This window comes from uncultured Zoogloea sp. (genome assembly GCF_937894855.1).
Classification (GTDB): domain Bacteria; phylum Pseudomonadota; class Gammaproteobacteria; order Burkholderiales; family Rhodocyclaceae; genus Zoogloea; species Zoogloea oryzae.
In genome coordinates this window covers 1-57444 of sequence record NZ_CALAYQ010000047.1, presented here as the reverse complement: position 1 = coordinate 57444, position 57444 = coordinate 1, and the positions used below count along the sequence as shown (strand labels likewise).

At 65.8% G+C, this 57444-nt stretch carries 49 protein-coding genes (1 of these 49 only partly in view); 15 read left to right on the top strand and 34 right to left on the bottom strand.

The features are described from left to right. On the top strand, window positions 1–1541 hold the 3' portion of the coding sequence (locus Q0672_RS06270) for a glycosyltransferase family 39 protein (protein WP_298620824.1). Its footprint begins 22 nt before the window's first position; 1541 of the gene's 1563 nt are visible here — the last part of the coding sequence; its start codon lies off the left edge, out of view; the stop codon is at window positions 1539–1541. After that, window positions 1538–2992: a glycosyltransferase family 39 protein gene (locus tag Q0672_RS06265; RefSeq protein WP_298620822.1), complete on the top strand. Its 1455-nt coding sequence runs from the start codon at window positions 1538–1540 to the stop codon at window positions 2990–2992. The genes Q0672_RS06270 and Q0672_RS06265 overlap by 4 nt, the downstream gene beginning before the upstream one ends. Window positions 2993–3007: 15 nt before the next feature. Here Q0672_RS06265 and rmuC read toward each other — a convergent pair whose 3' ends face one another. The 3 genes from rmuC to Q0672_RS06250 all read right to left on the bottom strand — a co-directional run bounded on the left by rmuC (window position 3008) and on the right by Q0672_RS06250 (window position 8148). Continuing rightward, window positions 3008–4393, bottom strand: coding sequence for a DNA recombination protein RmuC (gene rmuC / locus Q0672_RS06260; protein ID WP_298620820.1), 1386 nt, complete (start codon window positions 4391–4393; stop codon window positions 3008–3010). A 30-nt stretch (window positions 4394–4423) separates the two neighbouring features. Then, window positions 4424–6904 (bottom strand): FtsX-like permease family protein, encoded by a 2481-nt coding sequence (locus Q0672_RS06255; RefSeq protein ID WP_298620818.1) that lies wholly within the window; start codon window positions 6902–6904, stop codon window positions 4424–4426. Window positions 6905–6978: 74 nt separating this feature from the next. Then, on the bottom strand, window positions 6979–8148 hold the full coding sequence (locus Q0672_RS06250; RefSeq protein WP_298620816.1) for a M20 aminoacylase family protein: 1170 nt from the start codon (window positions 8146–8148) through the stop codon (window positions 6979–6981). A 112-nt stretch (window positions 8149–8260) separates the two neighbouring features. On the opposite strand from Q0672_RS06250, the gene Q0672_RS06245 reads away from it, so the two are divergent. The 3 genes from Q0672_RS06245 to Q0672_RS06235 are packed head-to-tail and all read left to right on the top strand — an operon-like array spanning window position 8261 to window position 11259. Beyond that, window positions 8261–9172, top strand: coding sequence for a histone deacetylase (locus Q0672_RS06245; protein WP_298620814.1), 912 nt, complete (start codon window positions 8261–8263; stop codon window positions 9170–9172). A gap of 46 nt (window positions 9173–9218) precedes the next feature. Beyond that, window positions 9219–10061, top strand: coding sequence for a MoxR family ATPase (locus Q0672_RS06240; RefSeq protein WP_298620812.1), 843 nt, complete (start codon window positions 9219–9221; stop codon window positions 10059–10061). 19 nt (window positions 10062–10080) lie between these two features. Continuing rightward, a complete protein-coding gene (locus Q0672_RS06235; protein ID WP_298620810.1) occupies window positions 10081–11259 on the top strand; it encodes a VWA domain-containing protein in 1179 nt (392 codons plus the stop codon). Window positions 11260–11309: 50 nt separating this feature from the next. Here the strand turns inward: Q0672_RS06235 and Q0672_RS06230 are convergent, their stop codons facing one another. Next, on the bottom strand, window positions 11310–12080 hold the full coding sequence (locus Q0672_RS06230; RefSeq protein WP_153161011.1) for an MBL fold metallo-hydrolase: 771 nt from the start codon (window positions 12078–12080) through the stop codon (window positions 11310–11312). A gap of 295 nt (window positions 12081–12375) precedes the next feature. On the opposite strand from Q0672_RS06230, the gene Q0672_RS06225 reads away from it, so the two are divergent. Further along, window positions 12376–12810 carry a hypothetical protein gene (locus tag Q0672_RS06225; RefSeq protein WP_298620807.1) on the top strand — a complete coding sequence of 145 codons (435 nt, stop codon included), beginning with the start codon at window positions 12376–12378 and terminating at the stop codon, window positions 12808–12810. A gap of 82 nt (window positions 12811–12892) precedes the next feature. Here the strand turns inward: Q0672_RS06225 and htpG are convergent, their stop codons facing one another. Further along, window positions 12893–14812, bottom strand: a complete 1920-nt coding sequence (gene htpG, locus Q0672_RS06220) for a molecular chaperone HtpG (RefSeq protein ID WP_298620805.1) — start codon at window positions 14810–14812, stop codon at window positions 12893–12895. A 77-nt stretch (window positions 14813–14889) separates the two neighbouring features. On the opposite strand from htpG, the gene Q0672_RS06215 reads away from it, so the two are divergent. Continuing rightward, window positions 14890–16701 (top strand): ATP-binding protein, encoded by a 1812-nt coding sequence (locus Q0672_RS06215; RefSeq protein ID WP_298620803.1) that lies wholly within the window; start codon window positions 14890–14892, stop codon window positions 16699–16701. A 15-nt stretch (window positions 16702–16716) separates the two neighbouring features. On the opposite strand, the gene greB is transcribed toward Q0672_RS06215, so the two are convergent. After that, a complete protein-coding gene (gene greB / locus Q0672_RS06210) occupies window positions 16717–17268 on the bottom strand; it encodes a transcription elongation factor GreB (RefSeq protein WP_298620801.1) in 552 nt (183 codons plus the stop codon). Between the two features lie 73 nt (window positions 17269–17341). Beyond that, complete coding sequence (locus Q0672_RS06205) at window positions 17342–17575, bottom strand: DUF3567 family protein (RefSeq protein WP_153161006.1); 234 nt, start codon at window positions 17573–17575, stop codon at window positions 17342–17344. A 164-nt stretch (window positions 17576–17739) separates the two neighbouring features. Between Q0672_RS06205 and Q0672_RS06200 the strand changes: the two genes are divergently transcribed. Genes Q0672_RS06200 through Q0672_RS06185 form a run of 4 tightly spaced genes read left to right on the top strand, consistent with a single transcriptional unit; the run spans window position 17740 to window position 20972 of the window. Next, the gene (locus tag Q0672_RS06200) at window positions 17740–17964 is read left to right on the top strand and encodes a DUF465 domain-containing protein (protein ID WP_153161005.1); all 225 of its coding nucleotides are present in this window, start codon (window positions 17740–17742) and stop codon (window positions 17962–17964) included. 20 nt (window positions 17965–17984) lie between these two features. Further along, window positions 17985–19304, top strand: coding sequence for an O-acetylhomoserine aminocarboxypropyltransferase (locus tag Q0672_RS06195; RefSeq protein WP_298620798.1), 1320 nt, complete (start codon window positions 17985–17987; stop codon window positions 19302–19304). Next, the gene (locus tag Q0672_RS06190; protein WP_298620796.1) at window positions 19301–20128 is read left to right on the top strand and encodes an alpha/beta hydrolase; all 828 of its coding nucleotides are present in this window, start codon (window positions 19301–19303) and stop codon (window positions 20126–20128) included. The genes Q0672_RS06195 and Q0672_RS06190 overlap by 4 nt, the downstream gene beginning before the upstream one ends. A gap of 52 nt (window positions 20129–20180) precedes the next feature. Next, complete coding sequence (locus Q0672_RS06185) at window positions 20181–20972, top strand: DUF2189 domain-containing protein (RefSeq protein ID WP_298620794.1); 792 nt, start codon at window positions 20181–20183, stop codon at window positions 20970–20972. On the opposite strand, the gene Q0672_RS06180 is transcribed toward Q0672_RS06185, so the two are convergent. Next, window positions 20939–21838, bottom strand: a complete 900-nt coding sequence (locus Q0672_RS06180) for a DMT family transporter (RefSeq protein ID WP_298620792.1) — start codon at window positions 21836–21838, stop codon at window positions 20939–20941. The two genes, Q0672_RS06185 and Q0672_RS06180, sit on opposite strands and share 34 nt — an antisense overlap. 191 nt (window positions 21839–22029) lie before the next feature. Between Q0672_RS06180 and Q0672_RS06175 the strand changes: the two genes are divergently transcribed. The 3 genes from Q0672_RS06175 to Q0672_RS06165 are packed head-to-tail and all read left to right on the top strand — an operon-like array spanning window position 22030 to window position 23688. Next, window positions 22030–22737 (top strand): SIMPL domain-containing protein, encoded by a 708-nt coding sequence (locus Q0672_RS06175; protein ID WP_298620790.1) that lies wholly within the window; start codon window positions 22030–22032, stop codon window positions 22735–22737. Then, window positions 22734–23171, top strand: a complete 438-nt coding sequence (gene dtd, locus Q0672_RS06170; protein WP_298620788.1) for a D-aminoacyl-tRNA deacylase — start codon at window positions 22734–22736, stop codon at window positions 23169–23171. Before Q0672_RS06175 ends, dtd begins: the two co-directional genes overlap by 4 nt. Continuing rightward, window positions 23140–23688, top strand: coding sequence for a C40 family peptidase (locus Q0672_RS06165; protein WP_298620786.1), 549 nt, complete (start codon window positions 23140–23142; stop codon window positions 23686–23688). Before dtd ends, Q0672_RS06165 begins: the two co-directional genes overlap by 32 nt. 21 nt (window positions 23689–23709) lie before the next feature. Here the strand turns inward: Q0672_RS06165 and hemB are convergent, their stop codons facing one another. The 23 genes from hemB to Q0672_RS06050 form a co-directional block, all read right to left on the bottom strand. Further along, window positions 23710–24720, bottom strand: a complete 1011-nt coding sequence (hemB, locus tag Q0672_RS06160; RefSeq protein ID WP_298620784.1) for a porphobilinogen synthase — start codon at window positions 24718–24720, stop codon at window positions 23710–23712. A gap of 181 nt (window positions 24721–24901) precedes the next feature. Continuing rightward, window positions 24902–26335, bottom strand: coding sequence for a lipopolysaccharide biosynthesis protein (locus Q0672_RS06155; RefSeq protein ID WP_298620782.1), 1434 nt, complete (start codon window positions 26333–26335; stop codon window positions 24902–24904). A gap of 226 nt (window positions 26336–26561) precedes the next feature. Then, window positions 26562–27737 carry a hypothetical protein gene (locus Q0672_RS06150; RefSeq protein WP_298620780.1) on the bottom strand — a complete coding sequence of 392 codons (1176 nt, stop codon included), beginning with the start codon at window positions 27735–27737 and terminating at the stop codon, window positions 26562–26564. A 35-nt stretch (window positions 27738–27772) separates the two neighbouring features. Further along, window positions 27773–28627, bottom strand: coding sequence for an AAC(3) family N-acetyltransferase (locus Q0672_RS06145; RefSeq protein ID WP_298620778.1), 855 nt, complete (start codon window positions 28625–28627; stop codon window positions 27773–27775). Beyond that, on the bottom strand, window positions 28624–30042 hold the full coding sequence (locus Q0672_RS06140) for a glycosyltransferase (RefSeq protein WP_298620776.1): 1419 nt from the start codon (window positions 30040–30042) through the stop codon (window positions 28624–28626). The genes Q0672_RS06145 and Q0672_RS06140 overlap by 4 nt, the downstream gene beginning before the upstream one ends. Then, window positions 30035–31285 (bottom strand): glycosyltransferase family 4 protein, encoded by a 1251-nt coding sequence (locus Q0672_RS06135; protein ID WP_298620774.1) that lies wholly within the window; start codon window positions 31283–31285, stop codon window positions 30035–30037. The genes Q0672_RS06140 and Q0672_RS06135 overlap by 8 nt, the downstream gene beginning before the upstream one ends. Before the next feature lie 6 nt (window positions 31286–31291). Then, window positions 31292–32830, bottom strand: a complete 1539-nt coding sequence (gene xrtA, locus Q0672_RS06130) for an exosortase A (RefSeq protein ID WP_298620772.1) — start codon at window positions 32828–32830, stop codon at window positions 31292–31294. Window positions 32831–32872: 42 nt separating this feature from the next. Next, the gene (locus Q0672_RS06125) at window positions 32873–34228 is read right to left on the bottom strand and encodes a putative O-glycosylation ligase, exosortase A system-associated (RefSeq protein ID WP_194271178.1); all 1356 of its coding nucleotides are present in this window, start codon (window positions 34226–34228) and stop codon (window positions 32873–32875) included. A 48-nt stretch (window positions 34229–34276) separates the two neighbouring features. Further along, window positions 34277–35629: a phenylacetate--CoA ligase family protein gene (locus Q0672_RS06120; protein ID WP_298620769.1), complete on the bottom strand. Its 1353-nt coding sequence runs from the start codon at window positions 35627–35629 to the stop codon at window positions 34277–34279. 8 nt (window positions 35630–35637) lie between these two features. Continuing rightward, the gene (locus Q0672_RS06115) at window positions 35638–36738 is read right to left on the bottom strand and encodes a glycosyltransferase family 4 protein (RefSeq protein WP_298620767.1); all 1101 of its coding nucleotides are present in this window, start codon (window positions 36736–36738) and stop codon (window positions 35638–35640) included. Beyond that, a complete protein-coding gene (locus Q0672_RS06110; protein WP_298620765.1) occupies window positions 36735–37940 on the bottom strand; it encodes a TIGR04063 family PEP-CTERM/XrtA system glycosyltransferase in 1206 nt (401 codons plus the stop codon). The genes Q0672_RS06115 and Q0672_RS06110 overlap by 4 nt, the downstream gene beginning before the upstream one ends. Beyond that, entirely contained in the window at window positions 37941–39869 is a 1929-nt protein-coding gene (locus Q0672_RS06105) for an XrtA/PEP-CTERM system amidotransferase (RefSeq protein WP_298620763.1), read from the bottom strand. A gap of 15 nt (window positions 39870–39884) precedes the next feature. Continuing rightward, window positions 39885–41075, bottom strand: coding sequence for a TIGR03088 family PEP-CTERM/XrtA system glycosyltransferase (locus Q0672_RS06100; RefSeq protein ID WP_298620761.1), 1191 nt, complete (start codon window positions 41073–41075; stop codon window positions 39885–39887). A gap of 13 nt (window positions 41076–41088) precedes the next feature. Next, the gene (locus tag Q0672_RS06095) at window positions 41089–42330 is read right to left on the bottom strand and encodes a TIGR03087 family PEP-CTERM/XrtA system glycosyltransferase (protein ID WP_298620759.1); all 1242 of its coding nucleotides are present in this window, start codon (window positions 42328–42330) and stop codon (window positions 41089–41091) included. 6 nt (window positions 42331–42336) lie between these two features. Beyond that, the gene (locus tag Q0672_RS06090; RefSeq protein WP_298620757.1) at window positions 42337–43374 is read right to left on the bottom strand and encodes a FemAB family XrtA/PEP-CTERM system-associated protein; all 1038 of its coding nucleotides are present in this window, start codon (window positions 43372–43374) and stop codon (window positions 42337–42339) included. Between the two features lie 10 nt (window positions 43375–43384). After that, complete coding sequence (locus Q0672_RS06085; protein WP_284186569.1) at window positions 43385–44257, bottom strand: XrtA system polysaccharide deacetylase; 873 nt, start codon at window positions 44255–44257, stop codon at window positions 43385–43387. Beyond that, window positions 44254–45336: an XrtA/PEP-CTERM system-associated ATPase gene (locus tag Q0672_RS06080; protein ID WP_153160982.1), complete on the bottom strand. Its 1083-nt coding sequence runs from the start codon at window positions 45334–45336 to the stop codon at window positions 44254–44256. The genes Q0672_RS06085 and Q0672_RS06080 overlap by 4 nt, the downstream gene beginning before the upstream one ends. A 7-nt stretch (window positions 45337–45343) precedes the next feature. After that, window positions 45344–46915, bottom strand: coding sequence for a TIGR03016 family PEP-CTERM system-associated outer membrane protein (locus tag Q0672_RS06075; RefSeq protein ID WP_298620753.1), 1572 nt, complete (start codon window positions 46913–46915; stop codon window positions 45344–45346). Further along, complete coding sequence (locus Q0672_RS06070) at window positions 46912–47937, bottom strand: XrtA-associated tyrosine autokinase (RefSeq protein WP_153160980.1); 1026 nt, start codon at window positions 47935–47937, stop codon at window positions 46912–46914. Before Q0672_RS06070 ends, Q0672_RS06075 begins: the two co-directional genes overlap by 4 nt. 9 nt (window positions 47938–47946) lie before the next feature. Next, on the bottom strand, window positions 47947–49527 hold the full coding sequence (locus Q0672_RS06065; protein ID WP_298620751.1) for an XrtA system polysaccharide chain length determinant: 1581 nt from the start codon (window positions 49525–49527) through the stop codon (window positions 47947–47949). Between the two features lie 57 nt (window positions 49528–49584). Continuing rightward, window positions 49585–50190, bottom strand: coding sequence for an XrtA/PEP-CTERM system exopolysaccharide export protein (locus Q0672_RS06060; RefSeq protein ID WP_194271177.1), 606 nt, complete (start codon window positions 50188–50190; stop codon window positions 49585–49587). Window positions 50191–50390: 200 nt separating this feature from the next. Then, window positions 50391–51698, bottom strand: coding sequence for a DUF1302 family protein (locus tag Q0672_RS06055; RefSeq protein ID WP_298620748.1), 1308 nt, complete (start codon window positions 51696–51698; stop codon window positions 50391–50393). 65 nt (window positions 51699–51763) lie between these two features. Beyond that, complete coding sequence (locus Q0672_RS06050) at window positions 51764–52537, bottom strand: ABC transporter ATP-binding protein (RefSeq protein ID WP_153160977.1); 774 nt, start codon at window positions 52535–52537, stop codon at window positions 51764–51766. A gap of 42 nt (window positions 52538–52579) precedes the next feature. On the opposite strand from Q0672_RS06050, the gene Q0672_RS06045 reads away from it, so the two are divergent. Beyond that, a complete protein-coding gene (locus Q0672_RS06045) occupies window positions 52580–53371 on the top strand; it encodes an outer membrane lipoprotein-sorting protein (RefSeq protein WP_298620746.1) in 792 nt (263 codons plus the stop codon). A 2-nt stretch (window positions 53372–53373) separates the two neighbouring features. Here the strand turns inward: Q0672_RS06045 and Q0672_RS06040 are convergent, their stop codons facing one another. The 3 genes from Q0672_RS06040 to rnr are packed head-to-tail and all read right to left on the bottom strand — an operon-like array spanning window position 53374 to window position 57216. Beyond that, complete coding sequence (locus Q0672_RS06040; protein ID WP_298620744.1) at window positions 53374–54051, bottom strand: HugZ family protein; 678 nt, start codon at window positions 54049–54051, stop codon at window positions 53374–53376. Further along, window positions 54048–54794, bottom strand: coding sequence for a 23S rRNA (guanosine(2251)-2'-O)-methyltransferase RlmB (rlmB, locus tag Q0672_RS06035; RefSeq protein ID WP_153160974.1), 747 nt, complete (start codon window positions 54792–54794; stop codon window positions 54048–54050). Before rlmB ends, Q0672_RS06040 begins: the two co-directional genes overlap by 4 nt. Next, window positions 54787–57216 (bottom strand): ribonuclease R, encoded by a 2430-nt coding sequence (rnr, locus tag Q0672_RS06030; RefSeq protein WP_298620826.1) that lies wholly within the window; start codon window positions 57214–57216, stop codon window positions 54787–54789. The genes rlmB and rnr overlap by 8 nt, the downstream gene beginning before the upstream one ends. Window positions 57217–57444: the final 228 nt, after the last annotated feature.

Here is a 57444-nt window from a genome sequence, read left to right as displayed (position 1 = left end):
AAAGGCGGCTCGCGGGTAGCACCCTCGGCCGCCTGATCCTTGTCCTGCCCTTCATCGCCTTCCTGCTCCGGCTGGGAGGCGCGCCGCTTTTCGACGTGGACGAAGGCGCGTTCTCCGAAGCCACCCGTGAGATGTTCGAACGGGGCGATTTCCTGTTCACCTATCTCAACGGCGCCCCGCGCTTCGACAAACCGATCTTCATCTACTGGCTGCAGTCGGTGGGCTATCTGATCTTCGGCGCCAGCGAGTGGGCCTTCCGCCTGCCCTCGGCCGTAGCGGCCATCGTCTGGAGCTACGCCACCTACTTCTTCGCCCGCAAGCGCTTTGGCGACGAGGCCGGCCTGCTGGCGCTGGCCGTGGCGAGCACGGCGCTCGGCCCCTTCGCCATCGGCCGCGCCGCCACCGCCGACGGGCTGCTCAACTGCCTGCTGGCGCTCACCCTGTTCGACGTGTGGCGCCATCTCGAAAGCGGCCAGCGGGCGCCGCTGCTGCGCGCCTTCGTGTGGATGGGCCTCGGCGCCCTCACCAAGGGGCCGGTGGCGCTGGTCGTACCGGGCGCGGTGAGCTTTCTCTTCTGCGCCAGCCGCGGCGAATGGAAACGCTGGCTGAAGATGCTGTTCGACCCCGCCGGGCTGGCGATCCTCGTCGTCATCGTCGCCCCGTGGTACGCCTACGCCCTGCATCGTCACGGACAGGATTTCATCGACGGCTTCATCCTGCGCCACAACGTGCAGCGCTTCTCGGGCTCCCTCGAAGGCCACGGCGGCAGCGCGTTCTATTACCTGCTGGCCGTGCCGCTGCTGCTGCTGCCCTGGAGCGGCCTCCTGATCGGCGCCCTCACCCGTCTGCGCGCCGGGCTTGCCGATCCGCTGCAACGCTTCCTGTGGATCTGGTTCGGCTTCGTGCTGGGCTTCTTCTCGCTGTCGGGCACCAAGCTGCCCCACTACGTGCTCTACGGCTGCACGCCGCTGTTCATCCTGATCGGCCTCCACGCCCAGTCGATCCGCCGGGTGTGGCCGCATCTTCTGCTGCCCGGGCTGCTGTTCATCCTGTTCCCGCTGCTGCCCAATCTGTTCGACGCACTCTCCCGCAGCACCCTCGGCGACGGCTTCTACCGCGCCCAGCTGGCCCGGGCGCTGCCGATGGCCGACAGCTTCTACATCGGCGCCACCATCACCGGGCTGGTGATCTGGACGGCCGTCGTGTTCTTCCCGCGGATGTCCATGCTCGCCAAGCTGGTGGTGACCGGCACGATGCAGGTCATCCTGCTGGCCGGCGTCGTGGTGCCCTACGCGGGCGAGCTGGTGCAGGGCCCGGTCAAGGCGGCTGGCCTCAAGGCCCGGGAGCTCGGCGGCGAAGTCGTCTTCTGGCGCTTCACCACCGCGCCGAGCTTCAGCGTCTATCGCCAGGCCGTCACCCTGAAGGGCGACCCCAAACCCGGCCAGCTGGCCCTCACCCGCATCGACCGCCTGGCGCCCGACGCCCCGGTCGACACCGTCTTCCAGGAAGGCGGCGTGGTGCTCGTGAAGGCCCGCCCGTGAACGTCACCGACAGCCGCGCCGCGCCCCTCGCGGTGATCGTCGCCGTGCTCACCGCCTACCGGCTGTGGGTGATCGGCCACCTGGGCATCGACCTCTACGTGGACGAGGCCTACTACTGGGGCTGGTCGCAGAACCTCGACTGGGGTTACTTCTCGAAGCCGCCGGTGATCGCCGCGCTGATCGCCGCCAGTACGGCAATCCTCGGCAACAGCCTGATCGCCATCAAGCTGCCCTCGCTGCTGCTGTACCCCGCCACGGCCTTCGCCCTGTATGCGCTCGGCTCGCGGCTGTATTCGACGCGGGTCGGCTTCTGGGCCGGGCTTGGCTTCATGTCGATGCCGCTGGTGGCTGCCCTCGGGCTGTTCGTCTCCACCGACGCGCCGCTGCTCCTGTGCTGGTCGCTTGCGCTGCTGTTCCTGCTGCGGGCACTCGATGAGGAAGGCTGGGCCAACTGGCTGGCCTGTGGCGCGCTCATCGGCATCGGACTGATGTCGAAGTACACGATGGCCGCCTTCCTGCCGTCGGCCCTGCTGCTCATCGTGCTGTCGCCCCGCCACCGCCGCTGGCTGGCACGGCCCCAGCCGTGGGTGGCGTTGCTGCTAGCCGCGGTTATCCTGGCGCCCAACCTGTACTGGAACTGGGCCCACGACTTTCCCACCTTCCGCCACACCGCCGAGATCACCCGCGTCGGCCACGGCGAGCGCGGCTGGCACCCGGGCCAGCTGGGCGAGTTCATCGGCGCCCAGTGGCTGTCCTTCGGCCCGCTGCTCGGCGTGCTGCTCGGCTGGGCACTGCTGCGTTCGGTCAAGCTGTTGCGCAACGACGCTCACCGCACGCTGCTGATCTTCATCGTGCCGCTGCTTCTGCTGGTGAGCTTCCAGGCCCTCACCGGCCGGGCCAATGGCAACTGGGCGGCACCAGTCTTCGTCGCGGCCTGCCTGCTGGTGCCGGCAGTGTTCCTGGCCGATCGTCGGCGCTGGGTGATCGCCGGCGTCGTGGTCAATCTGGTGGCGTCCCTCGGTGCCTACCACTGGCCCGACATCGCCCGGATCGCCGGCATCGACCTCACCGCGAAGAACGACCCGTACAAACGCGCCCGCGGCTGGATCAACATGGCCGACGGCGTGGCGCCCTATCTCGCCCAGCACCCTGGCGCCATCCTGGTGGGCGAAGACCGGGAGATCATCGCCCACCTCGTCTATCGCCTCCACCCCACCGACTACGCCGCCTGGAACCCGGGCCACCTGCCCCGCGACCAGTACGAGGTCACCACCACCCTCGCCGACAAGCGCGGGCGCGACGTGCTCTACGTGGGCCGCAAGGCCGAGATTCCCGACATTGCCGCACGCTTCGCCGCCAGCGAGCAGCTCGGCAAGGTGGTGGTGCCGATCCACAAGGATTTCAAGCGGGAGGTGTATGTCTTCCTGCTGAGGGATTTCCAGGGCTATTGAGCCAAGCCGCAACGATCAGCCCTGGCTGTTGTCCGGCAGCGCAGCCGGCAGATCGTCCAGCTGTGCCGCCTCAATGCGCTGAAAATGGGCGCTGATCTTGCGTGACGAGGTCTGCACCTCGGCCACGTCTTCGCCGGCCTGGCGGATATGGGTGGCGAGCTTCTGCATCCGCTCGTCGAAGCGGTTGAAATCCTTGGCGAGCTTGCCCAGCGCGTCCTTGATGACGTGGATCTGCTTGCGGGTCTCCACGTCCTTCAGCACCGCGCGGGCGGTGTTGAGCACCGCCATCAGGGTGGTCGGCGAGACGATCCACACCCGCCGGCTCATGGCGTAGGCGATCACCTCCGGGTGATAGGCGTGGAGCTCGGCGAACACCGCCTCGGCGGGCAGGAACATCACCGCGCCGTCTGACGTCACCTCGGGCAGGATGTACTTGCCGGCGATCGCATCCACGTGCTTCTTCACATCGCTCCGGAAGGCAGTCTGGGCCGCACGGCGCTCCAGTTCGCCCACGTCGGTAGCGAACATCCGGTGGTAGTTTTCCAGCGGAAACTTCGAATCCACGATCACCATGCCGGTGGGCTCGGGCAGGCGCAGCACGCAGTCGGCGCGGGTGCCGTTGGGCAGGGTGAATTGGAAATCGAAGGACTCGGGCGGCAACGCATTGCGCACCAGCGCCTCCAGCTGGACTTCACCAAACGCGCCCCGGGCCCGCTTGTCGCCCAGCAGCTCCTGCAGGCTCACCACGTTGGTGGTCAGGTCGCCGATCTTCTTCTGGGCTTCGTCGATGGTCGCAAGCCGGGCCATCACGCTGGCGAAGGTCTCGTTGGTCTTGCGGAAGCCTTCGTCGAGGCGCTGATTGACGTGGCCGGTGATCGCCTCGAGGCGCTCGCCCACGGTGCGGTTCATCGCCTCGATGCTGGTGCCCAGTTGCTCGGACGCGCTCTTGAGGCCGCTTTGAAGGAGCTCCCGGTCGGCCCGGGCATGGTCGGCGAGAGTCTTGAGCGTCTCGGCCAGCATCTCGCTACGGAGCTTTTCCTGGCCGGCGGCAAAGGCGTTGGCAAGATCCGCCAGGCGCAGGACGGTCTCCTCCTTCTGGCTGCCCAGCTGGCCTACGAGCGCGAGATGAAGCTGCTGCAAAGCCTGGCGTGAGGCGGCTTGTTCGGCGTCGAGCCGATCCCGCAGGTTGTCCACCTCAGCGGCCACCAGATCGATGACCCGGTCGCTCCCGGCCACGGACGTGGCCTGAAACTCCTTCACCAGCTGCAGCTGCTGCTCGGCAAACCCCTGATCGACCCGCCGTCCCAGGCGCCCGATCTGGACGAGCAGCCACAGCACCGCCAGCACCAGCACGGCGAAGGCAACGAGGAAGATCAGCAGAAATGCGGCGTCGGTATTCATCGGCCGGAGTATAACGCGGAGAACTGTAAATTAGTTCAGTGCGCGCAGACTTGCCAGCGGCGGCCGGTAAAGCAGGTGACGGGTGCCCAGCCAGCCCGCCAGCGTGACCACCGCACAACCGGCCACAGCCCCCGCCAGCAGCGGCAGCACGCTGGGAACGTAGGGCAGCTTGAAGACGAAATGGGCCAGCGCCCAGCCGATGCCCGTCGCGCCCACGCCCGCCAGCACGCCCGCCACCAGCCCGAGGGCGGCGAACTCGGCGAGCAGCGCCCAGCGCAGCTGCCGGTTGCGGGCACCGAGAGTGCGCAGGATCGCCAGCTCGCGCTCCCGCTCGTCGTGGGTGGCCTGCAGCGCGCCGAACAGCACGATCACCCCCGCCACCACCGCAAAGCCGAACACGAACTGCACCGCTGCAATCAGTTGATCCACCATGGTCTGGATCTGCCCGATCACTGCCGCTACGTCGATCACCGTGAAGTTGGGGAAAGCCGCCACCAGCCGGTTGGCAAAATCCATCTTCGCCGGCGGCAGGTAGAAGCTGGTGATGTAGCTGGCCGGAAAATCCTCCAGCATCCCGGGCGCGGCGATCACGAAGAAGTTCACCCGCATCGAATCCCAATCCAGCTTGCGCAGGCTGGTGATGCGCGCTTCCGACCGCGTGCCGGCGATCTCGAAGGTCAGCACGTCGCCCATCGCGAGCCCGAGGGTCTGGGCCAGGCCTTGTTCCACCGAGAACTGCGGCTGCCGGCTGTCACCGTGCCACGCGCCCGCCACCACGCTGTTGCCGTCGGGCAGGCGGGCGTCAAAGGAAAGATTGAAATCGCGATCGACAAGGCGCTTTGCGCGCTCCTCGGGGTAATCGTCCGGCCCTACCGGGCGGCCATTCACCGCCACCAGCCGGCCACGGATCATCGGCTGCATCGAGGGCGACAGGCGACCCTCTGCCCGGAAGAACTGGCCCAGCGGCTCTACCTGATCGGGCTGGATGTTGATGACGAAACGATTGGGCGCATCCGCCGGCGTCGCCTGCTTCCAGTTGGCGAGCAGATCCCCCCGGACGAGCGTGAGGAGCAACAAGGCCGTCAGCCCCATGCCGAGGGCCAGCACCTGCACGAGGCTCGCCACCGGCCGCCGGCGCAGCGCCGCCAGGCCGTAACGCCAGCCGCTACCTGCCACCGCCCGCATACGGCCCAGCAGCCGCAGCACCAGCCAGCCCACGCCGCCATACACCGCAAAGGCCAGCGCAAAGCCGCCCACCACCCAGGCGCCAAGCAGCCAGTCGCGCGCGATGCCCACCAGCAGGCCGGCCAGCACCAGCGCGCCTACCGCCCACGCAAGGCCTTCCCGCGCGGCGATGCCATCCCACTCCCGACGCAGCACCCGCAGCGTGGGCACCCGGCCCAGCCGGATCAGCGGAGGCAGCGCAAAACCCAGCAGCAGCAACAGGCTCACCGCCAGCCCGTGGGCCACCGGCCACCAGCCCGGCGCCGGCAGCGGAAATCCCACCAGATCACCCAGCAGGCCATTGAGCACGAACTGCACTGCAAACCCCAGCGCACAGCCCACCACACCGGCGAACAGCCCCAGCAGCACGAACTCGCCAATGAAGAGCCGCAGCAATTGCCCCTGCTTCGCCCCCACGCAGCGCATCACCGCGCAGCCATCCAGATGCCGTTCGACGAAACGCCGGGTCGCGAGCCCGACAGCCACCGCCGCCAGCACCACCGCCAGCATCGCCGCAAAACGCAGGAAGCGCTCGGTACGGTCGAGGGTGGAGCGCACCTCGGGCCGGGCGTTATCGACGGTCTCGAGGCGCTCGCCCCGCTGCAGCCGCGGCTTGGCCCAGGCCTCGAAGCCCGCGACGGCGCCTGGTTCGCCCGCCACGTGCAGATGATAGAAGGCCCGGCTGCCGGGCTGGATCAGCCGGGTAGCGGGCAGGTCGGCGGCGTTGATGACGAGCCGCGGCAGCAGGCTGAAGAAGTTGGCGCCCCGGTCGGATTCGAAACTCAGCACCGCCGCCATCTTCATCCGCTGGGCGCCCAGGCCGATCTCGTCGCCCACCTTCGCGCCCAGCGCGCTGGCGAGCCGTTCATCGAGCCACAACGTGCCCGGCGCGGGGATGCCGCGCGCCGGCGCGTCCGGCTGGTTGAGGCCCGGCGCGATGCGGATCGAGCCCCGCAGCGGATGACCGTCCTCCACCACCTTCACCCCCGCCAGCTGCGCGCCCTCGCCCAGACTAGCCATGCTGGTGAAGGTGGCAGAAACCACGGACTTCAGCCCGCGCCGGGTGGCTTCGTCGCGGTAGGCCCGGTCGAGGGTGTGATCCGACACCAGCACCAGATCGCCGCCCAGGAGCTGGTTGGCCTCGCGCGTGAGGGCCTGGGCGACCCGGTCGGTGAAGAAGCCGACGCTGGTCAGGCTGGCCACAGCGATCACCAGGGCCATCACGAGCAGGCCCAGCTCGCCGGCGCGCAGATCGCGCCGGAGCATCCGGAGGGAAAGGGAGAACATGGGTCAGGCGGGAAGCGGCAACCTGCGTTGGAGCGGGCGACGGCGCAAAAGTGCCCGCCCCGGGGTGACGGCTCTCAAGCGTCGGCCAGCCAGCGTTCCACCAGGCGCACCCAGTAGGCCACGCCGTAGGGAATCGCGTCGTCGTTGAAGTCATAGTGGGGGTTGTGCAGCGTGCAGCCGCCCTCCCCCGGGCCGTTGCCAAGCCACACGTAACAGCCGGGCTTTTCCTGCAGGAAGTAGGCGAAATCCTCGGCGCCCATGCTGGGTTTGGGGTCGATAAGGGTGTTGCCCTCGCCGCACACCTCGCCCGCCACCCTGGCGCAGAACTCGGCCTCGGGCACCGTATTGATGGTCGGGGGATAACCGCGCCTGTAGCTGAAATGCACGTTGGCGCCGAAGGCCGCGCCGATGCCCGCGCACACCCGCTGCATGGCGTCCTCCACCTGCGCCCGGATGTCCGGCCGGAAGGCCCGCACCGTGCCGCCGATGCGCACCACGTCGGGGATCACGTTGTAGGCGTCGCCCGCATGGAACTGGGTGACCGACAGCACCGCCGAATCCGCCGGGTCCACATTGCGGCTCACCACCGACTGCAGCGCCTGCACCAGCGACGCGCCGCACAGCACCGGGTCGATGCCCTGATGGGGCATGGCGGCGTGGGCGCCGTGGCCGCGGATCTCGATGTCGAAGCGGTCGGCACAGGCCATCACCGGCCCGCGATGCACGGCGATCTGCCCCACCGGCACGCCGGGCCAGTTGTGCATGCCGAACACCGCCTCCATCGGAAAGCGCGTGAACAGCCCGTCGGCGATCATCTCCGGCGCGCCGCCCTCGCCTTCCTCGGCAGGCTGGAACAGGAAGTACACCGTGCCATCGAACTCCGGGTTGCGCGCGATGTGCGCCGCCGCGCCCAGCAGCATCGCGGTGTGGCCGTCGTGGCCACAGGCGTGCATCTTGCCGGGGTGGCGCGAGTGGTGGGTGAAGTCGTTCTTCTCCTGGATCGGCAGCGCATCCATGTCGGCCCTGAGGCCAATGGCGCGCTTGCTGGTGCCCGCCCGCAGCACGCCCACCACGCCGGTCTTGCCGACGCCCCGATGGGTTTCGATGCCCAGCGCCTCGAGTCGCTCGGCCACCAGCGCGGCGGTGCGATGCTCTTCGAAGGCGAGTTCGGGGTGGGCGTGGATGTCGCGGCGGATTGCCGTGGTCGCGGCCTGTTCGGCACGGATCTGATCGAGTAGGTTCATGAGGCGTCCCCGATGCGTCGAGAATCGGCCCTGCGGCCGGAATCGCGAAATAATAGCAGCGGCGCAGCTTTCGCCCCACCGCGCCAAACCACAATTGCGCCAACGATCCACGATGAAACTCTTTTACGCCGACCACTTCGTGCTGCCTCTTCCGCCGGGCCACCGCTTTCCGATGGAGAAGTACAGCCGGCTGCGGGAACGCCTGCTGGCTTCCGGCCACTTCGCCACCGACGACTTCCGGGTGCCCGACGCCGCCACCGACACCGAACTCCTGCGCGCCCACGACGCCGGCTACGTGCAGCGCGTGGTGCGCGGCACGCTCGGCCACGACGAAGTCCGGCGGATCGGCTTTCCGTGGTCCGAGGCCATGGTCGAGCGCTCGCGGCGCTCGGCGGGCGCCACCCTTGCGGCCTGCCGCGCCGCGCTGGCCGAAGGCTGGGCCGCCAACCTTGCCGGCGGCACCCACCACGCGTTCCGTGACCGGGGCGAAGGCTTCTGCGTGTTCAACGACGCCGCCGTCGCGGCCCTCGCCATGCGCGCCGAAGGCCGCGTAGCGCGCGTGGCGATCGTCGACTGCGACGTGCATCAGGGCAACGGCACCGCCGCCATCCTCGCCAACCGGGCCGACTGCTTCACCTTCAGCATCCACGGCGCGCGCAACTTTCCCTTCGACAAGGAAACCAGCGATCTGGACGTGGAGCTGCCCGACGGCACCCGCGACGAAACCTACCTCGCCGCCCTCGACGACGCGCTGGCATCGGTCTTCCGCCACCAGCCCGATCTGGTGATCTACCTCGCCGGCGCCGATCCGTTTGAAGACGACCGCCTCGGCCGCCTCAAGCTCACCAAGGCCGGCCTCGCCGCCCGGGACGAGCGCGTGCTGGGCGAATGCCGGCGGCGCAGCCTGCCCGTCGCCATCGCCATGGCCGGTGGCTACGCCCGGCAGATCGACGACACGGTGGCCATCCACGCCACCACCATCGACACCGCCCGCCGGATTTTCGCCAGCGCCCCACCGCTATAATTGACGCAAACGTCAATGTCAGTCCTTCCCCAGAGAGGAATCCCCCATGCGTTTCGAAGGCTCCGAGAACTACGTCGCCACGCCCGACCTGATGCTGGCCGTCAATGCCGCGATCCGGCTGCAGCGGCCGCTCCTCATCAAGGGCGAACCGGGCACCGGCAAGACCATGCTCGCCGAAGAAGTGGCCGCCGCCCTGGGCATGCCGCTTTTGCAGTGGCACATCAAGTCCACCACCAAGGCCCAGCAAGGGCTCTACGAATACGACGCCGTGTCTCGCCTGAGGGATTCCCAACTCGGCGACGACCGGGTGAAGGACATCGGCAACTACATCGTCAAGGGCACCCTGTGGCAGGCTTTTGACGCCGACGCGCCCTGCGTGGTGCTGATTGACGAGATCGACAAGGCCGACATCGAGTTCCCCAACGATCTCCTGCGCGAACTCGACCGCATGGAGTTCTTTGTGTACGAAACCCGTGAGCTGGTGAAGGCCAGGCACCGCCCCATCGTCTTCATCACCTCCAACAACGAGAAGGAGCTGCCCGACGCCTTCCTGCGCAGGTGCTTCTTCCACTACATCAAGTTCCCCGACCGGGACACCATGCACAAGATCGTCGACGTGCACTTTCCGGGCATCAAGCAGTCGCTGCTGAAGGAAGCGCTGGAAGTCTTCTTCGGCCTGCGCGACGTGCCGGGGCTGAAGAAGAAACCCTCCACGTCCGAACTCATCGACTGGCTCAAGCTGCTGGTGGCCGAGGACATCCCGCCCGAAGCGCTGCGTTCTCCCGACCAGAAGGCGATCATCCCGCCGCTCCACGGTGCGCTGCTCAAGAACGAGCAGGACATGCACCTCTTCGAGCGCCTGGTGTTCATGGCCCAGCGCAACCGCTGACGGCCGCCGGAGCGCCGCGATGCTCATCGACTTCTTCCTGCATCTCAAGGCCCGCAAGCTGCCGGTGTCCACCAAGGAATTCCTGACCCTGCTCGAAGCCCTGCAGGCCGGGTTGGGCAATCACAGTCTGGACGACTTCTACTTCCTGTCCCGCGCCACGCTGGTCAAGGACGAGTCCCAGTTCGACCGCTTCGATCAGGCCTTCGGCGAATACTTCAAGGGCGTCGAATCGGTGCCCGGGCTGGAAGTCGATCTGCCCGAGGAATGGCTGAAGGCGATGATGCAGAAGCACCTCACGCCCGAGGAGAAGGCCAAGCTGGAAGCCCTCGGCTGGGACAAGCTGATGGAAGAATTCAAGAAGCGCCTCGCCGAGCAGAAAGGCCGCCACCAGGGCGGCAGCAAGTGGGTCGGCACCGGCGGCACCTCGCCCTTCGGCAACAGCGGCTTCAACCCGGAAGGCATCCGCGTGGGCGGCGAATCCGCCGGCAACCGCACCGCCGTCAAGGTGTGGGATCAGCGCGAGTACCGCAACCTGGACGACACCGTCGAGCTCGGCACGCGCAACATCAAGGTCGCCCTACGCCGCCTGCGCCGCTTCGCCCGCGTGGGCGCGCCGGACGAGCTGGATCTGGACGGCACCATCGCCGCCACCGCCCGCAACGCGGGCTACCTCGATCTGCTGATGCGCCCCGAGCGCCACAACGCGGTGAAGGTGCTGATCTTCTTCGACGTGGGCGGCTCGATGGACCCGTACGTGAAGGTTTGCGAGGAGCTGTTCTCGGCCTGCCGCGCCGAGTTCAAGCACCTGGAGTACTTCTACTTCCACAACTGCGTGTACGACCACGTGTGGCGCGACAGCTACCGCCGCCACTCCGAGCGCACACCCACGCTCGACGTGATCCACAAGTACGGGCCCGACTACAAGCTGATCTTCGTGGGCGACGCGACCATGAGCCCCTACGAGATCCTCCAGCCCAATGGTTCCATCGAGTACAGCAACACCGAGGCCGGCGCCGTGTGGCTGCGCCGCCTGGCCGAAGCCTATCCGGCCGTCGCGTGGCTCAACCCGGAACCCGAGCGGATGTGGGATTACCGGCAGTCCATCGGGATCATCCGGCAGATCCTCGCCGAGCGGATGTTCCCGCTCACCCTCGACGGCCTCACCCGCGCCATCAGCCAGCTGTCCCGCAAAAACTGAGGCGGGCCGGAGCCCGCCTCGTTTCACCCATCGCCGGACAACGCCGGCGCCTACGGCACCCGGTAGAAATCCTGGGTCAGCAGATCGACGCCGCAGGGCAGCTGCTCGATCCAGTCGAGGAAGCGATTGACCATCGCCTTGCCCTCGAAACGGCAGCCGTGCTGGGGCACGATCATCTCCACATCCATCTGACGCACCATGTTCACCCAGAAGCGGCAGATCTTGTTGGAGATCATGTAGCGACGGTGAAAGCCGATCATCGTGGCGATGTGCTCGTCGAAGTTGGTGACCGGCTTGGAAGCCTGGTCGTGATCCACGAGGGACGCGCCCATGTCGCCGGTGAACAAAATCTTCGAAACCGGGTCATAGAACTGGAAGTTGCCTTCCGAGTGCATGAAGTGCGCCGGCACCGCCTTGATGGTGTTGTTGCCGAGCACGATGTTCATGCCTTCGTCGGGAATGCCGATGATCCGGGCGGTGTAATCCTTGCCGGTGGTGAAGTGGGGCACGAAGCGCGTCCACAGGCGGGAGATCATCACCTTGCAGTGGGTGGCGACCATCCACTTGTTGAGGGACGCGATGATGTCCGGATCAGCGTGGGTGGCGAAGATGAAGTCCAGCCCGCGGGACGGGAAGAAGCGCTGCATCGACATCAGCAGACCGGTGTAGGTCATGTTGCCGCCCGGGTCGATCAGGGCGCCATGCTGGCCGTCGACAATGAGGAACTGATTGCACTGGACGGCGTGGTCGGCCTCCTCGTCCACCAGGTCATAAAAGGCCAGACAGGCATGCGTGCCATTGTTGAAGAGTTCGACAGCCATGTTGTGGAATTCTGCAATATCGGTGGGACCGACACTTTATCCGACAAAATGACATATCGAAAAGGTGACAGTGATTTACATTGACGATTATCAAACTATGTCCTCGTCAGCCTTGCGCGTTTTGGAGTATGTTGCCCATTTTTGCCCTGCAGCAAAGAGGCCCCCGCCTGTGAAGAAATCCGCCCTGCTATTCCTTGCCCTGGCTTGTCCCGTCCTGTTCTCCGCACCTCCTGCGGCCGCGCTGGGCACTGCGCCCCAGGCGAGCGCCTCGAGCCGCTCGCAGCAACTCGGGAGGATGAACAAGACCGTCCCCTTCGGTGGCGCGCACTCCGCCTACAAGGACACCCGCCGGGCCACCGAGGTCAGGCCGCCCAGCTCGACGATCTGCGCGCTGCGGGAGCAGACCCAGGGCATCGGCACGACCCGCCAGGACGCCTCCGGCAAGATTCAGGTCTTCAACGACCCGCGCACCCAGAAGGGCTCCAGCGGCGACATCTACGGCGACTGCAACCGCAGCCTCTCCGGACGCATCTCGCCGCGCACCGTCGCCAAGCCCAAGACGGCCTACAACGCCCGCACCAATACCCTCAACGCGGCCAGCGACGGCTACGTCAACCGCTCGGCCACCCGCTCGATGATGCCCAAGAAGCCGCCCTCGATGTACGACCCGGCCACCGGCACGCTGCGGGCCAACAAGCGCCCCAACGCCTACCAGATCTACCAGGAATGAAAACGGGGGCGCACACCCAGCGGTATGCGCCCCCGTTCGAGACCACGCCAGCCGGGGCCTGAAACCCCGGCGTGGCAGATCGTCAGTTGCCGTTCATCGCCAGCATCAGCTGGTTGATGCGCTTCACGAAGCTCGCCGGGTCATCCAGCGTGCCGCCTTCGGCCAGCAGGGCCTGATCGAAGAGCACCGCAGCCCAGTCGTCGAACTGCTTGTCCTCGTACTTGAGGCGCAGCACCACCGGGTGAGCCGGATTGATCTCGAGGATCGGCTTGGAGATCGGCATGCTCTGGCCGGCAGCCTTCATCAGGCGCGCCAGGTTCATCCCCATGTCGTGCTCATCGGCCACCAGGCAGGCGGGCGAGTCGGTCAGGCGGTGGGTGACGCGCACTTCCTTCACCTTGTCGCCGAGGGTGGTCTTCATCTTGTCGAGCAGATCCTTCAGCTCGCCGGTTTCCTTCTCGACGGCGGCCTTCTCGGCTTCGTCCTCCAGCTTGCCCAGATCCAGCCCGCCCTTGGCCACCGAGGCCAGCTGCTTGCCGTCGAACTCGGTGAGGTTACCCACCACCCACTCATCCACGCGGTCGGACAGCAGCAGCACTTCGATGCCCTTCTTGCGGAAGATCTCGAGGTGCGGACTATTCTTGGCGGCGTTGAAGCTGTCGGCAGTGACGAAGTAGATCTTGTCCTGGCCTTCCTTCATGCGGCCGATGTAATCCGCCAGAGACACGGTTTCCTCGGCGGTGTCGGCATGGGTGGAGGCGAAGCGCAGCAGGCCGGCGATCTTTTCCTTGTTGGCGTGATCCTCGCCGACGCCTTCCTTCAGCACCTTGCCGAACTCCTTCCAGAAGGTGACGTACTTGTCCTCCTGATTCTCGGCGAGGTCTTCGAGCAGGCCCAGCACCTTCTTCGTGCAGCCGGCGCGCAGGGTGTCGATGTCCTTGGATTCCTGGAGGATCTCGCGGGACACGTTGAGCGGCAGGTCGTTGGAATCCACCACCCCGCGCACGAAGCGCAGGTAGAGCGGCATCAGCTTCTCGGCGTCGTCCATGATGAACACACGACGCACGTAGAGCTTCACGCCGTGGCGGGCCTGGCGGTCCCACATGTCGAAGGGCGCGTGACCTGGCACGTAGAGCAGCTGGGTGTACTCGTGCCGGCCTTCGACCTTAGAGTGGGTCCAGGCCAGCGGCTCTTCGTAGTCGTGGCCGACGTGCTTGTAGAACTCGGTGTATTCCTCGTCGGTGATGTCCGACTTCGACCGCGCCCACAGGGCGTTGGCCTTGTTGACGGTCTCGTCCTCGTCGGTGACAACCTGCGCCTTCTTCTCCTCGTCCCACTGCTCCTTCTTCATCACGATGGGCTGGAGGATGTGGTCGGAGTACTTCTGGATGATCGACTTGAGCTTCCACGACGACAGCAGGTCGTCCTGGTCTTCACGCAGATGCAGGGTGATCTCGGTGCCGCGGGCAGCCTTCTCGATCGGCTCGACGGTGTATTCGCCGGCGGTGTCGCCGGTCATCGAGCATTCCCACTGCACGCCGTCGGCGGCAGCCAGGCCGGCGCGGCGGGTGCGCACCGTCACCTTGTCGGCGACGATGAAGGCGGAGTAGAAGCCCACGCCGAACTGGCCGATCAGGTGGGCGTCCTTCTTCTGGTCGCCGGTGAGCTTGCCGAAGAATTCCTTGGTGCCGGACTTGGCGATGGTGCCCAGGTTGGTGACCACCTCGTCGCGGCTCATGCCGATGCCGTTGTCGGCGATCGTCAGGGTACGGGCGGCCTTGTCGTAGGCCACGCGGATCTTCAGCTCGGCGTCGTCCTCGAACAGCCCGCCGTTCTCAAGGGCTTCGAAACGCAGCTTGTCACAGGCGTCGGAGGCATTCGAAACCAGTTCCCGCAGGAAGATCTCGCGGTTCGAATACAGCGAATGGATCATGAGGTGCAGCAGTTGCTTGACCTCAGCCTGGAAGTTCAAGGTTTGCGCGGACGTTTGCTCGACAGTCATAAAGCTTGCTCCATAAGGACCGTTAACGCTCCCCATATGGGTGCTGCCTTTCCGCTTTCAAGCCCCCCATCCCGTTGATGGAACGAGCCCGCCAGCCATCTTCCCTGCCGTCCTTTCTGCCGCTGCCGGCCGCCCAGGGCGTCCGTGGTGTGGCACGCCCGATGCGCCGGCTGCGCGCAGGCATCTGGATGGCCTTCGGGCTGCTGGCTGCGCTGATCGTCGTCGCGGCCTTGTCGCTGATCCAGTACGACCGCCGCACCGCCCTGCAGCAGTCGGAATCAGAACTCCAGAGCCTGACCCGCGTCTTCGAGGAGCACGTAGCCCGCAGCTTTGGCGAGGCCGAGAGCGCCGTCACCGAGATCGCCGGGCTCGTCGCCATCCGCAGCGGGGCCGACAGCTTCGCCGAGCGCGAACTCCAGAACCTCCTGCGCGAACGCGCGGCCAATCTGCCGGAAGTCGAGAACCTGTTCGTCGAACGGGAAGACGGCAGCCTCGCCGCCCAGTCCCACGACGGGCGGACCGCCAGCGAGACCGCCACCGCGTCGCCCGAACGGCGCAACCTGCCCCTGCGCATCGACGAAGGCATCACCATCGGCAGCCCGACCCGCAGCGCCAACACCGGCAAATGGATCACACCGGTCACCCGCCAGGTCTTCGACGCCAGCGGCAAATACGTGGGCACCGTGGGCGCCGCGATCAGCCATGCCTACTTCGAAGGCATCTACCGGGACATCCGCTTCGCCGAGGGCGACACCATCCTGATCCTCCACGCGATCCGCGCGATCACCCTGATCCGCCACCCCCAGGTGGATGCGCTGGTCGGCCGCAGCGTCACGGACTCACCCGCTATCGGGCCCGAGCCGGCATCCCGCAGCATGGTGGTGACCAGCCCCCTGCAGGGCGAGACCGAGGAACGCATCACCGCCTACCGCCGCCTGGCCGACCGTCCGCTGGTGGTGGGCACCAGCCGCCCGATCGCCGATGCGCTGGCCGACTTCCATGAACACCGCCGGCGCATCCTCGCCGCTGCCGGGCTGATGCTCACGCTGCTCGGCGCCCTCGCCCTGCTGCTCCACCGGGACACCCGCCGGCGCGACGAGGAAGGCCTGGCCCTGGCCGAGCTCAACGCCACCCTGGAAGACCGCGTGCGCCTTCGCACCGAGGAGCTCGAACAGACCAACCGCGAACTCCTCAACTTCAGCTATTCCATCTCCCACGACCTGCGCGCGCCGCTACGGGCCATCAACGGCTTCGCCCACGCACTGGAAGAAGACTACGGCGATCGCCTCGACGACGCCGGCCGCAACTACGTGAGCCGGCTGCGCAAGGCCAGCCTGCGGATGGGCGACCTCATCGACGAGCTGCTCAAGCTAGCCAGCGTCTCGAACCGCCCGCTGCACATCGAATCCACCGACATCTCGGCCATCGCCCGGGAGATCCTCGACGACCTCGCCGAGCACGATCCGGCGCGGCTGGTCCACATCCACGTGGATACGGGCCTCGTCGCCGACGCCGACGCGATCCTGATCCGCAAGGCCCTCGAGAACCTGCTGGGCAACGCCTGGAAGTTCTCCCGCGACAGCAGCCCGGCGTTCATCCAGGTGGGCGGCCGCCTGCATGGCGAGGAGCACCTGTTCTACGTCACCGACAACGGCGTGGGTTTCGACATGGAGCACGCGACGCACCTCTTCCAGCCCTTCCAGCAACTTCACCGGAACAAGGGCTTCGAGGGTTCGGGGATTGGCCTCGCCAGCGTGCGACGGATCATCGAGCGCCACGGCGGGCAGATCTGGGCGGAATCGGCACCGGGCACCGGCACCACGATGTTCTTCACCCTGCCGCGCACGCCGGCGATGGTCCGCCGGCCGCGGGAAAGAATGCGGAGCTGACGCGCCCCGCGGCGTTCAGACGTAACGGATTTCCAGCACTTCGATCTCGCGCAGCCCGGCCGGGCTGGCAAAACGCACCACGTCGCCCTCCCGTGCCTTGAGCAGCGCCCGGGACAAGGGCGCGATCCAGCTGATACGCCCTTCGGACGCATTCGCCTCATCCACGCCGACGATCTGGTAAGTCTGCTCGGCGTCGCCATCCACATCGCAGACGGTCACCGTCGCGCCGAAGAACACCTGCTCGGTGTTCTCCTGCTCGGACGGCGTCACCACCGTCGAATTCTCGAGCCGCTTGATGAGAAAGCGGATGCGCCGGTCGATCTCCCGCAGGCGCTTCTTGCCGTAGATGTAATCGCCGTTCTCCGAGCGGTCGCCATTACCCGCCGCCCAGCGGACGGTTTCGACCAGTTTGGGGCGCTCGTCGCGGACGAGTTGATCCAGCTCCGTACGCAGGATCTCGTAACCACGACGGGTCATGTAATTGGTGGTGCCCGGCGGCAGGCTCGGCGCCCCCGGCGGCGCATCATCGTCGTCCTGGTCGTTTTCCTTGACGAAAGCCTTGTTCACCCTGAAACGCTCCGCTCAGCCAAAATGGGACGGCTATGTTAGGAGCCGTCCGGGCCACTGGCAAGACAAGCTTTCAGTGATAGACGGCCGGCTGGTTGAACAGGCTGCCATAGTCGGCAATCAGGCTCTCGAAGTCGTCCATCTCGGTGGCGGATTCGGCGACGTCGCGCAGCTCGCGCTTGAAACGCACGGCCGCCTCGTCGCGAAACAGCGTTCCCACGCCGCGGCGCTTGTCGATCACCTCGACCGCGTCGAAGCCCGGATAGTCCACCACGTACAGCACTGGATTGTTGAGTACCACGTTCATGACAGGTCTCCTGGATAGCGGATTGGCCTTGTGGGCATCAGTGCTTCAGTAGATGGGAACGTTCCTCCCCGCTTCAAGTTCCCCGACACCGTTGTATTTCGCTTCGCCCGGGCCTAAGATTCAACGCATCCTGTCCGTTTTCGGGCTATCCATTCATCACAGGCATGAACGACAGCAACGACCCGAACGCCGACGTCTCCAGCCTGACCGCAAGGCTGGCGGTCCTCACCACCGAACACCGGGATCTGAACGCGATCATCGACCAGATCGCGATGGCCCCGCCACCCGGTGACGACCTCCTGCTCCGCCGCCTCAAGAAACGCAAGCTGCTGCTGAAGGATCGCATCGCGATCATCCAGCACCTGCTCGATCCCGACGTACCCGCCTGAACCTACCGCCCACGCACTCCATGCCGATCCACCGAAACGCCGGGGCCGACACGCTCGCCCTGCACGCCGGCCAGACCCCGGACGCCACCCACCGCTCCCGGGCCACCCCGATCCACTTCACCACCAGCTACGTCTTCGAGAGCAGCGACCACGCCGCCGCCCTGTTCAACCAGGAACGCGCCGGCCACGTCTATTCGCGCATCTCCAACCCCACCAACGCCGTGCTCGAAGAGCGCATCGCGGCGCTGGATGGCGGCGTCGGCGCCATTGCCTGCGCCAGTGGCCAGGCCGCGCTGATGCTCGCCATCACCACGCTGATGGGCAGCGGCGGCCACATCGTCGCGTCCCGCTCGCTGTACGGTGGCTCCCACAACCTGCTGGCCTACACCCTGCCCCGCTTCGGGATCACCACCACCTTCGTCTCCCCCCGCGACATGCAGGCCTGGCGCGATGCGATCCGTCCAGACACCCGCCTGCTGTTCGGCGAAGCCATCGGCAACCCGGGCCTCGAAGTCCTCGACATCCCCACCGTCGCCGACATCGCCCATACCGCCGGCCTGCCGCTGCTGGTGGACGCCACCCTCGTCACCCCGGCGCTGCAGTGCCCCATCGACCTGGGCGCCGATCTGGTGATGCACTCCGCCACCAAGTTCCTCGGCGGCCACGGCGTGGCCATCGGCGGGCTGCTGGTGGATGGCGGCGGCTTCGACTGGGAAGCCACCGGCGGTCGCTTCCCCACCCTCACCGAACCCTACGATGGCTTCCACGGCATGGATTTCGCCGAGGAATCGCCCATCGCCGCCTTCCTGCTGCGCGCCCGCCGCGAAGGCCTGCGGGATTTTGGCGCCTGCCTGTCGCCCATGAACGCCTTCCAGATTCTCCAGGGCATCGAAACCCTCGGCCTGCGCATGGAGCGCCATGTGGCCAACGCCCGGGCGCTGGTGGCCCATCTGGCGGCTCACCCGATGGTCGAATCCGTGTCGTGGCCCGAGCTCGACAGCCACCCCGACCACGCCCTCGCCGCGCGCCTGCTGCCCAAGGGCTGCGGGGGCGTGTTCAGCTTCAGCCTGAAGGGCGGCCGCGCCGCCGGCGCCACTTTCATCGAAGCCCTGCGCCTGTTCTCGCACCTGGCCAACGTGGGCGACGCCAAGTCGCTGGCGATCCACCCGGCCAGCACCACCCACTTCCGCATGTCGCCCGACGCGCTACTGGCTGCCGGCATCACCGAAGGGACCATCCGCCTGTCGGTGGGCCTCGAGAACGCCCCGGATCTCATCGAGGATCTCGAACGCGGCCTTACCGCCGTCGCCAAGGCCAGCCAGACAGGAGGTGCCCGATGAAACTCACCCTCGCCGAGCGCGACACCTACATCTACACCGGCGGCCGCGCCTTCGACGCCGCCCGCCCCACCATCGTCTTCATCCACGGTGCCGGCCACGACCACAGCGTCTGGACGCTCCAGAGCCGCTACTTCGCCACCCACGGCTGGAACCCCGTGGTGCCCGACCTCCCCGGCCATGGCCAGAGCACCGGCCCACAGCTCACGTCTATCGAGGCGATCGCCGACTGGGTGCTCGCCCTGCTTGACGGGCTGGGCGTCGAAAACGCCACCCTCGCCGGCCACAGCATGGGCTCGCTGATCGCCCTGCAGGCCGCCTCCCGAGCGCCGGAGCGCATCCGCAGCCTCGTGCTGGTCGGCTCGGTGGCGCCGATGCCCGTCGCCCCGCCCCTCCTCGACGCCACCCTATCCGCCCGCGACAAGGCCCACCGGATGATCAACCAGTGGTCCTACGCGCCCGGCTCGCAGCTTGGCGCCAGCAGCATTCCAGGGCTCAACCTCACGGCCATCAACGAGCGCCTGATGCAGCGCGCAGCCCCCGGCGTGCTGCACACCGACATGTCGGCCTGCAACGCCTACACCGGCGGCTTCGACGCCGCAGCCAGGGTGACCTGCCCGGTGCTCCTCCTCAGCGCTGCCCAGGACCGCATGACGCCGCCCAAGGCCATCGCCCCGCTGGCCAATGCCTTCACCGCAGCCAGAAAGGTCAACAAGGTTGTCCTTTCCGGTGCCGGCCACGCGATGATGGCCGAAGCGCCCGGCGCCGTGCTCGACGCCATCTGGCAGTTTGCCGATTCCAACCGCAGTACCGAGGCCGTTCCATGACCTGAACCAAATCCGCAGGCCATTCATCAAACAACCAAAAACGGAGACAAAAATGGCTCAGCAAACACCCCCGACAGAAGAGCAGGCAGCGTCCCTGCCCTTCCCCACGATCCGCAACATCGGCGTCGGCGCGCCTTTTCGCTGGATCGCCCGCGGCTTCTCCGACCTCAAGGCCTGTGCCATCGCCAGCCTGTTCTACGGCTTCTGTTTCACCGGCATGGGCCTGCTGGTCACCTTTGTCTTCTCCCACGCTTACCAGTACACCTCGGCCGTCACCACCGGCTTCCTGCTCCTCGCGCCCTTCTTTGCGATGGGGCTTTACGAGCTCTCCCGCCGACGCCAGCTCGGCGAGCCCTGCGCCCTCGGCCCGACACTCACCGTCTGGCGGCGCAACCTGGGCAACATCGCCCTCTTTGCCGCCGTGCTCACGGTCATCTTCCTGATCTGGGCGCGCGCCTCGCTGGTGGTCTTCGCCATGTTCTACACGCAAGAACTACCCAGCCTCAGCGGCTTCCTGACCCAGGTAGTGTCCCTCGAGAACCTCGAATTCCTGGTGGTCTATTTTGGTGTCGGCTCGATCTTCGCCCTGCTGGTTTTCGCGGTGAGCGTGGTGTCCATCCCGCTGATGCTCGACCGCAACCAGGACGCGATCACCTCGATGATCGCCAGCATCCGTGCGCTGGCCGAAAACCCGCTGCCGCTGCTGGTCTGGGCCTTCCTGATCGTCAGCCTGACCATCGTCGGCTTCCTGAGCTTCCACCTCGGGCTGGCGGTGCTGATGCCGGTGATCGGCCACGCCACCTGGCACGCCTATCGGGATCTGGTCGAGCCGCTGCCGGATTGAGCTGAACCAGCGCCATCCCGCGCGAGGGCGATCACCGCACCCAGCACGATCGCCCCACCGACGATCTGCAGCGCGCTCACCGCCTCGCCGAGGAACACCGCGGCGAGGATGAAGGTCACCACCGGCTCGAGGGTCGATAGCGTCGCCGCGTCGGCGGCACCCAGGCGCTGGATGCCCGCGAAGAAGGTCGCCATCGCCACTGCAGTGGAAACCAGCGCAATCGCAACACAGGCTATCCACGCCGCCGGAGCAACCGGGAAACGCGGGCCGGTCGCCAGCACCAACCCGCCAAACACCAGCGCCGCAGCCAACATCACCACGGTGGATGACGCCAGCGCATCCTCGGCCGCCAGCACCCGGCTTCCGGCCACGATGTAGATCGAGTAGATCACCGCCGTCGCCACACCCAGCGCCACGCCGATCCCGCTACCGCCAAGCCCTTCGCCCAAGGTGAGCGCCGTGCCCACGAGGGCGGCGGCCATCGCCAGGCTCCGTCGGCGGGTCAGCCGTTCGCCCAGAAAAGCCACGCCGATCAAGGCCACCAGAAACGGGTACAGGTACAACAGCAGCGCCACCAGTCCGGCCGACGCAAAGCGCAAGGCGCTGAAAAAGCACATCGACTGCGCCACATAGCCAACCCCGCCCATCAGCGCCAGCACCGTGGCGTTCCGCCGGGACGGCCAGCGCCGACGGGTTGCGAGGGTGAGCGCCGCCATCGCGACACTTGCAATCGCAAATCGCAGGAAGAGCACCGCGGTCACGTCAGCGCCACCGGCGTACGCCACCCGGGCGAAGATCGCCATCGCACCGAACGACGTCGCCGACAAGGCCACCAGCCCCGCTCCAACCCACCGCGCACTTGCCATCTGATCGCTATTCCTGCCCGCAAAGCGGCCGATCGTGCCGCCCGGCCGCGCCCCGGTCAAGCCGGAATGTGCGTTTCGGCGACACTCCGGCGGGCTCCGGCAGCGCTTATTTTCATTCGCCCTTTGCAATCCGCCCCGGGCTGTGGCGAAAATGCACGATGCAACTCCGTCGTACTCACCGAAAGGCCCTCATGAAAATCCGCTCGCTTCGTCCGCTGGCCCTCGCGCTCCCGCTTACCTTGTGCGTCGCTGCCGCCCACGCGGCCGACGCGCCGTCGCTGCCCACCGCCGACATCGCCGTCGAAAGCAGCCGCTCGGCCCCCAACGACCAGTTCCGCGCGCAGGTCTACACCGAAGCCACCGACAGCAACCCGGCCGAACTCGCCCGCAAGATCAACAACACCGTCGCCCAGGCCCTTCAGACCGCCCGCGCCTATCCGGCGGTCAAAGTGCGCACGGCCGGCAACAACACCTACCCGATCTACGCCAAGACCGGCCGCAGCATCGAATCCTGGCGGATGCGCTCCACTCTCGCCCTCGAAAGTAAGGATGCCGGCCAGCTTTCCGAACTCATCGGCAAGCTCCAGCAGACCATGGCCATCGGCGCGCTCTCTGCCGCCCCGTCGCCCGAAACCTGGAAGAAGATCGAGGACGAAGCCATCACCGACGCCCTCGCCGCCTTCGAGGCCCGTGCCAAACTGGTCGCCGCCAGCCTCCACAAGAAGTGGCGGATCAAGCACGTGTCGGTGAACACCAGCGGCTACCAGCCGCGCCCGCCGGTGATGCCGATGGCCCGCGCCGCCATGGCCGTTGCCGACGCCGCGCCGCCCGCCCCCATCGAGGCCGGCGACAGCCCGGTGTCGGTGTCCGTCAATGGCCAGATCGAACTGCTCGAATGATTGCCCTGATCCAGCGCGTTCTTGAAGCCCGCGTCTCGGTTGACGGGCACACGGTCGGCGAGATCGGCCCCGGCCTGCTGGCACTGGTGGCGGTCGAGCGTGGCGACCAGCCCGCCAACGCCACGCGGATGGTCGAACGGCTGCTCGGCTATCGGGTCTTTTCGGATGAAGACGGACGGATGAACCGCTCGCTGGTCGATACCGGCGGCGGCCTGCTGCTGGTGTCCCAGTTCACCCTCGCCGCCGACACCAGCAAGGGCACGCGGGCCAGCTTCACGCCGGCCGCGCCACCCGACGAAGCCGAGAAACTGTTCAACCAGGTCGTCACCCTCGCCCGCAGCCGCCATCCGGTGGTCGAGACGGGCGAGTTTGGCGCCGAAATGTCGATATCGCTCATCAACCATGGCCCGGTCACTTTCCGTCTCACCGCTTGAACGCCGGCTGGCCGCGCTGGCACTGCTGGCGTTTCTGGCCGGCTGCAGCCAGACGCCCCAACGCCCGGCGTCCAGCACATCCGTCCCCCGCGCCACCGCACCGACGCGCGGCTGGTTCGCCCTGCCACGGGACGACCACGCCCAGGAAATGGTGATCTTTGCGCTGGGATTGCTCGACACCGGCTACCGCTTCGGCGGCAAGAACCCGGAAGCTGGCCTGGATTGCAGCGGCATGGTGAGCTACGTGGTCGAACAGGTGAGTGGCAAACGCCTGCCCTACAACGCTGCAGGCATCGCCGAACGCACCCGGCCGATTCCGTCGAACGCCGTCCGCCCTGGCGATCTGGTGTTCTTCAACACCCTCGGCCGCTCGTATTCGCACATGGGGATTTACGTGGGCGACGGCAAGTTCGTGCACGCCCCCAACAGCCGCGGCAAGGTGCGGGTGGATCGCCTCGACAACCGCTATTACGCCGATCGCTTCGAGGGTGCCCGCACCCTGCTGCCGGAGGGTTGATCCGGCAGCGTTGGCCTCTGCTTACGCGTCTTCCTTCAGCCAGCGGGCGGCGTCCAGCGCGTAATAGGTGAGAATGCCGTCGGCGCCGGCACGCTTGAAGGCCACCAGGGCTTCCAGCGCACAGGCCTTCTCGTTGAGCCAGCCATTGGCCGCCGCGGCCTTCAGCATCGCGTACTCGCCGCTCACCTGATAGACGTAGGTGGGCACCTGCAGCTCGGATTTCACCCGACGGACGATGTCGAGATAAGGCATGCCGGGCTTCACCATGAACATGTCGGCGCCTTCCGAGATGTCGAGGGCGACTTCGCGCAGGGCTTCGTCGGAATTGGCCGGGTCCATCTGGTAGGTGTATTTGTTGCCCTTGCCCAGATTGCCGGCCGAACCCACCGCGTCACGGAACGGGCCGTAGAAGCTCGACGCGTACTTGGCCGAATACGCCAAGATACGGGTGTAGATCTGACGGGCGGCGTCGAGCTCGGTGCGGATGCGGGCCACGCGGCCGTCCATCATGTCGGAAGGCGCCACCACGTCGGCACCGGCCTGGGCGTGACACAGCGCCTGTCTGGCGAGCACTTCCAGCGTCTCGTCGTTGAGCACGTAGCCGGTGTCGTCGATCAGGCCGTCCTGGCCGTGGCTGGTGTAAGGGTCGAGCGCCACGTCGGTGATGATGCCCAGATCGGGGAAACGTGCCTTCAGGGCCTGCACCACACGGGGCACCAGGCCGTCCGGGTTGTAGGCCTCTTCGGCGCCGAGGGATTTCTTGGCGTCTTCGACCACCGGAAACAGCGCCAGCGCCGGCACGCCGAGCGCCACGGCCTCTTCGGCGACGCGCAGCAGGTTGTCGAGGGAAACACGGCTCACGCCCGGCATGGAGGCCACGGGCTGGTTGATCTGCTCGCCCTCGAGAACGAAGACGGGGTAGATCAGGTCGTCGGCAGACAGCCGATGCTCGCGCATCAGGCGGCGAGAGAAATCATCGCGGCGCATACGGCGCATGCGGGTGGACGGGAAGGCGGAATGAACAGGCTTCATGGGCGATCTCGGGGTGCTTACATCTGGAAACGAATTGAACCCGGAACTTTCGTCCGGGTTGCCAAGACTAACACGCAGATGGTGACGAACCGTCTCCCGCTATACCTCCCTGAGCGGGTGCCTTGAGCAAGCAAGGCATTTTTGGCCCCCGGCAACCCCTCGCCGGGGGTTTTTTATTTCATCAGCGCCGCACGACCCGCCGCACCACCGCACCTACCTCCGCACCCACCGGGTGACGGGTGACCACCACCCCGATCACCCAGCCGATGGACGAAGCGATGATGCAGCCCACTACGCCGAAGAACGGCGCCGCGTGGGGAAAGGCCAGCTTGAAGGCGAGGCACGACGTGGCCGCGCACAATGCCACCAGCAGTGACGGCCCCAGGGCCTCGCCGACGCGGCTGAGATCGAAACCCAGCAGACGGCGCAGCACCAGCAGGGTGTAAGCGGTAATCAGCAGATCGCCAACCGCAATGCCCGCGGCTACGTGATCGAGGCTGTACATGCTGCCGATGAGGATCAGCACCACCTTGATCGGCTGCCCGACCAGCTGGAAGCGCAGGGTGTATTTCGACTTGCCGGTGCCGCTCACCACTGCCGCGCCGGTCACCGCGATCGTCAGCGCCGCAGAGCCCACACAGAGGATGCGCGCCGGCTCGATGATCCGCGCCCACTTCTCGCTATAGAGCAGCAGCACGATGGAGTCCATCGCCAGCGCCATGCAGGCGAAGAGCGGAAAGGCCAGTGCGCTGAGATAGCAGATGCTCTTGAGGAACTGATCGCCAACGCTTTCGCCGTCCCGGTGGGTGCGGGCGAAGGCCGGCATCAGCACCGGCGTCAGCCCTTCCATGATCGAGCGGAAGGCCAGCCCGACCACGCCCTGCGATCGGGCCAGATAACCCGCGGTTTCGATGCTCATCGCCTTGCCGACGATCATCTCGGGCGCCGACAGGCCGAACTCCCACAGCAGCGACGATCCGCAGAAGCGGCCGCCGGTGCGCAGGATGTGCCGCCATTCGGAGAACTCCATGCGCATCGGGACTTCGCGCTTGGTCATCAGCACGGTCATAAGCACCGTGAGCGTGGTGCTCGCCACCGCGCCCCAGGCGAGGCCGATGAAGCCCACACCCATCGAGCACAGCCCGATCGACACCGCAGCCTGAAGCGTGCCGGATGCCAGGTTGATCCGCACCACCTTGTCGAAATTGAGGTTGCGCTTGAGGATCGCCATCGACACCGACCCGAAGGGCAGCAGGAAGAAGTTGATCGACAGCACATGCATCACCAGCCCGATGCCGTCTTCCCGGTAGAACGCCGCCACCGGGCCGCTCGCCACCCAGGTGAGCAGGCCGAGGGTCCAGCTCATGATCACGGCAATGGTCGCCGCCGTCTGGAGCCGCACCGGGGTGAGATCGCGCTCCTGGATGAGGTAGCTGGTGATACCCAGATCGCGCAGGGCGTGGGACATGGCGAGGATCAGGCTTCCGATGGAAAAGATGCCGATCTCTTCGGGGGAGAGCAGTCGCGCCAGGACAACCGACGAGACGAACTGGATGACAAACACGATGGCTTTCTCTCCGACGGAGAGAAAGACCGCTTTCTTTACATTAGCCATGGGTTACGGACGCGAGCCTCGCCCCTGAGAATCCGACTGAAGCATCAATGATTTCAACACAAGTGAATGGATGGACAGCGCGCGCCATCTTGGGGCTGTGCATTTGATCGAGTCGGTGGGGTTAAGCTTCGAGCGCGAAGCATCACACAAATCGTTGGTGCGCCACGATGAAGCTGTGCACGGGTGTGCAAACAATTGTTCTTTTCTCACTGCATTCCGTCTGGTTTCACGCGGCCGGCCCCTTGAGCCCATAGCCCCCGACATCGCGGTTCGCAGCATCCATCATCAGCGCATCGGCGTAGAACTTTGTTGCCCAGTTGGGCAGCTGCCAGGGGTGATACCCACCGTTGATGGGATGGGCGCCCTTGATGGCGCCGATCATCTCGCGCTCGTCACCGGCGAGGCGCTGGGTGCGCTTCACGAACCCGAGGATGCGCGTGGTGGCATCGCGGTAGCGCGCATCACCGGTGATCTGGAACAGACGCCCCCAGTTGATGCCCAGCTGGCAGTCGCCGGTGAGACACGACCACTTCACCGTCGGGCGCCAGTCCTGGTCGAAGCGTCCCGGCATGAAGCCGTCGGCCGGCAGGGCCGCGATCATCGCATCGCCGATCTGGCGGGCGGCCTGGATGAAATCCTCACGCCCGGCATAATCGCCGATCTCGAGCAAGCCGCGCATGGCGTAGGCGATGGTGTGGGTGAAGGGCTGGGTGTTGTCCTGCAGGCAGTTGGTGTCGAGCCAGCCGTTGGACCGCGCCTGGGTCAGCGCCCATTCGCAGTTGCGCACCGCGGCGTCGAGAAAGCGCTGCTCGCCGGTGATCTCGTGGGTGCGGGCGAGGCTCCAGGCCGAGCGGGTGTTGTAGGTATTGACCGATTTGCCGGTCATGGGCGAGCCGAACTGCCGCCAGCAGCCGTCGTCGTCCATGATGTCGCACAGCCACGCGGACGCACGCACCGCGGCATCCCGATAGGCTTCGTTGCGCTCTTCCTCGAAGGCGCGCACCCAGCCGAAGATCACCTGCCCGGTGTTGAACACCGTGGGCTGGTCCGAATCGCCCAGAGCGCCGGCCAGCACGCCGCCGCCGGGCAGCTGGATGTCGATCTCCCAGTCGGCCATGCGGCGCGCCCGGACGCGGCAGTCGTCGTCGCCGGCCAGCGCCGCGTAGCGGTACAGGGTGGGAATGATGTAGCCGGTGGTCTCGGGGTAGGACGGGGCCCAGCGGCGCGAGCGAACCAGGAAGGTCTGGGCGACGCCGCCGTTGCCGGTCACGTCCTGGGCCAGCTTGAGCCAGGCGATGGCGGCGTCCAGGTGGACACGATTATCGACGGGCGTCGTCATGCCGATGCCGAGGGTGTCGCGCAGCACGAGTCCCTTCTGGCGGAGAGTTTCACTGAGGCTCATCGTTGGTTTCCGGGCTTCATGCGGTCACGGGCGGCTCAGGGCCGTGCGCCTGCCGTTTCGGGGAAGTCGAAGAAATGGGCGCCGCCCGCCACGAAGCGGGCCGATTCGCGGCTGTGGTCAGCCGCACGGATCCAGGTAAGGCGCGTGTTGCCGAGCTTGCCGTGGTGGAGCACCCCGACCTTGTCGAGATGGGCCACCAGCCGGGGCTCGCGGCGCAGCTTGTTGGCCTGGGCGGCGAGCACCCGCACCGCGCAGGTGTGCCGTTCGCCAGCCCGGTCAATCACCACGCCGGTGTGCAGATCCGGCTCGTAGAGCGGGAAAGGCAGCGTCGCGGCAAGCTGGTCCTCGACGAAATGGGTGTAGGTGAAGGTGGAGAACGGCGCGTCGAAACCGAGGATCAACGCGTTGCGTTCGAGCAGCCGGGCAAAGGGCGATTCGCCGCCGAAGGGTTTTTCGGCGGCCTCGTGGCCAGCCACGAAGGCATCCGCGTCGCGGCCCCAGGCCAGGAGCGGATGGGTCACGCTCAGGCTGCGCACCACGCCCGCGCTGCGCCGGAAGACCTCCGACACGATGCCCATCATCGACGGGCTGCGGGCCACGTTCATGGGCTTGCCCGTGGCGAGCCACTGGGCCGAGCTCATGTTGTGATACGGCATCGACATCATCACCAGCAGCCCTTCAGGCCCCACGGCTTCCTTGAAGGTGCGCACCACATCCGCCGGCTTGCCCTTGAAACCGTTGAGCGGCAGCCAGGACGAATGGACAACCAGCGTCGAGCCCGGCCTCACGCCGATCTCCCGCAGACGGGCAGCGAGTTCTTTCGGGCCATAAGCCCAGATGGTCTTCGCCGCGGTTTCCTTGACCCACTGTTTGAGCGCGCCGAGGCTCATCGCCCTGCCCTCCCCGGCTGCCCGGCGACCACTTCGTCCAGCACCCGGGCGAAGCGCTCCGTGATGGCCTTGCGGTCGAACTGGGCTAGATAGGCGTCGTCGGCCTCGACGATTTCGGGCACCGGCCGGGCGAGCCACTCGCGCAACATCGCCTCGCAAGCGTCCACCGATTCGGCCGGCACCGTCTTGCCGAGGCCGGCCTTGTCGATGATCTGCTGGGTCGCGCCCGGGTCGCACAGGGCGAAGATCGGGCGCCGCACCGAGACGTACTCGAAGAGCTTGCCCGGGATCACCCCGTCGGAGGTCTCGCCGGTATCGACGATCAGCAGCAGGTAGTCGCAATTGACCTGAGCGTCCATCGCTTCGCCATAGCTCACGTCGCCCACGAAATCATAGAGATGGCCGATGCCGTACTCGGCGATGATCTGGTCGTAACGACGCTGGATCTCCGGCTCGACGCCGCCGATGATGCGCACGCGCGCCCGCCCGGCCAGCGCCGGATCGGAACGGTGAATGCGCCCGAGGGCTTCGGCGAAGGCGTAGCCCTTGCGGTTCTTGAACAGCCGGCCGGTGTAGATAAACTCGATGGTGTCACCGTTGAACGGCCGGGTACGCTGACGACTGCCGTAGAGCTCGGTGTCGTAGCCGTTGGTGAGCGTCTCCCAGCGGGCCTTGAGCTGCGGATGCAGACGCTGCATGTAAGCCGTCTTGGGCTCGGAGACCGTGACGATCACGTCGGCCCGGCGCAGCAGCCGGCGCTCCATCCGGAACTCCATCTTCTTGCGCCACTCGGGCATCCACTCGCGCAGCACATCGCCGTACCACAGGTCGCGGTAGTCGGCGATCCACGGCAGGCCGGTTTCCTTGCGCAGCTCGTGGCCGACGTGAAGACTGGAGAACGGCGGCAGCGTGGTGTAGATGGCGTCGATCTGGCGTTCGGCGCACAGCGCGCGGCACACCTTGAGGGCATCCTGCGCCCAGGGGCGGAAGTCGTCGGGTACGTTCACGAGGGTGCGCAGCACCCAGCGGATCATGCCGTGGGCCTTGTCCATCAGCCCGCCGCCCGACTGCGCCACAGGCGCCCGGGTTGCAGCAGGCGCCGGCTTTGTCGCTGGTGCCGCAGCAACAGGCGCTGGCGCGGCGGGCTTGCGGCCCAGCAGGCGCTTGACCGTATCGGCGATCTCGACCTCGAGATTGCGCAGCGGCAGTCGGATGATCTCGTCGCCATCGACGATCTCGGCCATCAGCGCCTCGTCGTAGTTGCCCTCGCGGCCCGAGGGCTGCAACGTCACCACGATGCAGCGCCAGCCAAAGCGGCGCAGGTGCTCGACGAACTTGACGGTGCGGATCCGGCCGATGGTCTTGAGTGGCGGAAACTCGCCGGCGATGACCAGCAGCGTGCGGGGTTCAGCCATGCTTGCCTCCCTTGTTCTGCAGGCGTTCGCATAGATTCTGGAAGATCTGGACGCTGTGCTCCCAGCTGTGGGCCTGGGCATGGGCCAGGGCGCCAGCTTCGAGGCGGGCCCGGAAGGCGTCGTCACCAAGAACGCGCAGGATCGCGTCGGCGATCTCATCGATCCGCTCGCCATTCACCAGCAGCCCGCTGACGCCATCCTGAACGGCCTCGACTGCCCCACCCGCCCGGCCGCCGACAACGGCGCGGCCGCAGGCGTTGGCTTCGAGAAAGGTCAGCCCGAAGCCTTCGGTGTCGCCGTCCGGCATCGTGCGGTTGGGCATCGCGAACAGCGCCGCGCTGCGATAGGCGGAGAGCAGGTCGGCGTCGCTCAGGGCGCCCGCGAGAGTGATGCTGTGGGCCACGCCGGACTGGTCGACCAGCGCCTGCAGCGAAGCCCGCTGGGGGCCGTCGCCGATGATCAGCAGATGGCAGTCGGGGTGGGCGGCAAAGACCTGGGGCCAGGCGCGGATGGTCTGGTCGAAGCCCTTGCGGGCGATCAGGCGGCCAACGGCCACCACGATCCGCTTGCCCGCGAGCCCGAAGCGCGCGCGGAACGCGGGGTCGTCCGGGCCGGGCGAGAATCGTTTCGTATCAACGCCGTTTTCGATGAGGCACACGCGATCCGGGGCAATCCCCATCTCGTCCACCAGCACCCGCTGGGTGAAGCGGCTCACCGCGACCACCGCATCGGCAGCCCGCAGGTGGGTTGCCCGACTGGCACCGAAGGAGCCAGCGTCGAAGCGGGTGGTGATCTCTTCGCCATGCACGTAGATCACCATGCGCTTGCCGAAGACCCGCTGGAAAAACTCACCGAGCCAGGCGGTGGAAGCCAGTTCACCGATGCAGATGACCTCGATGCCATGCCGGCGGATGAGCTTCCAGACCGTCCAGATGACCCGGAGCCGCAGCGGAACGTCGATGGTGAGGAAACGCCAGGCAGCGATCAGCTTGTGAGCCGGCCGGCTGATCCGCGGCCGGAGCAGATCCAGCCGGTACACGGGAAAGCCGCAGTTCTGGTCATGGGCGCGCCAGCCCGCGATCTCGGCACCGTCGTTGTAGTCGCGCCGGGTCGCCAGGGCGACCATCCGCCCCTTCGGGGCGTAACGGCACAGGTTCGAATAGACGGTCGCAGACCCTCCCTGGATCGGCGTGAAGATGCTGGCAACGATGAGGCATGCGCCAACAGACGCGTTTCGGGTCATGCGTCCTTATTTCCGGTCGGCGGTCGCGGTGCGTTCGAGATCGGCCAGGATCCCGGCAACGTGCTCGTTCGCGAAGGCCGCCGTCCTGACGCGGGCAGCTTCGACGCTGTCGGGACTATAGGCCGTGATCGCCACCGCAGCAGCGTCGTCGCCCCGACCACGGAGCCGCGACAGGGCTTCGAGGATCTTGCTGGTGAAATCGCTGGTGGTGGTCATGCCATTCACCCAGTAGAAGTGATAGACGGCCGCATGGACGCCCTTCTTCACGAAGCCTTCGAGCCGCACGTCAGGCACGTTCGGGCTGTCGTTAGGCGGCTGGGTGGAGATCGACCAGCCCCATTTCTTGGTGGGTTCGAGCTGATTCTGGATGTTGATCAGCTCGGTGCCCTGCGTCTGATTACGATAATAGGCGACAAAAACGTCGACCGGCTGGCCCTGATACGTGTAGGTCGCCTGATGGACCACCCGCGCACCCGGGAAATGGGGGCGGATCGCGTCGTCGGCCGACTCGCCCTGGGGCAAGGTCGCCAGGGATTCGAGCCGCAACGACGGCGTGTCGGACGAATCCGGCGCCTGGAGGACCTGAACGACCATGTGCCAGCCGAAGGGAATCGCCGCGGCAAGCAGGGTCGCGCCCATCAGGACCGGCATTGGCGCCTGGATGCCCTGGCTCGACGGGGCGTGCTCGGGCACCGGATCGCGCCAACGGGCCCCGATGGCGAAGCTCGCAAAGATCGAGACGCCGAAGATCACCCAGCCCAAGGCAATGTGGCTCAGGCCGAGGCCCCACTCGTTGGCGGTCTTGTGGGCCACCATCACGATCACATAGGCGCGGATCCAGTTGGCGATCAGCGGCATCACGATGGCCCACAGCATGAACAGGATGCGTTTGCGCCACTGGGTGTAGGTGAGATACGCGAAAACCGCGCCGATGAACACCGAGGTGAGCAGGTAGCGGATGCCGCCACAGGCTTCCACCACCGACCACTGGCCGCTCGGAATGACGAAGTTGCGGCCTTCCTGATAGACCGGCACACCGCTGTGACGCAGGGCCACGACGGTGGCGTCGGCCGTCCAGTTCATCAGCACGGGCAGGATCTCCTGGCCGAAGGGCACCGCAAACAGCAGGAAGAACAGCGGGCCGAACACGCGACGGAAGATCTCGTCGCCCGTTACCGCCCAGACTGCGCTGATCATCATCAGCACGATGGCGAACTGCACCACCGCCGCCACCGACACCAGCTCGCCCAGCATGGCGAGGAAGCCGGTCAGGACGAGCGCCGCAAAGCCTTTCCAGGACGGGCGGCAGAATTCCCCGCGCAGCACCGGCAGCTTGCTCCACAGCAGGTAGGCCACCACCACCAGCACCACGTAGCCGTGCTCGTGGCTGGGCAACGTATCCCAGGCGTCGAGCACCATCCGCACCTGGGTGCGGAAGCTGAAGAGGATCGCGCCCCAGGCGATGAGCACGACGACCAGCCCAAGGAGGCCGCTACCCCGCCGGGTGCCGGAAAGCACCTTGCTGTCGATCAGCTGATCAGCCATGGCAGTCGATTTATGGTCAAGAGAAGTCATCAATGTGTCTCGTCAGCTGGAAGTTGCCTGCAGGCGGCCGACTCCGGCCTGCGCCGGGGACTGTCCGGCGGGCGTCGCGCCTGCAGTGGCCGACTCCTCGGCCAGTCGTTTCTTGATCCACTTTTCGGTCATCACGACCATCGCCATGAAATAGAACGGCATGTCCCAATAGGCCAGGCTCAGGAAGGCGCCACCCACCGCAAAACCGATCAGGCTCACCTTGACCATCGAACCGAGCTGGCCGGCCCATTCGAAATCCGGGCGATCCACCGCATACTTCATCAGGCGTCCGGCAGTCCGGTAGGTCAGCCCCCAGAACAGCAGGTAGAGGATCAGCCCGATGTAACCGTGCTGGCCCAGCACCTGGAAATAGATACTGTGCGCCACCAGGATGAAGTTCGAGTTGGGCGCGTACATCTGGTAGATGATCGGCGTGTTGGTGAGGAAGCCCGCGCCCAGCACGCGGCTGTTGGCAATGTTGATCGCCATCATCCAGGCGTTGAGACGCCCCAGCGCGGATTCATCCTGGTCGTAGGTCTTGATGGTCTCCATCCGCGAGGTCCACTCTTCAGGCATGAAGTAGACCATCGCCGGAGAGAGGATCAGGAGCACGAGGCCGATCGAGAGCTTCGACTTGCTGCGCCACCAGAACACCGAGAACATCGCCGCGATCGACAGCAGCGCGCCCCGGGAGTGGCTGCCGATGGCCGCCACCGCGCACAGGAACATGGTGACGTAAATGCCGCGCCGGACCCAGGTCTTGCCGATGGGCCGCAGCACCGGCAGCGTCACGACTTTTTCCACCTGCAGGGACAGGAAATACAGCAGCGGAATGGTGATCACGAGGGCGACGGCGAGCTCATTGTTGCCCTCGACCACGCTCTGCGGCGGCCCCCACACCCGGAAGGAACCACCGGTCATCAGGGTGAACAGGCCGCCCTTCGCCCCGAAGTAGGCGATCGACATCGCGGTAACGCCCACGAAGCCGGTAATCTGCTCCCGCGTCTGCATGGTCGAGGCCACCACCAGCACCATCATCAGCACCTTGATGACGTCGAGGTAGATCGAGAGGCTCTCGGGCTGGTGGATCGCGGTGAGCGTGGTGATGCCCATCCACGCCACGAAGATCGCCAGCACGGTCACGGGGGGCGCCGTCGGGGCGCTCACATGCTTGGGATGGGCGGCCATCGCGATGACGATCAGCACGGCCGAGATCATCGCCAGCGGCATGGTGTAGGCAAAACCCCAGCCCAGCCGGTGGGGGTTCATCAGGCCGATCCACACCCACAGCAGCGCGCCGTTGTACGGCGACTTCAGTGCCCTCAGGGCGCCGTACGAAAAGAGTAATAAGACCAGTATGTCACGCACTGCGTTTGCCCCAATCGGTCAGCAAGACCGTCAACCACCCAAACCCTGTCAGGCCGCGACGCGGCTGATCACGTAGCGGAATTTGCCGGACTTCTCGGCCGGAATCTCGTCCACCAGCTTGACGTCGATGGCGACCGACTCTCCCAGGCGACGCTTCAGGCCGCTCTCGATGCGCCCCACGTCGCCGGGTTCGAAAGCCGCGCCGGGAATCACGAAGACCGTCGTCAGGGCCTTGGTTTCCTGGACGATCTTGAACGATGCCACCCCGGGAATATCCCGGAGCACATAGATCAGCGACAGACCATGCATCACGGTTCCGTCGGCGGCGATCACGAAATCGGTGCTGCGCCCCTGGATCTCGCTCAGAATGGGCAGTCCCCGACCACATGGACACGCATGATCGCTCAGGACACCGACATCGCCCGTGCGGTAGCGCACGAATGGGTAATCTCTTGTTGCGAGGTGTGTCACGACGATCTCGCCGGACTGCCCCGGGGGCAGCACATTGCCATCGCTGTCGATGATCTCGACGACGATGTCCTCGGCGGTGATGTGCATCGAGCCCGACGGGCAGGCGTGGGCGATGAAGCCCGCGTCACGGCCGCCGTAGCCGTTGGCGACCGGCGCCTTGAACAGCCGGCTGATGACCTCGCGCTGGTGGTCGTAGAGTCGCTCCGACGTGACGAACACCACCTTGATACCCAGGTCGTCGAGGCGGATGCCCTTCTTCTCGGCGTGGGCGGCGATGTGGCTGATGGCCGACGGATAGCCGAAGAGCATCTTCGGGCGCATCTCGCGGATGCGGGCGATGAAACCCTCGACCTTGGCGTCGGACATCTCGAAGGCCGGCAGCAACTCGGTGCGCATCAGCTTGTCGCGGATCAGGCGCACGCGGTCCTGGGTGCCCAGTTCGATGGGTGAACCCCAGATGACGATCTCCGGATCGCCGATGTCCACGTCCCACCAGCGGGTGGCGCGCCACTTGGCGGCCACATCGTGGGTGACGCGCTCGGTGCCGATGAAGAAGATCAGCGGCTCGCCGCTCGACCCGCCGGTATTGAAACGCGCCAGGCCCTTGGCGTCGTCGGCGCGAAGGCCGTCGCTGTTCTGCTTGATCACCGCCTTGGTGAGGAAGGGCAGCTTCTGCAGGTCGGCCGGGCCGGTCACCGTCTTCGGATCGAAACCGGTGCGGGCGAAGAGTTCGCGGTAGTACGGCGTGTGGGCGCCGATGTCGGCCAGAAAAGCCTTCAGGCGCTGGGCCTGCTTTTCGAGGATGCGCTCCCGGGGCCACCACTGGACGTCTTCCATTTCCTGGCGGATCGCCACGGTGTCGTGGTGCTTCAGGCGTTCCTGAACGGGAAAGAGGACGTTGGCGACGAAGCGGGTGTACAGGTCAGACATGTGGGCTCCTACGTCCGGCGGGCCGCGCCCGAGGCACGGCAGGCGTCGGTGTACGCGGCAAGCAGTTCATTCTTGACGGCCGACCAGGCGTAGCGCCGGACGTCGTCCTGGCCCGCGGCGCGGATTCGCGCCGCCAGGGCCGCATCGTTGAGGAAGCGCAGCGCGGCATCGGCCATCGCCTGCGGGTCGTCGGCAGGCACCAGCAGCGCGGTGACTTCGTGCTCGACGATGAACGGAATCCCGCCCACGTTGGTGGTGACCACCGGCACACCACTCGCCAGCGCTTCGAGCACCGAGTTGGGCATGTTGTCCACCCGGCTCGGGTTGAAGGTCAGATCGGAATCCCGGTACAGCGCGGCCATCTGGTCGCGGTCGAGCCGGCCGGTAAAAACGACCTTGTCGGCAATCCCGAGGCTGGCGGCCAGGGCCTGCAGCTCGGCGGCCTGGGGGCCGGTGCCGGCCACCGACAGGCGGGCGTCGGGGCGCGCCTCAGCCACCCGCGCGAAGGCCTTCAGCGCGGTGTCGATGCCGTAGATGGGCTCGAGGTTGCGGGCCACCACGATGTGGGCGGCCGGCTTGCGGGTCGCGTCCGCCGGGCGAAAACGCGCCAGGTCGATGATGTTGGAGACGATCCGCCCCTCCATCCCGAAGCGGTCGAAGACCTCTTTCAGGAAGCCGGACGGCAGCACCAGCATCGCCGCACGCCGCATGCTCGCGCGCACGGAGTCGGCAGAACGATTGAGGAAAGGTTCGGCCTCGCCACCCCGGTAATTGACCACCACCGGCTTGCCCCGCAGGCTGCCGATCCAGATCGCCGGCGCGGCAAACAGATGCCACGACCAGCCGGAGTTGGCCATCACGTGGAGCAGATCGGCCTTTCCGGCGGCGCGCCACAGGTGCAGCAGATACGGAACCAGCCGGAACAGCGCGCGGACGCCCTTGAGCTTTTCGGCCCAGGCCGGGCGGTACGGAGCATTCACCTGCACCACCTCGACTTCAGCGCCCTCCCCGCGCAGCAGCTCGCCGAGCTGCCGGGTCTGATTGGCCATGCCACCGGCAGGCGGCGGCAGCGGACCGACCAGCGCAATCTTCAGATCAGCGAATTTCATGCCGCCGATCTCGGCGCGAGCCGACCGTACACCGCCTTGTAGTTGGCGACGCTGTTCTTCCAGTTGCGCACGTCTTCGACGAAGTGACGCCCGGCGGTACGCATGGCGGGCCAGCGATCACGGTGGGCCAGCATGTCGTTGAGGGTGGCGACCAACGCGGGTACCTGGCCGGCGGCGAACAGGCGACCGGTCTCCCCGTCGCGGATGAGTTCCTTGTGGCCGCCCACGTCCGAGGCCACGAAGATGCGGCCCTGGGCCATCGCCTCCAGCGGCTTGAGCGGCGTGACCAGCTCGGTCAGGCGCATGGAATGGCGCGGATAGGCCAGCAGGTCGATCAGGTCGTAGTAACGGCTGACTTCGGAATGCGGCACGCGGCCAGTAAACACCACCTTGTCGGCGATGCCGAGGCGCTGGGCCTGGGCCTTGAGGTTGGCGTCCTGGGGGCCACCGCCGACCAGCAGCACGCGCAGGTCGGGCTGACCGGCGTGCATCGCGGCAAAGGCGTCGAGGAGCAGATCGAGGCCTTCGTAGGCGTAGAACGAACCGACGAAGCCCAGCACCGTCTTGCCCTGCAGGCCCAGCTTGGCCTTGAGGGTTTCGTCCGCGGCGCCGGAAAGCTGGAAACCTTCCACGTCCACGGCGTTGGGGATGACGGTCACCTTGGTTTCGGGAACGCCCCGGGCGACGATGTCGCGGCGCAGGCCTTCGCAGATGGTGAACACGTGATCGACGCGCTTGATGGCCCAGGTTTCGAGGGCGCGGGTGGCGCGGTAGCGCAGGCTGCCCTCGGAGGTGGTGCCGTGATCCACCGCGGCGTCTTCCCAGAAGGCGCGGATTTCATACACGACCGGAATGCCCAGCCGACGGCCGACGCGGATCGCCGGGATGGCGTTGAGCACCGGCGAGTGGGCGTGGATGACATCAGGCCGCAGTTCGCGGGCGAGCTGTTCGAGGCGGGCTTCGGTGGCGCGGATCAGGCGCCATTCGTTGATCCCGGCCGGGCCGGCGGGCGGCACTTCGGAGCGGTAAAAGCGCAGGCCGTCCACGTCTTCCATGGCGGCGGCGGTCTTGCCCTGCTTGGGCGAGGTGACGTGGAAGGTCTCCCAGCCCAGGGCGCGCTGTTCGCGCAGGATGGCCGCGGTACGGAAGGTGTAGCCGCTGTGCAGCGGGATCGAGTGATCGAGAACGTGGAGGACGCGCATTTACTGACTCATCACGGCCACGGCGGGTTTGGGGGCCGCGGCTTGGCTGTTACGCAGGAAGGCTTCGAACATCATGGTGGTCCACAGGGGCGCGCTGTAGTCGCGGGCGCCAGACTGGTGGGCATCGACCAGATGCTCGAGGTAATCGCGGTTGAAGATGCCGGTTTCGGCAAGCGTGGAACCCAGGATGGCCTCGCGCACGCGCTCCTTGAGCGGGCCACGGAACCAGCGGGCCAGCGGCACCGCAAAGCCCATCTTGGGGCGATACAGGACGTCGCGGGGCAGCATCGGCTCCATGGCCTTCTTGAAGACGAACTTGCCTTCCTGGCCCTTGATCTTGAGGCCAGACGGGAGCGTGGCCAGCCATTCGACCAGCTTGTGGTCCATCAGCGGCTCGCGCACTTCGAGGGAGTGGGCCATGCTGGCGCGGTCGACCTTGGTGTTGATGTCGCCCACGAGGTAGGTCTTGGTGTCGAGGTACTGGATGAGGGCCAGCGGGTCGTCGGTCTGGGCGGCGTTGCCGTGACGGCGGAAGACTTCCAGCGCGTTGTAGCCGGAGAGTTCCGCGCGGAACTTGCTGGAGAACAGGCTGCGCCGCATGTCGTCCCGCAGGATCGAGACGGAGTGGAAATACGCCTGCACCGAATCCCGGGCCAGGGCCTGGAAGGTGGTCTTGGCGCGGAACATCCGCGGCGCCCAGTCGGCCTTGGGATACATCCGGCCGAGCAGCCCGAACACCGGACGGGGGATGCCGGCGGGCATCGAGCCGCGCATCTTTTCTTCCATCAGATGCATGCGGTAGCGGCGGTAGCCGCCCAGGCTCTCGTCGCCGCCGTCGCCCGACAGGGCCACGGTGACGTGCTTGCGGGCGAGTTGGCAGACCCGATAGGTCGGGATCGCCGAGCTGTCGGCGTAGGGCTCGTCGTAGAGCGCGGCCAGGGTGTCGATGAGGTCGAAGTCGTCGGATTTGACGGTCTCGACGTAGTGCCGGGTCTGGTAGCGGTCGGCCACCATCTTGGCGAACTCGGATTCGTTGAAGGCCGGATCGTCGAAGGCGATCGAGCAGGTGTTGACCGGATCGGACGACAGGCCGGCCATGGTCGCCACCACGGCGCTGGAATCGACGCCGCCCGACAGGAAGGCTCCCAGCGGCACGTCGGAGATCATGCGCAAGCGGACGGATTCGCGCAGGCGCTCGGTGAGTTCGGCGGTGGCGTCGGCCAGCGACAGGGGGTTGTCGAGCGTGAAGCGCACGTCCCAGTAGAGCTTGGGCGCGGGGATCGGCTGGCCGCGGCGGATGCACAGGCTCTCGCCAGGCTGGAGCTTCTTCGCGCCCTTGAAGATGGTGCGCGGCTCGGCCACATAGCCGAGGGCAAAATACTCTTCGACGGCGTGGGGATCGATGCGGCGATCGAGGCCCGGGTGCTGCATCAGCACCTTGAGCTCGGAACCGAAGACCAGCGTGCCGTCGTCGAGGATCGCGTAGAAGAACGGCTTCACGCCCAGGCGGTCGCGGGCCATGAAGAAGGTCTGCTTGTTGCGATCCCACAGGGCGAAGGCGAACATCCCGCGGAAGCGCTGAACGCACTCCTCGCCCCAGGATTCCCAGGCGTGGACGATGACTTCGGTGTCGCTGCGGGTGTGGAAGCGGTGGCCGAGGGCTTCGAGCTCGGGCACGAGTTCCTGGAAGTTGTAGATCTCGCCGTTGAACACCACGGCCACGGTGCCGTCTTCGTTGAACAGCGGCTGCTGCCCGGTGGAGAGGTCGATGATCGACAGGCGGCGATGGCCCAGGGCCACGCCGGGTTCAAAGTGAAGATCACCCTCATCCGGCCCACGATGGAACTGGATGTCGTTCATCCGCTTCATCAGGTCGCGATCGAAGTCACGACTGCCGCGGGTATCAAAAAGGCCAGCAATGCCGCACATGGAATCTGTTTTCTTTCAGTGAAGGGCGTTTCTGGATTGGATGGCAGCCGCGGAACCGGGCTGGGCCGCGCAGAGGCGCGTTTCGTAAAGCGAAAGATAGCTGCCAACCATTGCATCAAGACTGAACTGGGCGCACACGCGCGTCCGGCCGGCAGCGCCGAAGGCCGCAGCGCGGGCCGGGTCGGCGAGGAGCGCGGCCATCGCGCCGGCCAGCGCGGCCGGATCGGCGGACGGCACCAGCAGGCCGGTTTCGCCATCGACCACCAGCTCGGCGTTGCCGCCCACCCGGGTGGCGATCACCGGCAGGCCGGAGGCCATCGCCTCGAGCAGGGTGTTGGAGATGCCCTCGGCCAGCGAAGGCAGCACAAAGACGTTCATGCCGCTGTTCATCAGCGGGATGTTGGATTGCTCGCCGGCCATCCAGACGTGCTGTTCGAGCTGCTCGGCCTTGAGCAGCGCGGCGAGTTCGGCCTGCAGCGGGCCGCCGCCGACGATCATCAGCCGGGCGCGACGGGCAGCATCCGGGTTGCCTCGCACGAGCTCGCCAAAGGCGCGGATCAGGTTGGCGTGGTCCTTGACGGCCTGCAGGCGCCCTACTGCCCCGAAGACCACCAGGCCGGGATCGTTGAACGGCGAACCAGGAATCTCGCCACGGGTGGCGACGGGCACGAAGCGGTCGGTATCGACACCGTTGCAGATGCGCCGGACGCGATCGGCCCGCACGCCCACCTTGTCGGTGAGGTAGGACTCGATCCGCTTCGACAGCGCCACATAGCCGGACACAAAGGGCGAATACGCCTTGCGAAGCAGCTGGAACTTGCGGCTGACACCTTCGAGATCGGACGCATCCCAGCCGTGTTCGCCGTGGATGCGCACCGGCACACCAGCTGCCCAGGCCGGCACCACCATCTCTAGGGCCGCCAGGTTGCGGGTATGCACGATGGCCGGGCGATGCTCGCGGAACAGCCGATACAGCGTGGGGTACAGCTTGATCCCGTGGCCCTCGCCTTTTTCGATGGACATGAAGGTCACGTCGCTGCGCTTGATACGTTCGCAGAAGCTCGGCACGCAGCGGGTGAGCGCGACGATCATGTGCCGGAAGCGCTCGGGCGGCATCCGGTTGATGAGGTTAACGATCCCGTTCTCCAGCCCGCCAACGTCGAAGCTGTAGACCACGTGAATCACCAGGGGACGGGGATCGTTCATGAAATCCAAACAGTCATTGCGCACCATGCGCAACGACTGAACAATGAGTGGATGCGCCCAGCAGCTTTTCGAGCGCCGCCAGGTGGGCCGACCAGCTGTAGGAACGCAGAACCGCCTCCCGGGCAGCCTGCCCCATGCTGCGGCGCAATGTTACATCAGCAAGTAGTTCGACAGTACGCGAAACGAATTCGTCAGCGCTGTGGGCAATCTCACAGTCATGCCCCGAACGGGCCTCGAGTCCGGTGGCCGGTGCCGAGGAAATCACGACCGGACGCGCCATGGCCATCGCTTCGAGCACCTTGTTCTGGATGCCACGGGCAATGCGCAGGGGTGCGACGATCACATCAGAATGGGCGAGATACGGGCGTACGTCGGGCACCGTGCCAGTGACGACGACGCCCTCCCCCGCCAGCGCCTGGACAGCAGGCGCGGGGTTCATGCCGACGATCCAGAAGCGGGCGTCAGGCACCTGCGCGCGCACCTTGGGCAGTAGCTCGGTCGCAAACCACACCACCGCATCCACGTTGGGCCAGTAATCCATGGCACCGGTGAAGACGATCACCGGGCCGCCGGCCGGATAGGGGCTGGCGCCACCGTTGGCGGGCGAGAAGTAGTCGGAATCGACCCCGTTCTGCATCGCGCTGACCCGCCCGACGAGTTCGGGGGCGGCCTTGCGGAACAGGTCGGCTTCGGCTTCGGTGACGAACACGCTGGCTTCGGCCTTGGCAGCTGCATCGCGCTCGAAGGCCAACAGGCAACGCCCTTCGCGGCGATAAAGCCAGGACATGGGCCAGCGGTGGTCGCCAGCGTATTGGGTCCATTTGGCAGAATCGAGATCGCAGAAGTCGATCACCCGGTGGGACAAGCCCGGCGCGTCGAGGTACTGGGCCATCGGGCCCGAGAACGCGACGGCTTCGTGGATGCCTTCGCGGGCCACCACCTGCTTCACCCAGGCGGCGAGTTCGGCGTTGCGGTAGTACGGCACGCTGAGGGCTTCGCCGGTGACGAGGCCGCGCAGGCTGGCGATCTTGGCAGTGCGCGGATCGAGCCGGATGACCCGGCTTTCCTCGCACCACTCGGACAGCTTGTCGATGTACTGGACGTCGTCCGGATGATCGACGAAGGTGCCGAGGAAGATCCGGTGGCGCTTGGCCAGCTGGCGCAGGATGTTGAAGGAGCGGACCTTGTCGCCCTTGTTGGGCGGGTAAGGGATGCGATGGACCAGATAGAGCAGCGGAGTGCGGACGTCAGCCACCAGCGGTTACCCCAGATTGCGGACGATGTGCGGCCCGAGGGTGTTGGCCACGCTCAGCGGCAGGCGACGCCACATGGCGATGAAGGCACGGTACTTGGGGTTCATCGGGTTGTTCTGGGGAACGGCGTCGCGCTTGTAGAGGCGGTATTCGTACGAGAGGGGCATCGGCTCGAAGCCCCAGTTCTTCTTGAAGCTGTAGGGGCCCGTACCGACCTTGCTGCGACCGTAGTCGAAGATGCGGTAGCCCTTGGCGCAGGCCCGGCGCATCAGCTCCCAGTACTTGAAATCGTTGGCAGCAAAATCACGCGCGGCAAGATCGTCGCCGGCGTAGTAAGGCAGGACTTCGTCGCGGAAGTAGAAGGTCAGAACGGTGGAGAGGGGTTTGCCTTCGGCCGACGAAACAGTCATTACCTCGCAATCCTGCCCGAAAACCTTCAGCAGCACTTCAAAGAAATGTTTCGGCAGCGCGGGCGTGCCGTGGCGCCGCACGTTATCGGAAAACAGTGCGAAGAAGCGGTCGGCGTTCGGATCTACCTCGGCGACGAGCCCGTTCTTGATGCCCTTCCTCACCATCGCCCGCTGCTTGCGCGGGATGGCCAGCATGTTGGCCTCCTCATCGGGGAGGATCTCCTTGCGGAAAGTGAAGTACAGCTCCTGACGCGGCCAGTCGGCGTGGCGCTCGCGCAGGTTGCGGTATTCGAGGTGCTGCACGCCGCACTTGCGGGCAAGCTCGTCGGCAGTGGTTTCGAGGGCGGCGATCGCCTCGGCATCAGCGCCCGCCACGCCGCCGTAAACGGCAAAAGGCAGCGAGGTCATCGCGTGGCCGAACAGGCGGCTCTTGACCTCAACCAGCGGCAGCACGGCGACGATCTGGCCGTCGCGCTCGGCGAGCAGGTAATGGGTGCGGTGACGGAACACCGACTCCATGATGTCGCGCCATTCGATGCGGTGAAAGAACGTGGCGTCGGGGCAGGCGAAAACGAATTCGTTCCAGCGCGCAGAATCCCCCGCCACGAACGGGCGTACTTTGACAACAGATACCATTCCCGGAACCTTAGACTGAGGTTTGAAGTGCGGGGAGGAAGACTTCGTCCATGCGGCCCCAGGAGAAATCCTGGAGCAGGCGGGCGAGACGGTCTTCGGTGCGTTCCAGATTCACGTAGTGCCGGAAGCGGGTCTTGGCGCTCGCCTCCTTGACGACGGGCTGCTCCGGATCGATCTCCCACGGATGGAAGTAGAAGATCGCCGGACGGCGGTCTTCCTGATTGACCTTGCGGATGCCCCAGGCCGACACCGGATAGGGCAGCAGCCGGAAATAGCCGCCGCCGCCCACCGGCCAGTTGCGGCCGAGACGACGGACGGTGGTGATCGGGATCTCGACCAGCGCCTTGCCGACGGGATACGGAAAGCGCGGCGCGTCCGGCACGCCGTAGTGGTCGTGCTTGACCGGATAGACGCTGGAGCTGTAGGTGTAGCCTGCGGCTTCGATCACGCCATGGGCCCAGGGGTTGGACAGGCCGACCGAGAAACTCGGTGCCCGGTAGCCCTTCACCTCGCAATCGGCGATGTCCTCGAGCACGGCCTTGGCGAGCTGGATGTCGGCCAGGAAGGCTTCCGGCGTCTGTTCGCTGGCACGCTGGTGACCATAGCCGTGGCTCGCGATCTCGTGGCCTTCCATGGCGATCAGGCGGACCAGCTTGGGGTAGCGCTCGGCAATCCAGCCAAGGGTAAAGAACGTGCCCTTGGCCTCGTGCTTGTGCATCAGTTCAAGGATGCGATGGACGTTCCGCTCGACCCGGCACGGCGTGCTGTTCCAGCTTTCCTTCGGAAAATGCGGCGCCAGTGCGGAGACCTGGAAGTAGTCCTCCACGTCGATGGTGAGCGCATTGACGATGGAACCGCCCTCGCGGGACATGGGAGTCGTCATTTCGCCGGCGCTCCACCTTCGGCCCCGGCCTCTTGCTGGGCAGGCGCTGCCTTCAGCAACTGGCTGAGGGTGTTGAGCGTGGTGGACAGGGTGCGCTCGAGTAGCGCCAGGCGCTCGTCGAAGCGGGTCATGTCGAAGGACGGGCCAGCGTTGGCCAGCAGCTTGGCAGCTTCAGGGTCAGCCAGCAGGCGCTGCAGATCAAGGGCCACGGAAGCCGGCTGCACACCAGTCGCCAGCTCGGCGGTGGTGGCCAAGGCCGTGGGGGTGACCTGCTCTTCACGCATCTCGGAGACGATCTGGTTCACCAGCTCGACGCCCACCCGACGCTGTTCGCCCAGGAAGGCAGCCAGCATGATGCGGTCGCACAGGGCGTTGATGCGGCGCGGGATGCCCTGGCTGACGTTGTAAATCTCGCGCATGGCCTCCGCATCGAAGGCCGGATTGCCCTTCCAGCCGACACACGCCAGGCGGTGCTCCACGTAGGCCTGGGTTTCCTGCAGATCGAGGGGCCCCAGGTGATACGAGGCGATGACCCGCTGGCGCAGCTGGACCATCTCGGGGCTCTGCATGATGGCCCGGAATTCCGGCTGGCCGACCAGGAAGCTCTGCAGCAGCGCGTGATCTTCGAGCTGGAAGTTGGAGAGCATGCGCAGCTCCTCGACCGCCTTCTGGGTGAGGTTCTGGGCTTCGTCGACGATCAGCAGCGCGCGCTTGCCGGCGGCGGTGGTGCTGACCAGGAAAGCCTCGATGGCCAGCAGCAGGTCGCTCTTGGAAAGGTGCTTGCTCGGGATGCCGAACGAGGCAGCCACCAGTCTCAGGATGTCGTCGGCGTCGATCTGGGTGCTCACCAGGTTGGCGGCGACGATCTTCTTGGAGTCGAGCTTCTCGAGCAGGCTGCGCACCAGCAGGGTTTTGCCGGCACCGACCTCGCCCGTGATGACGATGAAGCCTTCGTTCTGGTGCAGACCGTATTCGAGGTAGGCCATCGCGCGGCGGTGGCCACGGCTGCCGTAGAAAAAGCTGGGGTCCGGGTTGAGCTGGAAGGGCTTTCCCCGCAGACCGAAGTAGGCTTCGTACATGACGTGCTCAGAATTGGAAGAGAATCGTCCCGAAAAGGGCGTTCTCGGTGTAGGACGTTGTACCGGAACCGTTGCTGTTGCGCACATTGACCGACGCGGTGGTTCGGGGAGCCAGGTTGGTCATCAGGCCCGCCGTGATCATGCGCGAACGCGAATCGAGCGCGCTGCTGCTGGTCGTGGTGTAGGCGGTGTGGCTGCGCAAGGTCGTCAGCGTGAGGTTGGCCGAGGTGATCGGCGTCAGCTTGTGCTGTCCCGAGATGGTCAGGCCTGCAGTGCGGACGCTGCTGCTGGTGGTGAGCTCGGGGGTCAGCGCGAATTCGCTTTCGGTCAGCGTCGTGCGGTCGGACCGGAAACCGGTGAGCGTGACGGAGTTACGCGTACCGAAATAGGTGACGCTCACCTGCGCCCGACGGTCCAGGTAGAAGCCGTTGCTCGGCACGAGCTGCCCGGTTGCGCCGGGGAAACGCGCGTCAATGATCGCCTTCAGGGCGACCGCCCGATCGGCTGGGTTCGGGAACGCGGCCACGTACACCGGATTGAGCATGGCCTGGGCGAACAGGGAGTCGTAAAGCGTCATGCCGCCAAGGACAGCCTGCCCCGCCGAGCTGACATCCTTGGAGTAAGACCCCTGGAACGCCAGCTGACTGCCACGATGATCCGCAGAGAGGTTGTAGCCGGTGCCGAAGAAGCGGTGCTCCACCGTCCCGGCCACCTTCGTGCGCTCGGTGGGCTTCCAGTCTGCCCCGCCACCGTAGATCGAATTGGTGACATCGGTTGCCGACTGGTAGTTGTTGGTCTCCGTACCGCCGATTGCCCTGATGCTGATCTGCGGGTCGATCGCGTAGGTGCCGCTGAAACGCGCAGAGCGGACGTCAATGTTGCGGGAGCGGCTGCGCTCGGTGTGGCTTTCGCTGAGGGCCAGGCCCCAGCCCATGGTACCCAGCGCATACGGATCGGATGCATTCAGGGTCCATTGGCTCGTCTGCATGCGACTCACCACCGTCGAGCTCGAATCGGAGTCGTTGAAGGTGTAGCGCAGCTCCGCCGTCCCGGTGCTCGCGAAGCGCTGCTTGAGATAGGGGCTCGCGGAGAAATAACGGACCTCGGACCAGTTGTTCGACCCCAGCGCGCTGTCCCCGCCGACGGGCCGGAAGGCGTAAGTCGGCTGACGGGAAACGGACGCGACCAGATCGACGAATGCACGGTTCTCCCAGGCGTTGATCGTGCCGGAACCGTTCATCAGGAACTGGTTGGTGTCGTTCTGGGTGCCGTTGCCATACAGCGTGGAGTTCACGCCGATGTTCAGGTTGCCCTTGACCTTGGCGCTGTTCGCATCGAAGCGCAGCGAAGGATAGACCTGGGTGATCCACTCCGACTGGGCCTGGGACGACGACGTGAGGCGGGCGTTGTCGGTGATCGTCTCGGTGAGCCGAACCGACGGAACGAATGAATACTGGCGCGGCGCGGACGCCTGCTCCTGCGCCATGACGGGTGTCGCCACGGCGCCGAGGGCGGCGCACAGGATCGCCAGCCGGCGCACGGGCGTCGCCGGCATCGCGCGGGAAGCGGGAGTCGTCACGCGTTCTCCTTTGGCGCATGACCATAGCCGTAGCCATAGCCGTAACCATACCCGTAGCCGTAAGAGCCGGCACCGGACTGCAGCGCCTTGTTCAGCAGCATCAGCTTGACCGGGCAGCTCTCGATGGTCGACAGCGCCTGCTTGACCGCGGCCTGGGTGGTCTTGTTGGATTCGACGACCATCACGATCTGGCCCATGTGGGTGGCCAGCACGCGGGATTCGGTGGTGACCAGCAGCGGGGGCGAATCGAACACGATGATCCGGTCGGAATAGCGCTCAGCCAGCTCTTCGAGGAGGTTGTTCATCACGTCGCTGGCGAGCAGTTCGGTGGCACGCGGGTGCGGCGTGCCGGCCGGCAGCAAGTTCAGCTTCTCGATGTTGGTCTTGAGCATGACGTCGCTCAACTGGGTGCCCGGGTTGGTGAGCACGTCCATCAGGCCCTTCTTGGGGGGCAGGCCGAGGATGTTGAGCACCGACGGACGGGACACGTCGGCGTCGATCAGCAGCACCGTGTGATCCAGTTCCATCGCCATGCTGATGGCCAGGTTGATGGAGCTGAAGCTCTTGCCCTCACCGGGCAGCGAGCTGGTGATCATGATGAGGTTGGCGTTGTCGATCGCCGAGGCGCCCTTGCCCTGCACGTTGCGCAGCAGCGGACGTTTGATGATCCGGAACTCGTCGCCGATCAGCGAACGGGGCGCGTTCGGGGTGACGATCCCGATGGACTGCAGGCGCTCCAGGTCGATCTCGATGTACTTCGAGGTGCTGCCTGCGGCGGCCGACTTCGCCTCGGCGCTGGCCTGCACGGCGGGCGCCGGCGGCGCGGCAACCTCGGGCACGGGCTCAGCGATCACCGGCTCAACGCGGCTCGGCTGATCGGCGAAGGCCGAAGCAACGGGAGCGACGGCAACCCGCGCGGCCTGACCGTCATCCACCGGAGCCGGGCTTTCGTTGTCGACCGGAGCGGAGGTTGCCCTCTGCAGCTGCTCAAGTCGCTCGACTGCTTTTTCAATAATGCTCATTTTCGCCTCTCAACCCACCCGCGCCAGCAGCAGCCAGACGGTCATTGCGCCAAACAAACCCACAAGGGCGCCCACGCCACCGAGGAAGAAGACCTTGCTCCGCCGCTGGTTACGCAAGCGGTCGGAGTCGCCAATCATGCTCACCGCGCCCAGCACGGCCAGCCCGGTCACCTCACGCAGCACCTGGGTGTCGGAGAACACCGGCCGGATCTGGCTGATCAGGAAGGACACGATCCCGCCGATCAGCAGCGCCGCCAGGCCCGCCGCCGGCATCAGCAGCAGCCGGTTGGGTGCGGACGGCTTGCTCGGCACCGTCGGCGGATCGATCAGGCGGAAGTCGGCCACGCCGGACGTTGCGCCCATCTCGACCGCCATGGTGGCGGACTCACGACGGGCCACGAGGGCGTCGTAGTTCTTCTTGTTGATGTCGTAGTCGCGGTTGAGCTGGGTGAATTCAGTTTCGAGCTGCGGCAGGGTGCGCGACGCTGCACCCAAGGCCTGGAGGCGCGAGTCGTACTCGGCCACGCGGGCCCGCAGGGACGCGACGTTCGCCTCGGCCTCGGCCAGGGACAGGCGCATCTGCTGGAACACCGGATTCACGTTGCTCGACAAACCCACCGAGGCGCCAGCACCGGACGCAGCCGAAGCGGCAGCCTTGCGACGGGCCTGGAGTTCGGCGGACTTCTGGGCTTCGAGCTCTTCGATCACCTTGCGGGCGCCCACGACGTCCGGGTGCTTGTCGGTGTACTTGAGCAGCAGGCCGTCGAGGGACTTCTTCATCGACTCGATCCGGTCGTCAAGCTCGGGCACCGGCATCGACGCCAGCGAGGCGCTGGACATCTTTTCGGGCAGCGCGACGGACTCTTCGCCGGAGAGCTGGCGCTTGAGGGCATCGCGGGAGTTTTCGGCTTCACGCAGGGCGAGCTTGGCCTGGTTGAGCTGCTCGCTCACCTCACTCATCTTGCGGAAGTAGTCCTGGCCACCGGCACCGAGGGTGCCCATGTTGCGGACCTTGTATTCCTTGAGGCGGTTCTCGGCCTCGATCAGCTTCTGCTCGTAGGCCTTGATCTGCTCTTCGATGAAGCGCCGGGCAGTATCGGAATCCTTGCGCTTGTCGCCCAGGCCCGACTCCACGAAGATCGACACCATCGACTGCACGACGCGCTTGGCGCGTTCCGGGTCGGTATCGGTGTAGGCCAGGGTGTAGAGGTTGTCGCGGCCCGCTTCGCGGATCTGCAGCGCCTTGGTGACGTTGATCACCAGCGTCTCGCGGTCTTCCTTGGTCTTGGCTGCCAGATCGAGGTCGGCCATGCGGATCAGCTTCTCGACGTTGGGACGGCTGATCAGCGTACGGCTGAGGATGCCGATCTGCTGATCCACGTTGGGCTGGACGGCGAGCCCGGACATCAGCGGCTTGAGGATCGACTGGGTATCCACATAGACGCGGGCAGACGATTCGTAGCGGTCAGGCAGCAGATAGACAACAGCGGCGATGATCGGGCCAACAATCCATGCGGCCGCCAAGCCCCACCAGCGATAAAGCCACATGCCGCGGAGCGTCACCGACAACTGTCTTAGTATGTCTTCCATTGGGAAATTCCGAATGCATCCCCCCGGGACATCCCGGGGGGCAAATCAAGAGTGGAGTCAGAACCAGCTCTGGGGAATGATGAGAACGTCGCCCGGCTTCATTTCGATGTTGGCCGAAACATCGCCACGCTTGACGAGATCCTTCAGGCGGACGGAGTACTGCTTGTTGCCTTCCGAGGTCCGCAGCAGGGTGGCGCGGTTACCATCGGCGTAATCGGTCAGACCATTGACCGAGATCATGACGTCCAGCAAGGACATCTTCTGACGGAACGGCAGGGTCTGGGGCTTGGCCGCCTCACCCACCACCCGAACCTGCTGGGAGTACGGGCCGACGAAGGTGGTCACGATGACGGTCACGACCGGATCGCGGATGTACTTGCCGAGCGCCTGCTCGATCTCACGGGCAAGCGTGCTGGCATCACGGCCGGAAGCCGGCAGATCCTCAACCAGGGGCGTGGTGATCTTGCCGTCCGGACGCACCGGAACCGTCATCGACAGCTCGGGGTTGCGCCAGACAACGATATTCACGTTATCGCCCGGCCCGATCTGATAGGCATAATCGGCAGCCTCTGCGGTCACCGGCGCCGGCGGATAAGTGGTGGCGCACCCTGCCAGACCGGCTACGGCGCACGCCAGCAAGCCGTTCTTAAAATAGCGTTTCATAAGGTACTTCCCCTGGATACGGCCAAAGTTCAGCCTTTGAATGATAACGGGCGGATATTACGGCAGCGCGCGATTCCGTCCGGAGAAAAACGTCACGACGCCCCAAAAAGGGGAAACATGACTGCGCCATCAAGATGGCTGAATATTTCTGCGGGAATCCGCCCGGCGCGGATGATACCTACTCCGGGCAGTATTTTCTGTCAGAAAGACCACCGGGCCTCGGTGTAGACCCGGTCGCGATCCGCGTAACGGCCGAAGATGCCGTTGGCGGCGCCACCAAAGGCGTCAACCCCGAAAACCACGCGCGTGCTCTTGTTTGCAGACCAGATCAGCTTGGGGCGGAACATGTAGTCGTTGCGGTTGAGCATCGACACGTAAAGCGCTTCGGCCTGCCAGTTCTTGGCGAGGCGGGTGCCGAGCAGGACACTCGCCCCGCCTTCGGTCCGCTCGAAGCCCGTGCGGGCATCGTAATCGAGCATGCGGCGGGCGAAGTATTGTAGATTCACCCGGCCATCGTTGAAGGCGGGTATATCCACCCCGACCACGTAATCAATTGTGTCTTGATCGACGAGACCGTTGGGCGCGTCCAGCGGATTCTGGGTATTGAACTTGCGGCCGCGGGAGTGCACCGTCTCGCCCTTCAGCACGAAGTCGCCAAAATCCTTGGTCACGGTGGCGCCGACCTGGCTGATGCGCTCATGGCGCGGCTGGAATTCGGCCTGCCCGCCCGAGAGCCCGGTGAAGTAGAAAGTCTGGGCCACATCCATGCTGCGGTAGTAGAAGCCGGAGACATCCCAGCCACCGACCATCCGCGACAGGCGTGCGCCCCAGTTGGTGTTGCCGAGAGAGTTGTCGGGCTTGGCTTCACCCAGCACCTTCGCGTCGCGGGGAAGCGGATAGAACTCGGCCCCCGGCTTGCCGATGTTGTCGTAGCTCGGCACCGGAATCCAGATCAGCTCGGCGTGGGTTTCGCCAAAGTAGTATTCGGCGCGGGTCGCCCACTGGGGAATCCGCAGCTGCTCGAAATCGGGCAGGAAGAAGGAACGCAGATCCCGCGCGGAGACCACGTCGGCAAAGAACAGCCCGACCATCTCGCCCCACACGATGTGCTGGCGGCCGAAGCGGAAATCCACGTCGCCGAGCGAGAAGTCGGCGTAGGTTTCACGCAGGTGGAACTGATACTGCTGGTCGCGCCGCACGGCGTCCGGATAGAAACCGGAATCGATGGCGAACACCGCGTCGGCATCGGCCCGGCCGGAGATCTTCCACTTGACGCTGTCGCCGCCGGTGGCCGAAACCTCGGCACGGGAGCGCGCCATCGACCAGTGATCCTGGCCGCCGTAGGTACGCGCCAGATCGAACTGGAGGTAGCCGGCCGTCTTGACGCCGCCCTCGCCCGCCACGTCATCAAGCCCCAGGTCGTCGTCGGCTGCCGCAGCGGCGCCGCAGCAGAGCATCATCGATAACGCGACCGCACTGCGGCGAAGCTTTGGTTTCAAGCTGTCCATTTCCTACTTTCCCCTCGTAAAACGTGAATGGCCGGACGTGCGCCAGATGCCCGTCCGGCGGCGCATCAGGCCCGGTACGGAACGAAGCGCCAGGTGCCGTTGAGTTTGAGCCCGAGCTTGGTGGGCTGGCCATCTTCCATCCGGACCTGCTGGACGGCGCGGCTCATCACCTGCTTGTCGTGGGTCGAAAACACGAAAGTCGTCTTGCAATCCTCGTTGATGCGCTGCATCAAATCAAGAATGCTCTTGCCGGTGTTCTTGTCGAGGTTGGCGGTGGGCTCGTCTGCCAGCACTACTTTCGAGTGCGTGACCAGCGCCCGGGCAATCGCCACCCGCTGACGCTGGCCGCCCGACAGCTGGTTCGGGCGGTGGTGCGCGTACTTCGCCAGCCCCACCAGCTTGAGGTAATCGTTCACCCGCGCGCGCCGCTCTTCCTTGCTGATTTCCGGCATCTGCAGCAGCGGGTATTCCACGTTTTCCTCGGCGGAAAGCACCGGCAGCAGATTAAAGGTCTGGAAGATGAAGCCGATGGTCCTCGCACGGATGTTGGCGAGTTCATCGGGAGTCTGCCCGGAGACATCCTTTCCCTCGATGAACACCCTGCCCTCGCTTGGCGTATCGATACACCCCATAATATTGAGGAGCGTGGACTTGCCACTCCCTGATGTACCCGCGATGGCCATGAAGTAACCTTCCTTGACATCGAGGGTGACCTTCCTCAGCGCATTGACGTCCTGATCACCGAGACGATAGATCTTGCTGACATTTTCGATCCTGATGATCGTCTTCGGGTCCGTCGTCGACGTCCCATCCGTGCTGTCGTCGCGGCTTGTTTGCATTGCCCCACCGGTCTATGTTGTTTGCTTTCAAAGGATAACACTATGAGCTTCAAATTTAGCCCTTCGAGCTGCCGGTCTCGGTTCCTCGGCGCTGCGCTTGCGACCCTCTCGCTGCTGTCCGGCGCGCCGGTACTGGCCGACGATGCGGCCGTGGATCAGGCCAAAGCCATCGTCGCCAAAGCCGACGAAATCCGTTTCCCGCGGGATGGCTTCCAGGTCATCATCGACATCTCGTCGGTGAGCGCAGGTGAGCCGGCCGAGGATCGCAAGTACCGCATCCTCTCCAAGGGCAACGAGAACACCATCGTCCAGACCCTCGAGCCCGCCACCGACAAGGGCCAGGCCATGCTGATGCGCGGCCGCGACCTGTGGGTGTTCATGCCCAACGTGTCCCAGCCGGTGCGCCTGTCCCTCGCCCAGCGCCTCACCGGCCAGGTGGCCAACGGTGACCTGGCCCGGGCCAACTTCGCCGGCGACTACGAGCCGAAGATCATCCGCACCGACACCATCGACGGCGAGAAGATGCACGTGCTGGAGCTCACAGCCGTCGACCGCGGCGTGACCTACGCCAAGGTGTTGTACTGGGTTCGCCAGTCCAACAACTGGCCCTACAAGGCCGAGTTCTATTCCCTCTCAGACCGTCTGCTGAAGGTGTGCCGTTACGACAAGTTCAAGGATCTGGGCGGCCGCGTGCGCCCCACCCAGCTGGTCATGGAGGACGCTCTGAAGAAGGGCGAGGTATCGACTCTGCGTTACTCGCAGATGGCGGCCAAGGATCTGCCCGACCGCGTGTTTACCAAGCAGTACATGGACAAGCTCAACCGGGTCGATTGAGCTCAGGCGAGGTTTGAATCTCCTGCTGCGGGCGGCGCTTCCAGCCCCAGCAGGATTGCCGCTGCGGCAGCCTCCAGCGCGGCGGCGCCCCCATCAGTAGGGGGCAACGCAAGACGGCGCAACACGCCGCCAATCCGCACATCCAGCCCTTCCCTGTCGATACCCACCACCGCCACCCCAGGCGGAACCTGACGCTCCAGCCGGGCCACGAGCCCGGCTTCGGTATCGGGATCGAGCGCCGCTGCTGGCGCCTCGGCGGCAAGCCAGCCCATCCGGCCAAAACCGCCGACGAAACGCGCCTTATCGGGCTCCAGGCGGAAGAAACGGAAATCCCCCAGCTCAAGATACAGCGCGGATTCCGGGCTATAGCGCACGTAGCGCTGGCGGGACGCCTCGTCCAGATCAACCGGCTGCATCCGGCCCAGCAAGGTCAGACGGGCCTGAGCCAGATTGATGCCATCCCCTTCGGTCACCAGCAGGCTGGCCCGCGGGTCGGCCAGCAGGTTGCGCGTATGCTCGGCAAGCCCGCTGATGAGGAACACCGGCCGGCCGGAAGCGTCCGACACGAAAGGCACGGCGCTCACGAAGGGAAAGCCCGGCATCGCCACCGAGTGGGTGCCCAGCGCCCCGCTACGGCTTTGCCGCAGCAGCGCGCGGACTTCGGCGTAGTCGATCTTCACTGCCGCTGACGGCGTGCCTCGAAGAGGCACAGACCGCTCGCCACCGACACGTTGAGGCTTTCCACCGTGCCGTACATCGGAATGCTCACCAACTCGTCGCAGGTTTCACGGGTCAGGCGGCGCAGGCCGTCGCCTTCGGCGCCCAGCACCCAGGCGATCGGGCCTTTCTGGTCGACGGTGTAGATCGACTTTTCAGATTCACCCGCCGCACCCAGCACCCACACGCCAGCTTCCTGCATCTCGCGCAGGGCCCGGGCGAGGTTGGTGACGGTGATGTACGGGACGGTATCCGCCGCCCCGCTCGCCACCTTCACGGCGGTGGCGTTGAGCCCGACGGCCTTGTCCTTGGGCGCGATGACGGCGTGGGCGCCGGCGGCGTCGGCCACCCGCAGGCAGGCGCCGAGATTGTGGGGGTCCTGGATGCCATCAAGAACCAGCAGCAACGCGGGCTCGGTGAGACCGTCAAGCACGTCGTCGAGCTTGAGCTCCTTGCGGCGGCCGTCGATGCGGGCCACCACGCCCTGATGGCGGCGGGTGCCGACCATCTTGTCGAGGCGATCGCCTTCTGTCGGGATCAGGCGAGTGCCGAGTTGCTCGGCATGGCGGACGAGATCCCGCGCGCGCGGGTCGCTCCGTTTGGAATCGGTATAGATCTCGAAGATCGCTTCCGGATCATGACGGAGCTTGGCGAGGACGGCGTGAAAACCGTAGATGAGACGGGAACTGGCGGTGTTATCAGACACGTTTTGCTTTCTTCTTTGCGGTGCCCGTTGCTGACTTGCGGGGCTTTCCGGTCTTGGAGGCCGCCTTGGCAGGCTTGGCGCTCGGGCTTGCCTTCGGCTTGGCGGCCTTGGGCTTGGCGGCGGATTTCGTGGCCGGGCGTTCGGTGGGCTGCTCGACCGGCTGCGGTGCCGCCTTGCGGGCAGCAGGCTTCGACTTGGCAACCGGTACCTCAGTGGACACCACAGCCGGCGGAGCGGCAGGCATGACGGCGCGTTCGGCCTCGGTCTTGCCCCTGCGACGCCGCGCGGGCGCCTCTACAGCGGCCGGAGCCGACGCCTTGGCGGCCTGGTCCTTGGTGGTCTTGCCAACCCGCTCGGTGGCACGTGCCGGGCCGGTGATGATCCGGAAGTCGATCTTGCTGGCTTCCATGTTCACACGCACCAGCTGCACCCGGACCCGGTCCGACAGGCGATAACGCTCGCCGGTCCGCTCGCCCACCAGACTGTGATGGGCGTCGTCGTAGTGGAAGTAATCGTTGCCGAGATCGGAAATGTGCACCAGGCCTTCGACAAAAACGTCGTCCAGGGCCACGAAAAGGCCGAAAGGTACCACCGCCGAAACGCTGCCGTCGAATTCCTCGCCGATCCGGTCCTGCATGTAATAGCACTTGAGCCAGTTCTCCACGTCCCGGTCGGCCTCGTCGGCGCGCCGCTCGGTCATCGAGCAGTGCATGCCGATGGCTTCCCAGTCGCCTGCGTCCTGGGCCGGCACGTAGCGCTCGCCGTTCAGCACGGCCTTGATCGCCCGGTGGACGAGCAGATCGGGATAACGGCGGATCGGCGAAGTGAAGTGGGTGTAGGCGTCGTACGCCAGGCCGAAGTGACCCACGTTGTCAGGGCTGTACACCGCCTGACGCAGGGAGCGCAGCATCACGGTCTGGAGCAGTTGCAGATCGGGGCGACCCTGGATCTGTTCGAGCAGGCGCGCGTAATCGCCGGCCTTGGGCTCTTCACCGCCACCCAGCTGGATGCCGAACTCGGCGAGGAAATCCCGCAGCTTGGCGAGTTTCTCGGGCGTCGGGCCTTCATGCACCCGGTAAAGCGCCGGATGCTCGTTGGCCTGGAGGAAATCCGACGCGCAGACGTTGGCGGCCAGCATGCACTCTTCGATCAGCCGGTGGGCGTCGTTCCGGCTCTCCGGCACGATCTGGGCGATCTTGCCGTTATCGTCGAAGATCATCTTCGTTTCCTGCGTCTCGAAATCGATCGCGCCACGCTTGGCGCGGGCTTTCAGCAGCACGCGGAAGAGCTTGTCGAGGTTCTGCAGGTGGGGCAGCAGCTCGCCGATCACCTCGAGGGCGGCCGGATCGTTGTCATACAGCGCGGCGGCCACCTGGTTGTAGGTGAGGCGCGCCTTGGAGAACATCACCGCCGGATAGAAGCGGTATTGCTTGACGACACCCGTCTGGGAGATCGCCATGTCGCACACCATGCACAGGCGCTCCACCTGCGGGTTGAGCGAGCACAGACCGTTGGAAAGCTTCTCCGGCAGCATCGGGATCACCCGCCGCGGGAAATACACCGAATTGCCCCGATCGTAAGCCTCGCCATCCAGCGGCGAGCCCACAGTGACGTAGTGCGACACGTCAGCGATCGCCACCACCAGGCGGAATCCCCGGCCCTGGCGTTCGCAGAACACCGCATCGTCGAAATCCCGCGCGGTTTCGCCATCGATGGTGACCAGCGGAAGCTGCGTGAGATCCTCCCTGCCCTTCCAGTCCAGCTTGCGGACCTTCTCGGGGAGCTTTCGCGCCTGGGCCTTGGCGTCAGCCGAAAACTCGTGGGGGAGCTCGTGCTTGCGCAGCGCGATCTCGATTTCCATCCCCGGATCGGCGTAGTTGCCGAGGGTTTCGACGATGCGCCCGACCGGCTGGGCATAGCGGGTCGGCTGCTCGACAAGCTCGACCACCACCACCTGCCCTGCCACCGGCTTGGACTTGCTCTTGCCCGGCGCCAACAGGATCTCCTGCGAAATGCGGCGATTTTCGGGCACCACCAGAGTTACGCCGTTTTCCACCAGCACACGGCCGACGATGCGGGTATTGGCCCGCTCGAGCACCTCCACCAGCTTGCCTTCAGGGCGCCCGCGGCGATCCTGCCCGGCGATGCGGACCATCACGCGGTCGCCGTGGAGCACCTCGCGCATCTCGTTGGGCCCGAGGAAGATGTCCGGATGTTCGTCGTCGGTCACGACGAAGCCATAGCCATCCGGATGACCCTGGACGGTCCCACGGATCAGGTCGGCCTTGGCCGGCAGCAGATAGGCACCGCGCCGGTTGCGCATGACCTGCCCGTCGCGCTCCATGGCGCGCATGCGGCGCTCGAAGAATTCAAGTTCTTCAGGAAGGATGTCGAGCGCCGTCGCGACGTCGGGAAACGGCATCGGCACGCCATGCTCGGCGAGGATCTGGATGATGAACTCGCGGCTTGGCAGCGGGAAATCGTACTTCTGGATTTCTCGCTCGAAGAAGGGGTCGCTGCGACGCAGCTTGCTGAGTTTTTTGATGTTATTGGACTTGTAAGTTGACACGTGTTCTTTCTAATCTATAATGGCGCCTTCGTTGCCCAGATGGCGAAATTGGTAGACGCGCTAGTTTCAGGTACTAGTGCC

Bases quoted from the DNA above. Each gene is read 5' to 3' on its own strand.
- rmuC (WP_298620820.1), bottom strand. From the start codon at position 4,393: ATGAATACCGACGCCGCATTTCTGCTGATCTTCCTCGTTGCCTTCGCC.
- Q0672_RS06255 (WP_298620818.1), bottom strand. From the start codon at position 6,904: ATGTTCTCCCTTTCCCTCCGGATGCTCCGGCGCGATCTGCGCGCCGGC.
- Q0672_RS06250 (WP_298620816.1), bottom strand. From the start codon at position 8,148: ATGAACCTACTCGATCAGATCCGTGCCGAACAGGCCGCGACCACGGCA.
- Q0672_RS06245 (WP_298620814.1), top strand. From the start codon at position 8,261: ATGAAACTCTTTTACGCCGACCACTTCGTGCTGCCTCTTCCGCCGGGC.
- Q0672_RS06240 (WP_298620812.1), top strand. From the start codon at position 9,219: ATGCGTTTCGAAGGCTCCGAGAACTACGTCGCCACGCCCGACCTGATG.
- Q0672_RS06235 (WP_298620810.1), top strand. From the start codon at position 10,081: ATGCTCATCGACTTCTTCCTGCATCTCAAGGCCCGCAAGCTGCCGGTG.
- Q0672_RS06230 (WP_153161011.1), bottom strand. From the start codon at position 12,080: ATGGCTGTCGAACTCTTCAACAATGGCACGCATGCCTGTCTGGCCTTT.
- Q0672_RS06225 (WP_298620807.1), top strand. From the start codon at position 12,376: ATGAACAAGACCGTCCCCTTCGGTGGCGCGCACTCCGCCTACAAGGAC.
- htpG (WP_298620805.1), bottom strand. From the start codon at position 14,812: ATGACTGTCGAGCAAACGTCCGCGCAAACCTTGAACTTCCAGGCTGAG.
- Q0672_RS06215 (WP_298620803.1), top strand. From the start codon at position 14,890: ATGGAACGAGCCCGCCAGCCATCTTCCCTGCCGTCCTTTCTGCCGCTG.
- Q0672_RS06205 (WP_153161006.1), bottom strand. From the start codon at position 17,575: ATGAACGTGGTACTCAACAATCCAGTGCTGTACGTGGTGGACTATCCG.
- Q0672_RS06200 (WP_153161005.1), top strand. From the start codon at position 17,740: ATGAACGACAGCAACGACCCGAACGCCGACGTCTCCAGCCTGACCGCA.
- Q0672_RS06195 (WP_298620798.1), top strand. From the start codon at position 17,985: ATGCCGATCCACCGAAACGCCGGGGCCGACACGCTCGCCCTGCACGCC.
- Q0672_RS06190 (WP_298620796.1), top strand. From the start codon at position 19,301: ATGAAACTCACCCTCGCCGAGCGCGACACCTACATCTACACCGGCGGC.
- Q0672_RS06185 (WP_298620794.1), top strand. From the start codon at position 20,181: ATGGCTCAGCAAACACCCCCGACAGAAGAGCAGGCAGCGTCCCTGCCC.
- Q0672_RS06180 (WP_298620792.1), bottom strand. From the start codon at position 21,838: ATGGCAAGTGCGCGGTGGGTTGGAGCGGGGCTGGTGGCCTTGTCGGCG.
- Q0672_RS06175 (WP_298620790.1), top strand. From the start codon at position 22,030: ATGAAAATCCGCTCGCTTCGTCCGCTGGCCCTCGCGCTCCCGCTTACC.
- dtd (WP_298620788.1), top strand. From the start codon at position 22,734: ATGATTGCCCTGATCCAGCGCGTTCTTGAAGCCCGCGTCTCGGTTGAC.
- Q0672_RS06165 (WP_298620786.1), top strand. From the start codon at position 23,140: ATGGCCCGGTCACTTTCCGTCTCACCGCTTGAACGCCGGCTGGCCGCG.
- hemB (WP_298620784.1), bottom strand. From the start codon at position 24,720: ATGAAGCCTGTTCATTCCGCCTTCCCGTCCACCCGCATGCGCCGTATG.
- Q0672_RS06155 (WP_298620782.1), bottom strand. From the start codon at position 26,335: ATGGCTAATGTAAAGAAAGCGGTCTTTCTCTCCGTCGGAGAGAAAGCC.
- Q0672_RS06150 (WP_298620780.1), bottom strand. From the start codon at position 27,737: ATGAGCCTCAGTGAAACTCTCCGCCAGAAGGGACTCGTGCTGCGCGAC.
- Q0672_RS06145 (WP_298620778.1), bottom strand. From the start codon at position 28,627: ATGAGCCTCGGCGCGCTCAAACAGTGGGTCAAGGAAACCGCGGCGAAG.
- Q0672_RS06140 (WP_298620776.1), bottom strand. From the start codon at position 30,042: ATGGCTGAACCCCGCACGCTGCTGGTCATCGCCGGCGAGTTTCCGCCA.
- Q0672_RS06135 (WP_298620774.1), bottom strand. From the start codon at position 31,285: ATGACCCGAAACGCGTCTGTTGGCGCATGCCTCATCGTTGCCAGCATC.
- xrtA (WP_298620772.1), bottom strand. From the start codon at position 32,830: ATGGCTGATCAGCTGATCGACAGCAAGGTGCTTTCCGGCACCCGGCGG.
- Q0672_RS06120 (WP_298620769.1), bottom strand. From the start codon at position 35,629: ATGTCTGACCTGTACACCCGCTTCGTCGCCAACGTCCTCTTTCCCGTT.
- Q0672_RS06115 (WP_298620767.1), bottom strand. From the start codon at position 36,738: ATGAAATTCGCTGATCTGAAGATTGCGCTGGTCGGTCCGCTGCCGCCG.
- Q0672_RS06110 (WP_298620765.1), bottom strand. From the start codon at position 37,940: ATGCGCGTCCTCCACGTTCTCGATCACTCGATCCCGCTGCACAGCGGC.
- Q0672_RS06105 (WP_298620763.1), bottom strand. From the start codon at position 39,869: ATGTGCGGCATTGCTGGCCTTTTTGATACCCGCGGCAGTCGTGACTTC.
- Q0672_RS06100 (WP_298620761.1), bottom strand. From the start codon at position 41,075: ATGAACGATCCCCGTCCCCTGGTGATTCACGTGGTCTACAGCTTCGAC.
- Q0672_RS06090 (WP_298620757.1), bottom strand. From the start codon at position 43,374: ATGGTATCTGTTGTCAAAGTACGCCCGTTCGTGGCGGGGGATTCTGCG.
- Q0672_RS06085 (WP_284186569.1), bottom strand. From the start codon at position 44,257: ATGACGACTCCCATGTCCCGCGAGGGCGGTTCCATCGTCAATGCGCTC.
- Q0672_RS06080 (WP_153160982.1), bottom strand. From the start codon at position 45,336: ATGTACGAAGCCTACTTCGGTCTGCGGGGAAAGCCCTTCCAGCTCAAC.
- Q0672_RS06070 (WP_153160980.1), bottom strand. From the start codon at position 47,937: ATGAGCATTATTGAAAAAGCAGTCGAGCGACTTGAGCAGCTGCAGAGG.
- Q0672_RS06065 (WP_298620751.1), bottom strand. From the start codon at position 49,527: ATGGAAGACATACTAAGACAGTTGTCGGTGACGCTCCGCGGCATGTGG.
- Q0672_RS06060 (WP_194271177.1), bottom strand. From the start codon at position 50,190: ATGAAACGCTATTTTAAGAACGGCTTGCTGGCGTGCGCCGTAGCCGGT.
- Q0672_RS06055 (WP_298620748.1), bottom strand. From the start codon at position 51,698: ATGGACAGCTTGAAACCAAAGCTTCGCCGCAGTGCGGTCGCGTTATCG.
- Q0672_RS06050 (WP_153160977.1), bottom strand. From the start codon at position 52,537: ATGCAAACAAGCCGCGACGACAGCACGGATGGGACGTCGACGACGGAC.
- Q0672_RS06045 (WP_298620746.1), top strand. From the start codon at position 52,580: ATGAGCTTCAAATTTAGCCCTTCGAGCTGCCGGTCTCGGTTCCTCGGC.
- rnr (WP_298620826.1), bottom strand. From the start codon at position 57,216: ATGCCGTTTCCCGACGTCGCGACGGCGCTCGACATCCTTCCTGAAGAA.